Raw genomic sequence first — 56,116 nt, 5'->3', positions numbered from 1 at the left:
CGCCGGGTCCCCGGAGCGGCTGGCCCACCTCGGGGCGGCCGTCGAGGGGGTCGACCCGTACGGACGGGACCTGCAGCTGGCGTTGTATGTCTGCTACGAGCTGCACTACCGCGGGTTCGCCGGGGTCGACCCGCACTGGGAATGGGAGCCGGGACTGCTGGAGCTGCGGCGCCGCCTCGAGCAGGCGTTTCTGGGTCGGGTGACCGACGACGTCGGCGGCATCGCTCCGGCGGCGTCGGCGACCGCGGAGATGGACGCGTTGACCGTCGAGCCGGTGCGCGGCACCGGCCTGACCTGGTATCTGCGGGACAGCGGAACCTGGGAGCAGATGCGTGAATACTTCGTGCAACGCTCGGTGTATCACCTCAAGGAGGGGGACCCGCACGCGTGGGTGATCCCGCGGCTGGCGGGCGGGGCGAAGGCCGCGTTCGTGGCGATCGAGTTCGACGAGTACGGGGCGGGCCACGGACCCCGGGTGCATCAGGAGCTGTTCGCCGATCTGATGGCCGCCGCCGATTTAGACCCCGGCTATCTGGGCTATCTCGACGTGGTGTCGGCGGAAGCGTTGGCGACGGTGAACCTGATGTCGCTGTTCGGGCTGCACCGGCGGTGGCGCGGTGCGGTTGTCGGCCATTTCGCGGCCACCGAGATCACTTCCCCGCCCGGGTCGCAGCGACTGGTGGCCGCGTTGCGGCGTCTGGGGGCCCCCGAGGCGTGCGTCGGGTTCTACCGCGAGCACGTCGAAGCCGACGCCGTGCACGAACAGGTGGTGCGCAGCGAGGTCGTGGGTGCGCTGATCGCCGCTGAACCCGAGGTGGAGCGCGACATCGTCTTCGGTGTCCGCGCCGCCGCCGTGGTGGAGGACCGCCTCGCCGACCAGATGCTCACCGCGTGGCGGGCCGACCAGACGGCGTTGCGCTCGCCACTTCCGTTGGCGCCGCCCGCCGAACGGTAGGCGCCGGCGCGTCAGGGGCCCCCAGGGAGCCTCTCAGGGGGCCTAGCGGCGGCAGCGCCGGTGGCTGGTGTCGCACAGCGGGTAGGACTTGCTGCGTCCGCACGCACAGACCGCCACCTGGAAACGATCCGATTCCACCACCCCGTCGGCGGTTTCGATGCGCACCGGGCCGGTGATCAACACCGGGCCGTTGCGCACCACCCGCACCCGGCGGACAGCGTCGGCGCTCACGGCTTGTCCGCCCGGATCACCACGAGCCGCTCACTGCGGCAGCCCGGTTCCATCCGCCCGGTCTGTTCCAACCAGTCACGCCTGCTGGAGAGGACCGGTCCGAAGGGAATCCGCTGCTCGGCAACGACTTTCGCATGCAGACCCGCCCCCCACAGGTCCAGCAGGGAGCGGTCCACGTCCGCGAACTCCGACTGCACCAGCAATAGCACACCGCCCTCACCCAGCAGTTCGTCGGCGGATTCGCACAACGGTCCGAGCACCGCCCGACCGTCTACCCCGCCGTCCCACGACCAGGGCGGCAAGCCGGCAACAGCCGGCGGCGCCGCACCGGGCGGGGTGGGCACGTACGGCGGGTTGGCGACCACGACCTCGAACGGAGCGGCGGTCAAGGCGTACATCCACGGCCCCTGGCGCACGTCGACGTCGACCCCGGCACTGCGCGCGTTGGCGACCGCGCACGCCACCGCCCGCGGACAGATGTCGAGGGCGGTGACACCGGCAGCCCCCAGTTCGGCCGCGGCGATCGCCACCAGTCCGCTGCCGGTACACAGGTCCAAAACGCGCTTGCGGTAGGCCACGCCCGTCGACGCCATCACGCCGACCAGCAACTGCGAATCCTCCTGTGGCACATACACCCTGTCGGTGACCAGGGCGGCGCGACGCGGCGGGCTCACCGAGGGCAGCGAGCGGGTCGTCAATTCCGGCAACATCACCCCGGGTTACCCCGGCGGCAGTGGCGGCAAACGCGGCGATTGCCCGGTCGCCGAATCTACGGACACTGTCGACACGCCCCGCGACGTCATTCGTCGCGGATCCGTTCGCGCACGTCACGCACTGTTTGTTTCGCCGACTCGGTGAACTCGTGCATCTTCTGCTTCGCACCCTTGGTGGTCATGCTCACCCGGTCCGGGTCACGCAGCACGGCTTTGGCGGTGTTCTTCGCCATCTCGCTGCGGATCTGCGGGGGCACCGGCGGCACATCGGCGTCGACGACCACTTCCAGCACCACCGGGCCGGACGCCGACAGCGCTTCGTCCCACGCCCGGCCGATGGTGGACGGATCGTCGCAGCGTATCCCCGTCAAGCCCAGCAGGGTGGCGAACTCGGCGTAGGGAGCATCGGGGATGTATTGGCTGCCTTCGAATTTGGGTTGACCACCCATAGCACGCTGTTCCCAGGTGACCTGGTTGAGATCCTGGTTGTTGAAGACGCAGAAGATGAGCGGCCCGTTCGACAGGCGCTCCCGGTAGCGCTTGACCGTGATCATCTCGGCCATCCCGTTCATCTGGAACACCCCGTCGCCGACGACGGCGATGACCGGACGGTCCGGGTGGGCCAGTTTCGCGGCGATCGCATACGGGGTTCCCGGCCCCATGCTGGCCAGGTTGCCCCCCAGCGACGCCGCCATCCCGGGGCGCAACCGCAGATGCCGGGCCCACCAGTTGGCAACCGATCCGGCGTCGGTGGTCAGCACGGCGTTGTCGGGCAACCGTTTGGACAATTCGTGCACGACCAGTTCGGGGTTCAGCGGGTCGGCCTTGTCGTGCGCCCGGTCATCGAGGACCCGCCACCAGGTGGCCACCTCGCTGTCGACGGTGGAGCGCCAGGACCGGTCCTCTTTGTGTTTCAGCAGCGGGATCAGTTCGGCCAGGGTGTCTTTGGAGTCACCGATCAGGTTCGCGTCCATCGGGTAGCGCAGCCCGATCATTCGTCCGTCGTGGTTGATCTCCACGCCGCGGCACTGTCCCTCCTTCGGCAGCCATTCGGCGTAGGGGAAGCTTGAGCCGATCATGAACAGCGTGTCGGCGTCCGACATCATCGCCTCGCTGGCGGTCGATCCGAGCAGACCGATCGGACCGGTCACGTACGGCAGGTCGTCGGGAAGTACGGCGCGCCCCAGCGAGGTCTTCGCCACCCCGGCGCCCAGCAGGTCGGCGACGCGCTCCACCTCGTCGACGGCGTCGGCGGCACCGGCGCCGACGAGGATCGCCACCTTCTGGCCCGCGTTGAGGATGTCGGCGGCCTTCTGCAGCTCCGACTGCGGCGGGATCATCCGCGGTTTGGTCCAGCCGACCCCGCTGAAGACCGCGCCGTGCACCCGCGGCGGCGACGGCACCGCCTCCTCCTCGGCGACGTCCTCGGGCAACACGACGGTGGCCACGGTGCGGTTGGTCAGCGCCACCTTGCACGCCCGGTCCACCAGATGGCGCGCCTGGACCGGGGCCATGCAGGTCTGGATGAAATCCGACGACACGTCCTTGTACAGCGAGGTGGGGTCGATCTCCTGCTGGAATGCCGCGCCCAGCGACATCCGTTTCTGCTGCCCGATGATCGCCACCACCGGTTGATGGTCGAGTTTCGCGTCGTAGAGGCCGGTGAGCAGGTGGATCGCGCCGCCGCCGGAGGTGGCCAGACAGCAGCCCAGCTCGCCGGTGAATTTGGCGTGCCCGCTCGCCATGAACGCGCCCATCTCCTCGTGGCGCGGCTGGATCAGTTCGGGATCCCCGTCGGCGCGATCCAGTGCCCCCACCATCGACAAGATGCCGTCCCCGGGATAGCCGAAGATGCGGTGTACTCCCCATTGGCGTAGCCGGTCGACGATGAAATCCGCGGTGTTCGTCATGGTGTACTCCTTCGACTGTCACGCGTCGGTTCTGCGCATACCCGAGGGCGCCACGCTCAAACCGTCACCGGACCACGCCGGTTGGCGGAGGTGGTCGCCGATTAACCGCGTCACGGTTGGGGTAATCGGTTGGGGTAGTCGAGGCGTAATCGCGAAGTGTCCGGAACCGGGGGCGACCGATGTCGCATCCGCGTCGTGTCGTCAGCACCCCCGGTGGCCGCTCATGGACAGCCGCCGACACCAGTGAAGGAGGGGGCATGGCCGACAACGACACCGCATCTGCGTATCAGCCGGACCCGGGCGACGCGGTGAACACCGATCTCACCAGCAGCGTCGGCGCCGAGGATCTCGACGAAGACCGGATCGGACTGGACCCGCTGGAGGAGGGCATGGATCCACCCGAGCGGTGGGTTGCGGTCGATCGTCACGGGGTCACCGCCGCCGAGCAGCGCGACGGGGAATCGCTCGACCAGCGACTGGCGCAGGAAACCGACGACGTCGAACCCGAAGAGGTCGAACCCGACGACTGAGCACACCGCGTGCCAGCGGACGTTTGGCCGGTTCCAACGACGGGAACGCGATGACGGACAACGAAGGGAGGACGTATGTCCGACGATGCCAACAACGGCCCGCAAGAGGGGCTTCGGGGCGCCGTGGAGGGCGCCAAGGGCAAGGTCAAGGAAGCGGTGGGCAACGTGGCCGGCCGCGACGACCTGGCCCAGGAGGGCCGTGCCCAGCAGGACAAGGCCCAGGCCGAACGCGACGCCGCCAAGAAGGAAGCGGAGGCCGCAGCGGCGCGGGGTGGCGCCGAGGCCGCCGAGAAGCGTCAACAGTCCAACCAGTAACCGCTGCTCACTGCGGGGGCGCCACCCACGGGGGTGGTGCCCCGGCGCGGTTGCCGACAGCGGTGCGTCGGCGTTGTAAAATACAACCCTGACGTTCAGCAGCAGCGTCGCTCAGCTTTCACCGGTTTTAACGATGCGAGAAGCAGGTGTCCGTTGGTCGGCGATGTCGATGCGCCCCTCCCCCAGTCCCCGTCGACCGCGACCGACGCAGCGGCATCCCGCGAGGCCGCCCACCCGCTGGAGATACTTCTCGACCCCGATGAGCAGCAGCGAGTCGGGCGATTCCAGTTCTTCCTCGCCGATCAGCGGTGGGTGTGGTCGGAGACGGTGGCCCGCATGCACGGCTACGAACCCGGCACCGTGGTGCCCACAACCGAGTTGCTGTTGGAGCACAAGCACCCCGACGACCGCCCCGAAGTCGCCGCGGTGCTCGGCCGGGTGCAGGCCGGTGAGCCGTTCAGCAGCCGCCACCGCATCATCGACACCGCCGGGCGCACCCGATGGGTGATCGTGGTGGGCGACTACATGCTCACCGAGGACGACACCGTCCTGGGCACGTCGGGGTTCTACGTCGACATCACCGAAGTGCTGCAGTCCGATGTCACCACCGCCGTGTCGGAGGTCAGCGAGTCGCGGGCAGTCATCGAGCAGGCCAAAGGGGTGTTGATGGCCGCGCACGGCATCTCCGCCGAACGGGCCTTCGACATCCTCGTCTGGCGCTCCCAGGAGACCAACATCAAGGTCCGCGACCTGGCCGCGCGATTCATCGACGCCGTGGTCGGCCAGATGTCGCCGGGGACCGTCAGCAAGATCGATCACGCGCTGCTGACCATCACCTGACCACCGCCGATCGGGCACGTTGCCGACGACGATGCGGCGGAGAAACCGGCATCGGGGGTGGCGTCAGCGCCGGTAACGATTCCTTGAGAGGACGCTGGCAGCGTTACCAAACCGTTGTGAAAGCCCGACCGCAGGAGTAACGTCGCCAACAGGTTGAGTTCACAGCCACCCCGGAAATGCGTCAGGGACGTGCGGGGAGGCGGGCCTCTCCGAGTCTTCGATTCCGGTTGCACGTCCTCGACGCGAGTCCAGTAGCACGAGTATGCAACTGATGGAGCGATGGACATGACTGTGACGCGCACTACCGGCCTCCCCTGGCCAACTCCCACGGCGGACATCGACTTCCCGGCGCAATCCTGGGAGAGTCACACCGCGCAGATCGACGCACGATGGGGCCGCAGCGGCCTGGTTCTCACCGTGCGCGGTGAGGTCGATGCCGCCAACGCCGACCACCTCGCCGACTATGTACGTCGCTGCGCAGCGCACTGCGAATGGCTGGTGCTCGACGTCAGCGGCCTGGATTTCATGGGCTCGTCGGGATTCAACGCCCTGCGGCGGATCCAGACGGCGGTGGCCGGCGTCCTGCGCTGGGCGCTGGTGACCGGGCCCGCGGTCTCCCGGCTGCTGCGGATCTGCGACCCCGATGCGGACCTGCCCGTCCGACGGACCATGACCGAGGCGCTCGGGTATGTCCAGGACATCACCCTGTTGCGCGCCTCGGGCTAGTTCCGGCTAGTTCCCGAGCGGACCGCCACGCGCCTCGTCCCGTCGGTCCGGCTTCGCGCCCGGACCTGGCGGGTCACGTCATCTGGTCGCGAAGCCGGGCCAACGACTTGGCCAGCAGCCGCGAAACGTGCATCTGCGAGACGCCGACCCGTTCGGCGATCTGAGTCTGGGTCATCGATTCGAAGAACCGCAGAATGAGCACGGCACGTTCCCGCTCGGGCAGGGCCGCCAGCAACGGCCGCAGGGTCTCACGGTTGTCGATGCGCTCCATCCCGGCGTCCACCGACCCGAGCGTGTCGGCGATCGCTCGGACGTCGTCGTCGCCGCCGCTGCCACTACCGCTGTCGATCGACAACGTGTTGTACGAACTGCCCGCCACCAAACCTTCGACGACCTCGCTGCGGCTGACCTCCATTTCGGCGGCCAACTCCGACGGCGTCGGGGCGCGACCGAGCCGCTGCGACAACTCGGCGGTGGTCGCCCCCAACCGCAGATGCATCTCCTTGAGGCGCCGCGGCACCTTCACCGACCAACTGTTGTCACGGAAGTGTCGGCGGACCTCGCCCATGATCGTGGGCACCGCGAACGACACGAAATCCGAGCCGGCGTCGACATCGAAACGCAGCACCGCGTTGACCAATCCCACCCGCGCCACCTGCACCAAATCCTCACGGGTCTCGCCACGACCGTCGAAGCGGCGGGCGATATGGTCGGCCAGCGGCAGACAGCGTTCCACGATCTTGTCGCGCTGGGCGGAGAACTCCGACGACTCCGCGGGCAGCGCGACCAATTGTCGGAACATCTCGGGAACGTCGGCATACTCCGAACTCCCCCGCGATGCCGAGCCGGCATCGGATGCCATCACTCAATCCCCGCCCGGTGTTTGGTCAACACCACCCCGACCGTCTGGCCGCCGACGCCGGGCTGTTCACCGTCACGGTAGGTGTTGACCCCATCCACCAGGGAGGTCAACACATACCAGCCGAAACTGCCCGGGACCATCACTTCCCGGTCGCCACGGCAGGGCACACAGAGATCGATCCGCACCACATCGGCGCCCGGGTCGACGACCATCACCAACGTCGCTCCGTCGCTGGCCGCATGAACCAACTGGGTACAGGCCTCATCGACCGCCAGCCGCAGATCCGCGACGCTGTCGACGTCGAAGTCCTCCAAGGCGCCGACCGCACCGACCAGGGTACGCACGACCGCGATGTTGTCCACGCGTGCCGCCACCCGCAACTCGACGGACCGGTCAGTGCGCTCGTCTCGGGGGGCTTGCATCCTGGTGTCCGTCACGTGTCGTCCTCCCAGCGGTCGCCTGCTCCCTGAGGTTACCGCTGCGCATTGTTTGTTCCGAGTCTGTTCCGAGTCTGTTCGGGGCATTCCTGCATCACATCGGCACCCCGGTGAACCGTATGTTCAGTGACGGTTACGCGGTGCCCCGACACAGGTACCCGTTTTTCGCCGGGGGTAACCCCGATCGGTCGCCTCGGGCGGCGCGAACCGGCCACGCGCCGGCCACGCGCCCAGGAGACCCGCGAGGTTTAACGTCGCCGCAGCCGGGGCATCCCGGTAGGCGGGTCGGGAAAACCGGCGCGGAAAGGAGAAGACGATGCCGAACTCGTCGATCAAGGACGAGCGTCTCTACCAGGATCTGCGCGACAAAGGCGACTCGAAGCAGAAGGCGGCTCGGATCGCCAACGCCGCGGCATCCAGTAGTCGACACAAGGTCGGCCAGCGCGGCGGCCGCTCCGGGTCGTATCCGGATTGGACCGTCCCTGAGCTCAAAAAGCGGGCAAAAGAGCTTGGCATGTCAGGCTATTCGAAGCTGACCAAAAGCGAGCTCATCGCGAAACTGCGGAACCATTAGAAACCGCGGAACCATTGGTAGTCACCAGGAAGGTGGATTGATGAGCGACAAGAACACCGCCGAAGAGGCCGTGAAGGGCGTTGTCGAAGGCGCCAAGGGCAAGGTCAAAGAAGCGGTCGGCACCGTCACCGGCCGTGACGACATGGTCCGCGAGGGCCGCGCGCAACAGGACAAGGCAGAGTCCGAACGCGAGGCGGCCAAGAAGGAAGCACAAGCCGAACAGGCCCGCGGCGAAGCCAAGATCGATGAGCAGCGCCAGAAAGCCAACCAGGACCCGGGTAGCTGACCGGTACGTCCATCCCGAGGAAGAAGGGCCCAGCCGAGCCGGCTGGGCCCTTCTCATGCGCGCACCGCTGACTTCTGTGCGGTCGGGGCGTGTTTGCCCGCGGCCGTGGCCTGGTTCGCCCGAGCCTTGTGCAACCAGGGCGGTGATCAGCCCAGTTTTACCACCGTGGTTGCACAAACCTACGCCGTGGTTGCACAACCCTTGGCGTGGCGGCGCACTCAACGTTCTGCGTGAGACGTTCTGCGTGAGACGTTCTGCGTGACGCGGCTCAGCCCAACACGCCGGGCCCGGCGATCGGGACACCTGCCATGAACAGGATCGCGAAACACAGCATCAACAAGAACCAGCCGGCGCCCTGCCAGCCCCACCATGGCTGGCGGTCACGGTAACGCTGATAGGTGTGGGCGAACGCCCGGATCGCCCCGGCGAAGAACACCGCCGGCGCTGCCAACGCCAGCGTGATGCGTTGCGGTGTCCCGCACGCCGCGCCGGAGGCCGTGGAGCTGTCGCAGCCGCTCGCCCACAACGACGCAACGACGAGCACCACCACGCCGAGGGCGGCGACCACCAACGCGAAACGGACCGCTGCGCGCACGGTGGGATCGTTGCGCAGCGGGGAACGCCGCTCCCCGGAGCCTCCCGTTGATCGGCGACTGTCCTGTGTCACGGCTTCCCTTTCAACCCGTTCCGACCTGTGTGGCCCCGATCTTAGAGGCCGGCACCGGTCGAGCGGGTTCGTTGCTCACGCCGAGACGGCATCGGTCTGGCGATCCCAGACACGGTGTTTGGCGAGCACCGTGGCGAATGCGTCGAAGAACGACTCAACGAGATCACCTGCCGCCGCAGCGGTGGTGACCACTCCGTCGGTCTCCAGCACGTCGGTGCCGGTAGCGAGATGCTCACCGACTCCGGCGGTGCGCAACAGTGTGAGCCCCGCACCGAACGCCCCCACCGCCTTGAGGTGCTTGTAGGCCTCGGCGATGAAGTGCAATGCGTAGCCGTCCCCGGCCAGTGTCGCCACCGAATCGGGCCCGCAGGGCACCACGACTGCGTCGTAGAGCACCGATGCCATGGTGTTGATGGCGCGATCCACCGGCAGCTGCCCACCGGAGCCACCGGCGAGCGCGCCGCCCGCGGCGGGGGCGAGCACCTCGGCGATTGCGCCGCGGCGGCGCATCGCCTCGATGAAACGCTGGGTGCCTTCCACATCGACACCGTCGGCGGCGAGCAGCGCGATCTTGCGGCTCTCGATGCCGCCGTCACCGGTGCCGATCTGCGACAGCGCCGAGGAGGCCGCCATGGTGTCGTCGACGGGTTGTTCCTCCGGCGCGGTCAGGCCGAGCAGAGCAGCCACCTGGGTGGCGAGATTGTGGTCGATGCGATTGAGGTGGTCGACGACGCGGGCACGGATCTCACCGGAAGTCACCTTCCCCAACTCGAAACCGTAGGCGGCCACGATGTGTTTCGCCTCCACCGGCGTCATGCTCTTCCAGAACATGCGCGCCTGGCTGTAGTGATCCTGGAAGGCTTCGGCCCGCTGGCGCACCGCGTGGCCCTCCACCTTCTGGGTGTAGTGGCGGAACACGTCAGGATCGCTGCCGGCGCCGAGTGCGGGGCATCCACCACCGATGGAGTTCTTGTAGTAGCTCGACCGGCCCACCGGGATCGCGATCTGGCCGTAGCCGTCGTGCTGGTTGGTGCGCACCTCGGCGACCGGACGGTTGATCGGCAGTTGCGCGAAATTCGGTCCGCCGAGCCGGATCAACTGGGTGTCAAGGTAGGAGAAGTTGCGGAACTGCAGCAGCGGGTCGTTGGTGAAGTCGATCCCGGGCACCACGTTGGCCGGACAAAACGCCACCTGCTCGGTTTCAGCGAAGAAGTTGTCCGGGTTGCGGTTGAGCACCATCGTGCCGACCGGTTGTACCGGAACCTGTTCCTCGGGAATGATTTTCGTGGCGTCCAGCAAGTCGAAATCGAAGTTGAGCTCCTCGCTCTCGGGGACCAATTGGACTCCGAGTTCCCACTCCGGGTACTGGCCGGACTCGATGGCGTCCCACAGGTCGCGGCGGTTGAAGTCGGGGTCTTTTCCTGCCACCTTCTGACATTCGTCCCAGATCAGGGAGTGCACTCCCAGCTTCGGGGTCCAGTGGAATTTCACGAAGGTGCCCTGCCCGTCGGCGTTGACGAACCGGAATGTGTTCACCCCGAAGCCCTGCATCATCCGGTAGCTGCGCGGGAGTGCACGGTCGGACATCAGCCACATGATCGTGTGCAGCGTTTCCGGTTGCAGCGCCACGAAGTCCCACAGTGTGTCGTGCGCGGATTGCGCCTGCGGGATCTCATTGTCGGGTTCGGGTTTGACCGCGTGGACGAAGTCGGGGAACTTAATGGCGTCCTGGATGAAGAACACCGGGAAGTTGTTGCCCACCAAGTCGTAGTTGCCCTGCTCGGTGTAGAACTTGGTGGCGAAGCCTCGGACGTCGCGGACGGTGTCGGCCGATCCGCGGAAGCCGGCCACCGTGGAGAACCGGACGAACACCGGCGTCCGTTTACCGGCGGTGGTGAGGAATTTCGCTGCGGTGTAGGGCGCCAGCCAGTCGTCATAAGTTTCGAAGTAGCCGTAGGCGCCGGACCCGCGGGCGTGCACCACTCGCTCCGGGATGCGCTCATGGTCGAAGTGGGTGATCTTCTCGCGGGCGTGAAAATCGTCGAGCAGGGTCGGCCCCCGCTCTCCTACGCTCAGCGCATCGTCGGTGTGATCGACGCGCACCCCCTGCTGGGTGGTGAGGTAACCGGACTGCCGGTCCACCCGATAGTCGTCGAGTTGCTGCTGTTTGTCGTCCACGCGCGTCTCCTTACCGGTAGAAGCCTCAGGCATCGGGTACCCAGCCGTCACGGCCACAAACGATGGAGGGACGGCAGCGTCAGGGCACGAAGGAGGGCAGAGCACGAAGGAGGGCAGAGCACGACGACCTCGGTGGCACCGCTACCGAGGTCGTGGCCCCGTGCGCCGGGCGCGACCGCGTCGCGTGTGCGGGCTCAGTTGCCGAAGTTGGGGGCTGCGATCGCCGGCTGGTTGGGTGCCGGCGGCACCGGTACCCCGTTGAGCCGAGCGATGGCGAAATCAGCCCCCTGGTTGATCACCGCAGCGTTGTTGGCGTAGCTGTTGTGCGCGGCCATGTCCAGGCCCAGGGAACACACCGCGTCCTCGGGCACGCACAACTTCAGAGTCTTGTCCTGATACAGCGGCCCGATCGCCACCGGTGGCTCGTTGAGGAAGTTCATCGCGCGCACATTCGGCATCGCGTAGAGCACCACCGCGTCGACATTCTCCGCGACCGCCGGATCCAGCGGCTTGGGTACGGTGGCCGGATCGACCCCGGCGGGAACTTCCGCGGAGGTGACGAATCCCATCACCGCCGCCCCCTGCGAGTAACCCCCCAGCACCATCCGGGTGTTCGGGCAGTTGTTCGCCGTATCGACGACGTGCGCCCCGGCGTCACGGATGCCGTCGACACCGGTGGCCCACTGGTCGGTCGCCGGGTAGTTGACCGCATAGACGTCCATCGACCGGTCCCCCACCCGCGAACGCATCGCGTCGACGAACGCCTGGCCGGTCGGTCCGACGCCGGGCTGCTCACCGGTGCCACGGGCGAACACGACCTCGACATCAGGACAGGGTTCAGCGCTCGCGGGCGGCGCGACGGCCACCCCGGTGGCCAAGGTTCCGAGGCACCCGGCGGCGGCGACGGCCGGGGCCAGGAAGCGGGCAAGCGAACGGGCGCGGTGACGTGCATTCATGCCGAAAACAATGCCCCCCTCAGGCCGTTGCTAAACGACCCGTTGTGAAACGAAGTGGATTCCTCGAGGCTATCGGCCCCAGAACGCTCCCGCTATGTTTTTTGACGACTCGACGTGACCGACTCGAGCAGTTCCGGTGCCGACGGTGGCGTCAATTCCGTCCGCGCAGGCACCGGTCGCGGTCAAGCAGCAGCAGCGCGCGCCGCCGGTACACTTCCCGCGGCGCGCGATCACCGGTGAAACCCGGGTCAAAACCAATACCGGCGGCCGCCGACGGGCCGGCCGAGCGCTCCGAGCAGCCACAGGACCGCACCGATGACCACCAGGATGATCCCGATCGTCCACAGCGCCGGGATGGTGAGTACGTAGCCGAGAACCAACAGGATGATGCCGAGGACAATCATGACCACTCCATTTCTTGGGGGGACAGGTGTCGGACCGTCGCCATCGCGCTCGGTTCCGGCAGCCGACAATCGGTGACCTTCGGGTTGACCCCGAAGTAGTTCAACGGTCCGGAGACGATCGTCACGGCGATCGTTCCCGCTGTGGCGCAATTGGTCTGAGCATTCTGCAGATACCCGCGCTGCCAACTGGCAAGCACACCGACCAACAGCCACACCACGACGACCACGCCGAGAATCCCACGCATGAGGCTCCCTTCCGCCGGCTGTGCAGCCGACCCCGCCCGACCGACCTGAGCGGGCCGGACATCGGCTACATACCCATCGCTGCGCGATGGCAAACCCGTTACGCGACGACGCGGTGTGATTTGTTGCCGACGATCGGCGGGTGCCGAGGCGGACTGCCGACGATCGGCGGGTGCCAACGCGGAGGCGGTGCTCAGGTGTTGAACGCGACGGTCAACGCCACGACGTCGGCCAGCAGCAGCGCCCACCCGATCAGCGGCACCACGATCCCCCAGCGTTTCGCCGCGGTGAAGAACGTGGCCAGGATCGTCACCACCGCCACCGCCGGCGCCCCGTAAAACATCACGTTGAACAGCAGGCCGCTCAGGCCCAGATCCGGGCACTGCACGGTACTGCACGCGGCGACGCTCATCACCGCGCCGGTGGCCACAATGACCACCAGTCCCGCAGCCGGGACGGTCAGCAACGCCAACACCCAGTTGAGCCAGCGCGGGAAGCGGCTGCGCGGCTCGGTCTGCCGGTCCGGGTCGGTTTCGCTGGTCGACACGGTCATGAGCCTGCCTCCCATCGACGGCACGATATGCAGCGGTTTGCTTCGGCTACCCCCGCCGACCGGGCCCGAAACCCACCTCGCCACCGTCGCCGGCGGGCCCTCGGTGGCTGCGCGTGTCGGCCCGGATTGGCACGATGGCGAGGTGGCCGGTGACCGTCGTGACGCGCTGGGGCGGTTCGGTGAACTGACCCGCGAGTGGTTCGCGGGCACGTTCGCCGGCCCCACCGAAGCGCAGCAGCAGGCGTGGGCGGCGATCGGCGAGGGCCATCACGCGTTGGTGATCGCCCCGACCGGATCCGGCAAGACCCTCGCGGCTTTCCTGTGGGCATTGGACCGCCTGGCCCACGCACCCGCCGGTTCCGGCACCCGGGTGCTCTACATCTCGCCGCTGAAAGCGCTGGCGGTCGACGTCGAACGCAACCTGCGCACCCCCCTGGCCGGGATGGCCCGCATCGCCGAACGCCGCGGCCGGCCCGCCCCGACGATCAGTGTCGGGGTGCGCTCCGGGGACACCCCGCCGGCGCGGCGGCGCCAGATGCTGACCAGCCCGCCCGACATTCTGATCACCACTCCGGAGTCGCTGTTTTTGATGCTGACCTCCGCGGCGCGCACCACCTTGACCGGGGTGCAGACCGTGATCGTCGACGAGGTGCATGCCGTGGCCGGCACCAAGCGCGGCAGCCACCTGGCCTTGTCGCTGGAGCGTCTCGACGCGCTGCTGGAGCGCCCGGCTCAGCGCATCGGGCTGTCGGCGACCGTGCGGCCCGCCGAGGAGGTGGCACGGTTTCTCTGCGGGGCGGCGCCGGCGCGGATCGTCGCGCCACCGACGTCCAAGACCTTCGCTCTCAGCGTCCAGGTGCCGGTGCCGGATATGGCGAGCCCGGCCGCCAACACCGTCTGGCCGGAGGTGGAGGCCCGTGTCGTCGATCTGATCGAGGCGCACCGGTCGACGATCGTGTTCGCCAACTCACGCCGCCTGGCCGAGCGGCTCACCGCCCGCATCAACGAGATCCACGCCGAACGCGCCGGCTTCGACCTGGACCCGCCGGATCGGGCGGCCAATCCGCGGGTGGCCGGCGGCGCGCCGGCCCAGTTGATGGGCAGCGGCCAAAGTCACGGCGCGCCACCGATCCTGGCGCGCGCCCATCACGGGTCGGTGAGCAAAGAGGCCCGCGCCGCCGTCGAGGACGACCTCAAGGCCGGCCGTCTGGCCGCGGTGGTCGCCACCTCCAGCCTCGAACTCGGCATCGACATGGGTGCGGTGGACCTGGTCATCCAGATCGAGGCACCGCCGTCGGTGGCCAGCGGCCTCCAGCGCATCGGCCGGGCCGGCCACCAGGTCGGTGAGGTGTCGGCGGGGGTGCTCATCCCGAAGCACCGCACCGATCTGATCGGATGCGCGGTGGTCGCCGAACGCATGCGCACCGGTGAGATCGAGACCCTGCAGGTTCCCCGCAACCCGCTGGACATCCTGGCGCAGCACACGGTGGCCGCCGCAGCGCTGGACCCCCTCGACGCCGACACCTGGTTCGACACGGTTCGGCGCGCCGCGCCGTTCGCCACCTTGCCGCGCAGCGCCTTCGAGGCAACCCTGGATCTGCTGTCGGGAAAGTATCCGTCCACCAATTTCGCCGAGTTGCGACCACGCGTGATCTATGACCGTGACACCGGGACGGTGACGGGACGCAAAGGCGCCCAACGGTTGGCGGTAACCTCCGGTGGTTCCATCCCCGATCGCGGGCAGTTCGCGGTGTTTTTGGCCAGTGACGCCGACAAACCGTCCCGGGTCGGGGAACTCGATGAAGAGATGGTCTACGAGTCACGCCCGGGCGATGTGATTGCGCTGGGCGCGACGAGCTGGCGGATCACCGAGATCACCCACGACCGGGTGCTGGTTGTCCCCGCTCCGGGTCAGCCCGGCCGGCTGCCGTTTTGGCGTGGCGACAATGCCGGCCGGCCCGCCGAACTCGGCATGGCATTGGGCCGGTTCACCGCCGAGCTGTCGACACTTGCACGTTCTGATTTCGAAAGCCGTTGTTCGCAACTGGGTTTGGACGAATACGCGCGGGAGAACCTCTGGCGTCTCCTCGAGGATCAGCGCAGCGCCACGGGGGTGGTCCCCACCGACACCACGTTGGTGGTGGAGCGGTTCCGTGACGAACTCGGCGACTGGCGGGTGGTGTTGCACTCACCGTATGGGCTGCGGGTGCACGGCCCGCTCGCCTTGGCGGTGGGGCGCCGACTGCGCGAACGGTACGGCCTCGACGAGAAACCCACCGCCTCCGACGACGGCGTCGTGGTGCATGTGCCCGACACCCTCGACGAGCACGGGGGTGCGGACGCGGTGCCCGGCGCGGAACTGTTCGTCTTCGACGCTGACGAGGTCGAACCGCTGGTCACCGCCGAGGTCGGCGGATCGGCGCTGTTCGCCTCCCGGTTCCGCGAATGCGCCGCGCGAGCCCTGCTGCTGCCACGGCGTCAGCCCGGTCGGCGATCGCCGCTGTGGCAGCAGCGTCAACGCGCCGCGCAACTGCTCGACGTGGCCCGCAACTACCCGGATTTCCCCATCGTCCTCGAAGCGGTCCGCGAGTCGCTGCAGGACGTCTACGACGTTCCCGCGTTGACGGCGTTGATGGCGGCGATCGGTCAACGGCGGGTGCGGATCACCGAGGTGCTCACCGCCACGCCGTCACCGTTCGCCGCGTCCTTGCTCTTCGGTTACGTGGGCGCATTCATCTACGAGGGTGACACTCCACTGGCAGAGCGGCGCGCTGCCGCGCTGACGCTGGATCCGACACTACTGGCCGAGCTGTTGGGGCGGGTGGAGTTGCGCGAGTTGCTCGATGCCGACGTCGTGGCCACCGTCGACCGGCAACTACAGCACCTGACCGAACAGCGCGCCGCCCGTGACGCCGAAGCCGTCGTCGACCTGCTGCGCCTGCTCGGCCCGTTGACCACCGCCGAGATCGTCGAGCGCTCGGCCGGTGGCGACGTGACCGCTTGGCTCGACAGGCTGGCCGCGACCAAACGGGTGCTGGCGGTGTCCTACGCCGGCCGGCAGTGGTGGACGGTGATCGAGGACATCGGCCGGCTGCGTGACGGCGTCGGGGTGGCCGTGCCGGTCGGGGTGCCGTCCGGCTTCGCCGAACCGGTGGCCGACCCGCTCGGCGAGTTGCTGGGACGGTTCGCCCGGACCCGCGGGCCGTTCACCACCGCGCAGGCGGCCGATCGGTTCGGGTTGGGGCTGCGGGTGGCCGCCGACGTGTTGGGCCGGCTGGCCGGTGACGGCCGTTTGGTGCGTGGCGAGTTCATCGAATCGCCCACCACGGTCGCCGGTGGTGACCAGTGGTGTGACGCCGAGGTGCTGCGGATCCTGCGGCGACGCTCCCTGGCGGCGCTGCGCGCCCAGGTCGAACCGGTCACCACCAGCGCCTACGCCCGGTTCCTGCCGGCCTGGCAGCAGCTCCGGGCCAACGACGGCGGCGGGGCGGAGGCGCTGATCGGGGTGCTCACCCAACTGGCGGGGGTGCCGATCCCGGCCTCGGCGATCGAGCCGTTGGTGCTGGGCCAGCGCGTCACCGACTACTCCCCCGCCCTGCTCGACGAGGTGCTGGCCACCGGGGAGGTGCTGTGGTCGGGGGCCGGCCCGATCGCCGGGGGGACACCGCCCACCGACGGCTGGATCGTGTTCCACACCGCCGATACCGCGCCGTTGACGGTGGCGGAGCCGACCGCCCTGGATTTCACCGACGCGCACCGCGCGGTGCTGGACGCCCTGGCCGGCGGCGGGGCGTACTTCTTCCGTCAGCTCGCCGGCGGGCCGATCCCCGAACGCGCCCTCAAAGACGCACTGTGGGAGCTGATCTGGTCCGGTTGGGTGACCGGCGATACGTTCGCCCCGATCCGGGCCGTGCTCGCAGGCGCGGGCACTCAACGTGCCTCGACAGCGCATCGTCAGCCGCGCCGACCGCCCCGCCTGTCCCGCTACAGCGTGACGACCCCGGCACCCCGCGCCGTGGACGCCACGGTGGCCGGCCGGTGGTCGGCTCTGCCGGCACCGGATCCAGACCCGACCCGGCGGGCCCATCACCGCGCCGAGGTGTTGTTGCACCGCTACGGCGTGCTCACCAAGGGGTCGGTGGCGGCCGAGGCGGTGCCGGGCGGTTTCGCGATGCTCTACCGCGTCCTGTCCGGCTTTGAGGATGCGGGCCGCTGCCAGCGCGGTTACTTCGTCGAGTCGCTCGGGGCGGCACAGTTCGCGGCCGCCGCCACCGTGGACCGGCTGCGCGCCTATCTCGACGACCCCGACCCGCAGCGACGTCCCTACGCTGCGGTGCTGCTCGCCGCCGCCGATCCGGCCAATCCGTATGGGGCGGCACTGCCCTGGCCGAGCCGGGCCGGATCCGACGGCGGGCCCGGTGCCGGGGCGCGGCCCGGCCGCAAGGCCGGGGCCCTGGTGGTGCTGGTCGACGGCGACCTGGTGCTGTTCGTCGAACGCGGCGGCCGGTCGATGCTCACGTTCAGCGACGACGACCAGGCGCTGCACAGCGCCGCCACGGCATTGGCCGAGGCGGTCGCGGCCGGCCGCGTCGACGGGCTGCTGGTGGAGCGGGTGGATTCCGCGCCGGTGCTCGGTCCGCGGGATACGGCGCTGGCGGCTGCGCTGCGCGACGCCGGGTTCTCACGCACGCCGCGTGGCCTGCGGTGTCGGCGCTGAGCGTACGGCCTGTCTCCGGCGATCTGCGGGCGTGGTTAACCGGCGGGCGGCCACCGGTGGGCATCCGGATGACCGGCGTACCACCGCTCCGCGATGCGGCGGACCCGCCGGTGTTCGATGATCACCCAGGTCAGTCCCACCGCCAAGAACGCGAACCCGACGATGCCCGCCGTCAGGCCCTGGCCGGGGTGCGCGGTGGCGAACGCCGTCAACGATCCGGCGAATGCCACCAACCCGATCGCCACCAGTGCGTAGCCGGGCCAGTTGAGAACGTCGGTGAGGGATTCACCGGCGAATTCCCGCGTCGTTCGTGCGTGGTCGATGGGATCGTGAAACGTGCTGCCCATGACGACTCCCTTTGTCCAACCGAGTGTGGTTCGCCACGACCATCCTGTTGACGGGATGGGGGGTAGGGGCTGTCGAGGCGCGAGCCTCGCCGCACCGTACGACCGAGGTGGTCGCCGAGAAAACGCTGACGCTGGCATCGCATGCTGACCCCGTCCTTCCAGACTCGACCTCCGCCGGCGCCGCGTCAAGGGCGCCGGCGGGTCGATCCGCGGGTGGGCAACGCCGATCGGCGGCCGGTTGCGCGTTGTCGACGGTGAGCCGCCAGGTGAGTGCGGGAAGCCTAGACTGGGCGGTCATGCCCGAAGGCGACACCGTTTGGCACACCGCGGCTGTGCTGCGTGAGGGGTTGGCCGGCCGGATGCTGACCGGCTGCGACATCCGGGTGCCGCGTTTCGCCACCGTCGATTTGACCGGACGGGTCGTCGACGAGGTGCTCAGCCGCGGCAAGCACCTGTTCGTGCGGGCCGGGCAGGCCAGTGTGCACGCACACCTGAAGATGGAGGGCAGCTGGCGGGTGACCACGCGCGCGCCGCGCACCGATCATCGAGTGCGGATCATCTTGTCTGCGGGCGATGTTCACGCCGTCGGCGTGGATCTGGGGCTGCTGGAGATCCTCGACCGCAGCACCGATCTCGCTGCGGTGTCACATTTGGGTCCGGATCTGCTCGGCGACGATTGGGATCCGCAGGTGGCCGCGGCGAACCTTGTCGCCGACCCGATGCGGCCGCTGTCGCAGGCCCTGCTCGATCAGACGGTGATGGCCGGCATCGGCAACGTCTACAGCAACGAACTGTGCTTTCTGCGCGGTATTAGTCCCTCGGCGCCGGTCTCACACGAAACCGATCCGCTGCGGCTGGTGTCGCAGGCCCGCCGCCTGTTGTGGGCCAACCGGACCCGATGGTCGCGCTGCACCACCGGCGACACCCGCCGCGGTGAACGGCTGTGGGTGTACGGCCGGGCCGGCCTGCCCTGCCGCCGCTGCGGAACCCTCATCGAGTCCGCCGACGGCGGGGATCGGGTCCTCTTCTGGTGCTCGCACTGTCAGCGGTGATCTGCGCGGCGGAGACGCTCGGCGGAGCCGCGTTCGGCAGGCGACACTCATGGTGTGGGCCCGGCGAGGGTCCGTTCGCTGACGAACCGGCGGCGCTGTCCGGAGAGCGGGTCGTCGAACTCCACGGTGCGGGCGAGAAGCTGCAGCGGGGTGGTGAAGTCGTCGGCGGCCACCTCGAGGATCTCCGGATACAGCGGGTCCCCGGTGATCGGCACCCCGATGGAACTCAGATGGACCCGCAGCTGGTGGGTGCGGCCGGTGATCGGCTGCAGCCGGTAGCGGCCTTCTCCCAGCGCCTGCACCCGGGTTTCGGCGTTGGGTTCGCCGTGCTCCTCGACGGCCTGCAGGTGGCCGCGGCGCTTGACGATCCGACTGCGCAGCACCGTGGGCAGCGCTCGGGTCGGGGTGCCCGCGGAGTGCGCCAGGTAGGTTTTGCGCACCCGACCACGGGCGAACAGCATCTGGTAGGCGCCGCGGACCTCTCGTCGGGTGGTGAACACCAAGACCCCGGCGGTGAGCCGGTCGAGCCGGTGCGCCGGCGCCAACTCCGGCAACTCGAGGCTGCGGCGCAACCGAACCAGCGCGGTCTGGGTGACGTGGCGACCGCGCGGCATGGTCGCCAAAAAATGGGGTTTGTCGACGACTACCAGGTCCCGGTCGCGGTGCAGCACCGGTAGCGCAAACGGCACCGGGGTCTCCTCGGGCAGGTCCCGGTAGAGGAACACCACGGCGCCGGCGGCCAACTCGGTTGTCTCGTCGACGATGGCCCCGTCGGCGCAAACCACTTCCCCGGCAGCGACTTTCGCCGCCGCCCGGTCCCCGAAACGAGCGTGCAGTTCCGCGGCGACCCGGCCGCCGCGCACCCGCAACCGCGCCGGACCCACACCGTCGCGCACCGGCAGCGGAGCGTCACGACGCCGTCGGCTCACTCCAGCGGCACCGGTTCGAGGATCTCGGCCCGCACTTCCGGGGCTGACACCCGCAACGCGTCAGCTGACGCATCGTCGGGTTGGGTCTGGGAGAGCACCTCGGCCTCCACCCGGGCGATGTAGCTGGCGACCTCGGCCGCAGCGTCACTATCGGACCAGCCCAGCACCGGGGCCACCAACTCGGCCACTTCACGGGCACAATCCACACCACGGTGCGGGTACTCGATCGAGATCCGCATCCGGCGGGTCAAGATGTCCTCGAGGTGCAATGCCCCCTCGGCGGCTGCGGCGTACACCGCCTCGACCTTCAGGTAGATCGGGGCTGCGCTGATGGGTTCCAGCAGGCTCGGGTCGTCGGCGGCCAGGTCGAGCACCTCACGGATGAGCGCGCCGTAGCGGTCGAGCAGATGGCGCACCCGGTAGGGATGCAAACCCTGTGCGGCACCGACATGTTCGGCCTGGTTGACCAGAGCGAAGTAGCCGTCCGCGCCGACCAGCGGAACCTTCTCGGTGATCGAGGGCGCCACCCGCGCCGGAATGTACTCGGCGGCCGCGTCGATAGCGTCGGCACCCATCACCCGATAGGTGGTGTACTTGCCGCCGGCGATCGCGACCAGACCGGGGGCGGGCACCGCCACCGCGTGCTCACGGGAGAGTTTGGAGGTGTCGTCGCTCTCCCCGGCCAGCAGCGGCCGCAGACCGGCATACACCCCGTCGATGTCGTCGTGGGTCAACGGGGTGACCAGCACAGTGTTGACCTGCGCCAGGATGTAGTCGATGTCGGCCTTGGTCGCCGCCGGGTGAGCCAGATCCAGGTTCCAGTCGGTGTCGGTGGTGCCGATGATCCAGTGGGTGCCCCAGGGGATCACGAACAGCACCGACTTCTCGGTGCGCAGGATGATCGCCGCCTCCGACACGATCCGGTCCCGCGGCACCACGATGTGCACCCCCTTGGAGGCCCGCACGTGGAACCGGCCGCGCTGGCGCGACAACGCCTGAATCTCGTCGGTCCACACCCCGGTCGCGTTGACCACGACGTGGCCGTGAACCTCGGTGGTGGCGCCGTTTTCGGAGTCACGCACCCCCACCCCGGTCACTCGGTCGCCCTCGCGCAGCAGCGACACCACTTGGGTCGACGTGCGCACCACCGCACCGTAGTGAGCGGCCGTGCGGGCCACGGTCATCGTGTGCCGGGCGTCGTCGACCACGGTGTCGTAGTAGCGGATCCCGCCGATCAACGAACTGCGTTTGAGCCCCGGGCTCAGTCGCAGCGCCCCGGCTCGGGTCAGGTGATGTTGCGGCGGAACCGATTTGGCCCCACCCAACTGGTCGTAGAGGAAGATGCCCGCGGCGATGTAGGGCCGTTCCCACCACCGTTTGGTCAGCGGGAACAGGAACGGCAACGGCTTGACCAGATGCGGGGCGAGCGTGGTCAACGACAGTTCACGCTCGTGCAGCGCTTCGCGCACCAACCCGAATTCGAGCTGCTCGAGGTAGCGCAGCCCCCCGTGGAACATCTTCGACGACCGGCTCGATGTGCCGGCCGCGAAGTCACGGGCCTCCACCAAGGCGACCTTGAGCCCGCGGGTGGCGGCATCCAGCGCGCAGCCGGCGCCGACCACGCCGCCGCCGATCACGACGACATCGAACTGTTCGCTGCCCAGGCGCTGGAAGGCCGCCTCGCGGTAGTCGGGGCTCAACATCGAGTTCGGCAGGGTTTGGTCGTTGGCGGGGTCGCTCACCGTGCGGCTCCTCCTGGCTACTCACCGGTAGACATTTCCACCTGCAGATTACGTGCCGCGGCGGCGTTCGTGAGGCAGGCCGCGCTCCCGGCGCGCATCCGGGGTGGGTTTCGCCGCCGTTTCGTCACCGCGACGACACCTTCGGCGCCCGCACCGGCGCAAGGATCAGTCCAGGTCGTCGTGGGTCATCAACCGCCGGGCGGCCTCGGTGATCGACCCCGACAGCGACGGGTACACCGACAAGGTCTGGGCCAGGTCGGCGACGGTGATGCGGTTCTGCACCGCCAACGCGATCGGCAAGATCAGCTCCGAGGCGATCGGGGCGACGACGACCCCGCCGATCACCACACCGGTGGCGGGACGGCAGAACACCTTGACGAAACCCCGCCTGAGCTGGGACATCTTGGCGCGCGGGTTGGTTTGCAGCGGCAGCATGATGGTGCGTGCCGGCACGGTTCCGTCGTCGATCGCGGCCTGCGGCACCCCGACGGCGGCGATCTCGGGGCGGGTGAACACCGCCGCGGCGACCGTGCGCAGCCGGATCGGGGTGACCCCCTCCCCCAGCGCGTGGTACATCGCGATGCGGCCCTGCATCGCGGCCACCGACGCCAACGGCAGCAGCCCGGTGCAGTCCCCGGCGGCGTAGATGCCGGCCACCGAGGTGCGCGAGACCCGATCGACCTTCAGATAACCGCCGTGGGTCAACTCGACCCCGACCCGGTCCAGGCCCAGGCCCGCGGTGTTGGGCACCGACCCGACCGTCATCAGCGCGTGGCTGCCCGCCACGGTGCGTCCGTCGGTCATCGTCACCAGAACCCCGGTGTCGGTGCGGGTCACCGACTCGGCGCGGGCGTGTTTGATCAGCGTGACTCCGCGCTCGGCGAAGGATTCCTCCAGTACCAGGGCGGCGTCGTGGTCCTCGTGGGGCAGCACCCGGTCGCGGCTGGCGACCACCGTGACCTTGACCCCCAGTTCGGTGTAGGCGTGCACGAATTCCGCGCCGGTCACCCCGGAGCCGACCACGACCAGATGCTCCGGCAGCGCGTCCAGGTCATAGAGCTGACGCCAGGTGAGGATGCGCCGTCCGTCGGGTTCGGCGCCGGGCAGAATCCGCGGGGTGCCGCCGGTGGCGATGAGAACGACGTCGGCCTCCAACACCCGTTCGGTGCCGTCGGTCGCGGTGGCCTTGATCAGGTGGTGCGCCAGCCCGGGGGCGCGGTCGATCAGCTCGCCGCGCCCGGCGATCACCTCGACGCCGTCTTTGACCAGCTGATCGGTGATGTCGGCCGACTGCGCAGCGGCCAAGGTCTTCACCCGGTTGTGGATCTGGGCCAACGAGATCTTGGCGTTGTCGATGTCGATGCCGATGCCCAGATTGGGGGCGCGCCGCAGTTCGGTGCGCACCCCGGTGGAGGCGATGAACGTTTTCGACGGTACGCAGTCCCACAGCACGCAGGACCCACCGATCCCGTCGGCGTCGATGACGGTGACCCCGACCGCGTCGGAACCGTGCGCCGCAGCCACCAGGGCCGCTTCGTAGCCGGCCGGGCCGCCACCGATGATGACAATGCGGGTCGTCACGGTCTCCAACCTATCCGGCCGGGTGGACCGGCCGCTGCGCCGCCCGAGGGGTCGGGGGCACCGCGGTGGAGTTGCGGGCCGTTTAAGATCTGGCTGTGCCGCTCTATGCCGCCTACGGGTCGAACATGCATCCAGATCAGATGCTGGAGCGCGCACCGCACTCGCCGATGGCCGGCACCGGCTGGCTGCACGGCTGGCGGCTGACCTTCGGCGGGGAGGACATCGGCTGGGAAGGAGCCCTGGCCACCATCGTCCAGGACCCCGGGTCGCGGGTCTTCGTCGTGCTCTACGACATGACCACCTCCGACGAGGCCAACCTGGATCGGTGGGAGGGCTCGGAGCTGGGCATCCACAAAAAGATCCGGTGCCGGGTGGACCGCGCCACCGGGTTCTCCGCCGACGTCGCCCCCGAGCCGGTGCTGGCCTGGCTGTATGTGGTCGACGCCTGGGAGGGCGGGCTGCCGTCGGCGCGCTACCTGGGGGTGATGGCCGACGCCGCCGAGATCGCGGGGGCACCCGAGGACTACGTCCACCACCTGCGGACCCGCCCCGCCCGCAACATCGGCCCCGGCACCGGGTAGCCGGGCGATCCCGGTCAGCCGTGCCGCTGGGCGGCGGCGATCATGCGCAGCGCGCTGTCCCGCGCATACTGCTCGACCGCCGTGGCTGCCGCGTCGGGATCGTGTGACGTCACCGCGGCGACGATCCTGGTGAGCCCGGCGACCACGGCGTCGCCGTCCCGATAGGCGGCGGTGAGTTGGTGTTCTCGGCCGCCGAAGGCCTGCTGGACCCAGCGATACAACAGGGCCAGGGCGCGGTTGCCGGTGGCTTGGATGAGGACGTCGAAGAAACCAAGTTCGGCTTCCTGCCGCAACGCCGCACTGCCCGCGACACTGACCTCGGCCAATGCGGCGGGCAACTGCTCGAGCATCGGCTGTTGTCCCCGTTCGGCGGCGAGCCGGCCGATCAAAGCGCCGAAGGCGGTCCGCAGCTCGAGCATTTCCACCAGGAAGTCCGGGCCGAGCCGGCGCATCAATCCCTCCACGATCACCGGGTGGGTGAGGGTGGCGGGATCTGCGACCACGTTGCCGCTGCCGTGCCGGGTCTCGATGAGCCCCATCTGCTGTAGCCGGGCCAGCGCCTGCCGCAGCGAAGTGCGGTTGACGCCGAGATGCGCGGCGAGGTCGCGTTCGGGCGGCAGGACGGACCCGGCCGGGAAGGTTCCGTCCAGGACGGCGTCGACGATCGACGCGGCGATCTGCTCATCGACGCGGTGCCGCTCGGGAGGCACAAGAGGACTTGACTGGTTCATTGGTTCAACCAATATAGTAGTTCAACCGATATAGACGGACGGCGATCGGCGGGAGGCTGTCGGTGGACAACGAACTGGCGTCCGCGACAAGGCCCCGTTGGCAGGGCACCCCGAACCGTTTGGAGGTCTGGTACGCGACACTGTCGGACCCGGCGACCGGCGCCGGGCTGTGGGTGCACTCCGAGACCGTGGCGCCCACCGTCGGCGCCGCCTACGGCCACGGCTGGGCTACCTGGTTCCCACCCGACGGCCCCCCACGCACCGAACGCTTCGGCCCGCACCCCGCCGAACCGGCCACCGGAGCGACGTGGTTCGCCATCCCCGGCGCCCACGTCGGACCGGCCGACATCACCGGCCACGCCGGGACCCTGCGCTGGGCACTGACCTGGGCCGACAACGATCGTCCGCTGTGGACGTTTCCGCGCGTCGCCTGGGAGCACGAACTTTTGCCCGGCGCCCAGGTGGTGTTCGCCCCGACCGCGCGGTTCAGCGGCACCCTCACCGTCGGCGGTGCCACCCACCCCGTCGACGGTTGGCGGGGCGCGGTTTCGCACATCTACGGGCACGGCAACGCCCGACGGTGGGGATGGCTGCACGCCGACCTCGGCGACGGCGACGTCCTGGAGGTCGTCACCGCGGTATCGCACCTGCCCGGCCTCCGCCGCTTGTCCCCCACGGCCTTCGTGCGATTCCGTATCGACGGTGCGGACTGGCCGCGCTTCGGGCTCCCCGCGTTGCGGATTCGCACCACCCTCGGGGTGCGGCACTGGCAGCTGGCCGGCCGGATCGGACGGAGCGCGGTGTTGATCCGCGTCGACCAACCCGAGAATCGCTGCGTGAGCCTGGGTTACACCGATCCCGACGGGGGCGCGCCGATGCACGCCGCGGCGGGCCTGATCTTCGCGACCTACCCGCTCTTCGTCAAACTCGGCCGCCGTCTGGGTCGGCCACGTCGGGCCGCGTTACGGGTGGTGTCGTGAGCGGGCTGGCCACCCGGACCACCGCAGCGGTGGGTAGCGCGCTGCTACCGACCGAACACGGCGGGCCGCCACCGGCGCTGCTGGCCGAGCGGGTCGAGCGCTACGTCGCCCAACTCCCGAGAACCTCGCGGTGGGCGGTACGCGGTGGGCTGGCGGCACTGGCCACCGCCAGTTATCTTCGCACCGGCCGTTCGCTGTCCCGGCTGAAGCCGGATGACCGTGCCGCGCTATTCAACCGGATCGCGGGACTCACCGCCGACAGCGGTGGCGCTGTTGACGGGATCAAGGCCGTCGTCTTGCTGGCCAACGGTGCCGACAGCTATGCCGATGAACTGTTGAGCCGTGCACAAGACGATCACCCGGCGCGCCCTGACGCGGCATTGAACCTTCTCTGCGCCGCGGAGAGCCGATCGATCGTGTCCGCCGACGCCGTGGTCGTGGGATCAGGAGCCGGCGGGGCGATGGCGGCTCGCAGCCTGGCGCGCGCCGGCATGGACACCGTCGTTTTGGAGGAAGGACGCCGCTGGACCGTGGCGGAGTTCCGCACCCGCCACCCGATCGACCGGTACGCCGGCCTGTACCGCGGTGGCGGGGCGACCGTCGCGTTGGGCCGCCCACCGGTGGTGCTGCCGATCGGTCGGGCCGTCGGCGGAACCACCGTGGTCAACTCGGGAACCTGCTACCGACCGCCGTCGACGGTCCAGCGCCGCTGGCGCGACACGTACGGGCTGCGGCTGGCCGACCCGGACTCGCTGGCCGTTCACCTCCGCGATGTCGAGGAGCTGCTGGCGGTGGCTCCGGTTCCGCTGGAGATCATGGGCCGCAATGGGCAACTGATGCTCGACGCTGCCGAGGAACTGGGCTGGCGCGCGGCACCGATTCCGCGCAACGCGCCGGGCTGCCAAGGCTGTTGCCAGTGCGCGATCGGCTGCCCTCGTAACGCTAAATTCGGGGTGCACCTCAATGCGCTGCCGCAGGCTTGCGCCGCCGGGGCGCGCATCATCGCCGACGCCCGGGTGCATCGCCTGCTGCTCGACGGCGCGCGGGTGCGGGGAGTGCGCGCCGCGCGCCCCGACGGCACCGTCATCGACGTGCTGGCCGACACGGTGGTGGTTGCCGCCGGGGCCACCGAGACTCCGAAGTTGCTGTGGCGCAGCGGGCTCGGCGGCCATCACCGGTTGGGCCGGAATCTGGCGCTACATCCGGCCACGGTTCTGGCCGGCTATTTTCCCGAGGATGTCTACGCCTGGCGCGGGGTCCTGCAAAGCGCTGCGGTGCACGAACTGCACGATTCGGACGGGGTGTTGATCGAGGCCACCTCCACGCCACCGGGGATGGGGGCGATGGCCTATCCGGGTTACGGCCGCGATCTATTGGAATGGCTCGACCGGGCGCCGCGAGTCGCTACGTTCGGCGCCATGGTGGCCGACCGGGGGGTCGGCCGGGTGCTGCGCACGCCGGGTGCGGCCGTGTTGCGCTACAGCATCGACCGTGGCGACGCCGCCAAACTGCTGACCGCCGTGGACGCCATGGGCCAACTGTTGTTCGCTGCCGGCGCCGAGCAGGTGATCACCGGTCTGCCCGCCGGCCCCACCGTCCGCTCGATGCCGGAATTGCGTGACGTTCTGCGCCGGACCGATCCGAAAAGTTTGCGGCTGGCTGCTTTTCATCCGACCGGTACCGCCGCGGCGGGCAGCGACCCACAGCGGTGCCCGGTGGACGCCACCGGCCGGTTACGCGGGGTCGACGGCGTGTGGGTGGCCGATGCTTCGATCCTGCCGAGTTGCCCGGAGGTCAATCCGCAGATGTCGATCATGGCGGTGGCCGCAGCGGTCGCCGACGAGGTGATCGCCGCCCGTCAGTAGACGCTGGACTGGTCCACGATGTTGACCATCGTGCGCATCCCGACGGCCAGCGCCCGTTCGTCGAGGTCGAAGTTCGGCTGGTGCAGATCCAACTGGGGTCCGTGCCCCGACCACACCCCGAGGCGCGCCATCGCGCCGGGCACCTGCTCGAGATACCAGGAGAAGTCCTCGCCGCCGCCGGACTGGCGAGTGTCGGCGAGCACGTCCGGACCGACCGCCTCGATGGCGTGGCTGAGGATGCGGGTGGAGATCTCCTCGTTGACCACCGGGGGCACCCCGCGCCGGTAGTGCAGGGTGTGCTCGACGTTCAGCGGTGCCAGCAGCGAGTCCACGGCCTGCTCGACCAGACCCTGCATGCGCAGCCAGCTGTCCCGGTCGGCGGTGCGCACGGTGCCGGCCAGCGACCCGGTCTGTGGGATCGCGTTCGGGGCGGAACCGGCGTTGACCGCGCCCCAGACCATCACCGTGCTGTCGCGCGGGTCGACCCGGCGCGACAGCACCCCGGGCAGTCCGGTGATCAAGGTGCCCAGCGCGTAGACCAGATCCCCGGTCAGGTGCGGCCGCGAGGTGTGCCCGCCCGGCGAGGACACGATGAGCTCCAAGGTGTCGGCCGCGGAGGTGATCGGCCCCGGTGTGGTGGCGACCAGCCCGGCCTGCAGCCGCGGATCGCAGTGCAGCGCGAAGATCCTCGACACCCCGACCAGCGCACCGGCGGCGATCGCGTCGAGCGCGCCGCCGGGCATCAGTTCCTCGGCGGCCTGGAAGATCAACCGCACCGACGCCGGCAGGTCGGGCACCGCCGCCAACGCCTGGGCGACGCCGATCAGGATCGCGGTGTGCGCGTCGTGCCCGCAGGAGTGGGCCACCCCGGGCACCGTCGAGGCGTACGGCGCGCCGGTCTGTTCGGTCATCGGTAACGCGTCGATGTCGGCGCGCAACGCGATGCGGGTCCGGTGTTCGGGGCCGAAGTCGCAGGTCAACCCGGTTCCGGTGGGCAGGATCTTGGGGTTGAGTCCGACATCGGCCAAGCGTTGGGCGATGAACGCGGTGGTGGCGTGTTCCTGGCGGCTCAACTCCGGGTGGCGGTGCAGATGGCGCCGCCACGCCACCAGTTCGTCGACGTTGGCGGCCAGCCAGGACTCCGCGACGTGGCCGAGCTTCATGGCGTCGGGCCGCGTCGGGGCGCGGTGTCGCCGTGCGCCGACGCGGGGCTGCTGAGCTTTGCCGACATGGTCGCAGTATCTCACCGCCCGCGCCGGCGCTTCCCAGCGGCTAGAGTCCGCTGATGTGATCGACCCGGCGAACGACCCCACCACGATGGCCCAACTGGCGGCGCAGGCGCTGGCCGAACGCACCGGGGTGGGTGCCCATGACGTGGCGATTCAGTTGGGCTCCGGGTGGGCGCCGGCGGTCGATGCGCTGGGCACCCCGACCGCGGTGATCCCGATGGCCGAGTTGCCGGGTTTTCTGACCCCGCGGGCGGCCGGACATGAGGGCCAGCTGTTGTCGATCCCGGTCGGGCCGCACCGGGTGCTGGCCCTGATCGGCCGGGTGCACGCCTACGAGGGCCACGATCTGCGTGATGTGGTGCACCCGGTGCGCACCGCCATCGCCGCGGGGGCCCGCACCGTCGTGCTCACCAACGCCGCGGGCGGACTGCGCGCCGACATGGCCGTCGGTCAGCCGGTGTTGATCAACGACCACCTCAACCTCACCGGGCGTTCCCCGCTGGTGGGCCCGCACTTCGTCGACCTGGTCGACGCGTATGCGCCGCGGTTGCGGGCGCTGGCCCGGCAGGTGGATCCGAGTCTGGCCGAAGGGGTCTACGCCGGGATGGCGGGCCCGCAGTACGAAACGCCCGCCGAGATCGCGATGCTGCGGGTCCTCGGCGCGGATCTGGTGGGCATGTCGACGGTGCACGAGACGATCGCGGCGCGGGCGGCCGGGGCGCAGGTGCTGGCGGTGTCGCTGGTGACGAACCTGGCCGCCGGGATCACCGGGGCACCGCTGAGCCACGACGAGGTGTTGGAGACCGGCCGGGTGTCGGCGACGCGGATGGGAGCACTGCTGGCCGAGGTGATCGCGCGCCTGTAACGCCGCTTGCGGGGACCACCCGGCCCGTCTGGGCGCCCGAATGCGCCGTCGCCCGAGGACGGCGCGCCCTCACCGCAGCGTCCACCGGGTCACAATGGGGCGGTGACCCCCCAGGAGTGGATCGCCCACGATCCCGACCCGGTGACCGCCGCGGAGCTCGCGGCCTGCGACGCCGCAGAGCTCGCCGCACGGTTCGCCCGGCCGTTGACGTTCGGCACGGCGGGGCTGCGCGGGCCGGTGCGCGGTGGCCCCGACGCGATGAACGTCGCCGTGGTCTGTCGCGTCACCTGGGCGCTGGCGCAGGTACTGCAGTCCCACGGGGAGACAGCAGCGACCGTGGCGGTGGGTCGTGACGCTCGGCACGGCTCGGCGCAGTTCGCCACCGCAGCCGCTGAAGTGCTGGCCGCCCAGGGTTTTTCGGTGCTGTTGCTGCCCGGGCCGATACCCACCCCGGTGGTGGCGTTCGCGGTGCGCCATACCGGAGCCGCCGCCGGTGTTCAGATCACCGCGTCGCACAACCCGGCCGGTGACAACGGCTACAAGGTGTATGTCCGCGGGGGTCTGCAGATCATCGCGCCGATCGACTCCGAGATCGAAACGGCGATGGCCGCCGCTCCCCCGGCAGACCAGATCCCCCGCACACCGGTGAGCTCCACCGGAACCGACCTGGTCGAGGCCTACCTGGCCCGCGCGGCAAGCCTGCGACGCACCGACGGCCCTGTCCGGGTGGCGTTCACCGCGCTGCACGGGGTCGGCGGACAACCCGCGCTCACGGCGCTGGCCACGGCCGGCGTCGACGACGTACACGTGGTGGATTCCCAGTTCGACCCCGATCCGGATTTTCCGACGGTGGCGTTTCCCAACCCGGAGGAGCCCGGCGCCGCCGACGAGGTGTTGTCGCTGGCCGCGGCGGTCGACGCCGACGTGGCGATCGCGCTGGACCCCGACGCCGACCGCTGCGCGGTCGGGGTGCGCACCGACGGCCGGTGGCGGATGCTCACCGGCAATGAGACCGGTTGGCTGCTTGGGGATTACCTGCTGTCCACGCTGCCGGGCGAACACACCGCCGATGCGGTGGTGGCCACCACGGTGGTGTCCTCGCGGATGCTGGCCGCGATCGCCGCTCACTACGGAGCGCACCACGTCGAGACGCTGACCGGGTTCAAGTGGTTGGCCCGCGCCGACGACGATGTGCCCGGCGGGCACCTGCTCTACGCCTATGAGGAGGCCATCGGTCACTGTGTGGACCCCGAGGCGGTCCGCGACAAGGACGGCATCGGCACGGCGGTGCTGGTCTGCGATCTGGTGGCGGCACTGCGCGACACCGGCACCTCGGTCCCGCGCCGCCTCGACGAGTTGGCGCAGCGGCACGGCGTTCACGTCGGCGCCGCGGTGACCCGCCGGGTCTGCGACATCGCCGAGGCGGCGACGGTGATGCGCCGGTTGCGCGCCGCCCCGCCGGATCGGATCGCCGGGTTGGCGGTGGAGACGATCGATCTGGCCGGGCACCGCGGTCGGTGGCGTACCGATGCGCTGATCTTCACCGGCAGCGCCGACGACGCCGGCGGCACCGATGTCCGGGTGGTGGTACGTCCGTCGGGCACCGAACCGAAACTGAAGTGCTACATCGAGGTTCGTGTACACGTCGCCGACCGACTGGGCGCGGCCCGCGACCGCGCCGAGCGTCTTCGCGACGCGGTGGTCGACGAGGTGGAGAGCTGGTAGGTCAGCGCGGACCGTATTGACGGTCACCGGCGTCGCCGAGTCCGGGAACGATGAATGCTGCCGGGTCGAGCCCGTCGTCGATCGCCGCGGTCACCAGTCGAACCGGGGCCGCGGCGGCGCTCAGCGCCGCCACTCCCTGCGGGGCGGCCACGGCGCAGACCGCGGTGATGTCGGTGGCGCCGCGCTCGGCGAGCAGGCCCACCGTGTGCACCATCGAACCGCCGGTGGCCAGCATCGGGTCGAGAACCAGCGCCGGCTGGTCGGCCAAGTCCTCGGGCAGCGACGCCAGGTACGGCACGGGGGTGTGGGTGTCTTCGTCGCGGACCATCCCGACGAACCCGACCCGGGCTTCGGGGATCAGGGCATGGGCCACGTCGACCATGCCGAGCCCGGCGCGCAGCACCGGCACCAGAAGCGGCGGGGTCCTCAACCGGACGCCGCCGGTTTCGGCGACCGGGGTCGTCACCCGCACCGGTTCGCACGCCAGGCCGCGGGTGGCTTCGTAGACGAGCATCAGGGTCAGGTCGCGCAGTGCGGCGCGGAACTCGGCGTTGCCGGTGCGCCGGTCGCGCAGCGTGGTCAGCCGGGCCGCGGCCAGCGGATGATCGACGACGTGGGTCTGCACGTCATCGACCCTACGGTCCCGGCTCGGTGGCGTCGGTCACGCGCCGAAGAAGTTGAACACGTCGAAGATCAGCCCGACGGCATCGATCACCGGCGCCCCGGAGATCAACGGCAGCCCGTTGAAGATGGCGTCCGGTCCGATCAGGTTTATCAAGTCCAGGCCGTTGATTCCGATGTCGGCCAACGTGTTCTGCAACCAGCCCACCAGATCGGACCATCCCGACAGCAGGAACCCGTCGAGTGCGTTGGTGAGGTCGTAGGGGATGTGCATCGCGTCGCTGAGCCAGTCGGGCACCTGGCCGAGTCCGGCGAAGCCAAGGATGTCGTTGAGCGGGTCGAGGAAGGTGTGGATGCCGGCGTCCTGGGCGCCGGCGAACATCTGCAGCGGGTCCATCATCGGGATGAACCCGGCCAGGCCGGAGCCTTTCGCGAGTTCACCGGAGGCGTTCACCGCCCACGGGCCGACCAGTCCATTCGCCGAGGCGGCCAGGTCCCCCGGGTTGCCGTAGCCCCAGTTGATGCCCAGCTCCAGTCCGGGCTGCAGGGCGTGGCCGATCACCTTGCCGAAGTCGCCGAGTTGGTAGATCGGCCACAGCAGGGGGAGCTCGTCGGTTTGGAACATGTAAAAGGTGGTCTGGTCGATTGAGCCCAGATTCAGGGCGGTGTCCGCGGCGAGCTCCGGGTACTTGGGGTGTTCGGTGAGGATCCCGATGATCGCGTTGAGCACCGCGGGCAGATTGGTCGGGTCTTCGGGGAAGTTTGCCCAACCGTCGTAGGCGGCGGTGTAGATGTCGGTGTCGGCGAAATCGGTCGGCGTCGGCCCGATGCTCAGCGGCACGTTGAGGAACGGCAGGTGCTGAGGAGCGCTGGCGAACGGGTTGAACGCCTCGACTCCGGCCGGGAACTGAAGACGGGTCAACAGCCCACCGATCGGATTGTTCGGGCTGCCGACCAGCACGAAGTTCAGGTCGTCGCCGGGGATCCCCAAGTCCTGCAGATGTTGCATGACCACGGTGGAAATCACGGCGCTTTGCGAGTAGCCGAAGATATTGACCGTGTCGCCAGCATTCAGGTCGCCAGCATTCAGAGAGTATTCGATCGCGTGGTTGAGGATGCCGGCGCCGGTGGCCACCGAACTGCCGAAGGTCAGGTTCTGCGGGAAGGGCAGCAGGCTGCTGGGATCGTCGATCCCCGGGAAGGTCGGCGTCAGGCCATCCGACAACGGCGGCGAACAGACGATCGGACAGAACTGCTCCGGAGTGGACAGACCCAAAAACCCGGCACCGCCGAAATAGTTCTGGTTGATCAGGTCGACATAATCCTGGCCCGGCAGCGCGAAGCCGGTGCCACCCATGATCCAACCCACCTCGTCGTCGGAAAGCAGGGCTACCTCGGTGAAAAGCCGCGTCAGCCAGCCCGTCGTCACCGGCGGCAGCACGCCGAGGACCGCGACAATCAGCGCCGCGGCCGCCAACGCACCGAGCGAGCGGGGCCGCGCTGCCAGCGGTGAAGCGGTCACCGCAACCTCCTGGAACCGGGCACCGTAAAAAGTTGCGCCCATAATGCGCCAGATCGCCGGCAAAAGTGGCGCAATCCGAAAATTCGAAAATGCGCGTTGTCAGCCCGGGCATCGGCGTCGCACAAGCCCCGCTGGAGCTCGCCCGGATCAGGCGCCGAAGAAGTTGAGCAGGTCGAAGACCAGCCCGATCCCGGCGAGCACGGGTTCACCGGAGATCAACGGCAGCCCGTCGAAGATGGCGTCCGGGCCGATCATGCTCGCCAGATCCAGCCCGTTGATTCCGATGTCGGCCAACGTGTTCTGCAACCAGCCCACCACATCGGTCCACCCCGACAGCAGGAATCCGTCGAGTGCGTTGGTGAGGTCGTAGGTCCATTGCAGGCCGTCGTCGAGCCAGCCCGGCAGCCCTAGGGCGGGGTCGAGGGATTTCAGGATCGTGTCCACCGGTTCGATCGTGTCCAAAGCCGCGTTTTGCAGACCGGCGAGCATCTGCAGCGGATCCATCATCGGCAAGAACCCGGCCAGCCCACCACCGGTGGCCAGTTCACCGGAGGCGTTCACCGCCCACGGGCCGACCAGCGCGTCGCCGGCCTGGTTGATGACCTGGCTGATCGCCAGATCCCCCGGGTTGCCATACCCCCAGTCGATGCCCAGCTGCAGGCCCGGTTGCAGGGCCTCGCCGAACACGGTGGCAAGACCGCCGGCCTCATAAAACGGTGCCAGCAGCGGCAGGTTGTCGAAGGTGAGAAGGTGCAGCGTCGTGACCCCGTCGCCCAGCGGAACGTCGACGGCCTTGTCCAGATCGAGGATGGCGTAGGCGTTGTGCACGAACAGCACGCCCATGAGGGCGTTGAGCACCGCGGGCAGGTTGGTCGGATCCGCCGGGAAGTTCGCCCACCCGTCGTAGGCGGCGGTGTAGATGTCGGCGGGGATCACGTCGGTGGGGGTGGACCCGATCCCCAACGGCACGTTGAGGAACGGCAGATGCTGCATGGCGCTGGCGAACGGGTTGAACGCCTCGATCCCGGCCGGGAACTGAAAGCGGGTCAACAATCCGGTCAGGGGAGCGTTCGGATCGCCGATCAGCACGAAATGCAGGTTCGCCAGCTCCCCCAACGTGGGATAACCGTCCTCGCCGGCGTTGGCGATCAGATCCTGCATCACCACCGTGGAGATCACCGAACTCTGCGAATACCCGAACACCGCCAGCGGATCGCCGCTGTTCAAAACATCGATGTTCTCCCGGATCGCGTTGCTCAAGATCCCCGCGCCGGTATAGACCGAACTGCCGAAGCTCATCTGCGGCGGATAGTCGGCCGGGTCCAGCGGCGCCGGCAGCGACCAGTCCGGAATACCGCCGGGCGCACCGCCGGCCGGTGTGCAGACGATCGGGCAGAATTGCTCGGGGGTAGCCAAATGGGTGTAGTTCTCCAACGGGATGGCGAAGCGGGGCTCCATGAAGGTCCGCCACACCAAGTCGAAGTACTCGTCGTCCGGGGTGGGATTTCCGGTGCCGCCCATGATCCACCCCAGGCCGGCACCCACATCCTCCTGGCCGAGCAACGCCACGTCGGTGATGAGGGTCCGCAGGGCGGCGACCTGGCCTGTCCCGCGGTCCGGGAGAACCGCGACGGTGGCGGTACAGGCGATCGCGGCTGACAATGCGCTCAGCGACCGCCACCGCGCACCGCCCATCGCACCCTCCCGACCCGGAAATCGACACCCGGCGCAGGTACGCGCCGCGGCACTCCACGATGTCACACAATTCGTCGCGCCGATGCACGCGGGATCCCGGTTTCCCTTCTACGGCACGGGAATAACCGCGTTGAGCAGGTCGAAGAGCAGGCCGACCCCGGCGATCACCGGCGCCCCGGAAATCAGTGGCAATCCGTCGAAGATGCTCGCCCAGGAAAGGTCCACACCGAGCAGATCGGTGAGGTTCAGCGCGGCGATCATCTCGTTCCACCCGCTCATCACCAGCTGATCGATCGAGGCGGTCAACTCCACCGGGGCGTGCAGCGCCGCATCGATCCCGGGCGACACCGCGTCGGCTCCCGCCAGAGCCAGGATCTGGTTGACCGGGTCGAGCAGGCTGTGCACCCCGGCCTCTTCGGCGCCGATGAGCATCTGCAGCGGATCCATCATCGGCAGGAACCCGGCCAACCCGGAGCCGCTGACGAACTGGCCCCCGGAGTCGATCATCGAGATCTGGTTGAGCGCGTTGACCGCCCACGGCCCCGCGGGCAGCGCCTCGGCCGCCGGGTGCACCGCCATCCCCGGGTTGCCGTAGCCCCAGTCGATACCCAGCCGCAGGCCCGGTTCCAGCGCCGCCCCCAACAGTTCACCGGGGGCCCCGAGCTGATACACCGGCCACAGGATCGGTAACTGGTCGGTGGGAATCATGAAGAAATCGGTCTGCCCGGCCGCACCGAGATGGATGAGGTCGACCGCCGGATCGAGGTCTTTGTAGACCGAGTGCACCGTGGCGATGCCCATGAGCGCGTTGACGTCGGCCAACAGATTGGTCGGATCCTGCGGGAAGTTCGCCCAGCCGTCGTATTCGGCGGTGTAGATGTCGGTCGCGAACAGATCGGTCGGTGTCGCACCGATCCCCAGCGGGATATTGAGCAGCGGCACATGGGCGTCGGCGCCGGGGAACGCGAACCGCGCCAGGATGCCGCCCATCGGGTTGTTGGGGTTGCCGGCGAGCACGAAGTGCAGGTTGCCCGCGCTCGTGCCGAGCCCGTCGTACAGATCGGGCATCGCTGCGGTGGCGACGGTCGCGCTCTGCGAATAGCCGAACACGACCCCGGTGTCGCCTGATCCGGCCAGGGGTGCCGGCAGCGGGTACCCGTCGATGGGCGTCAGGTCGGCGTTCGGCCCGAGCACCGCGGCTTTGAGCACTTCGGCTCCGCGGTCCACCGAGGCACCGAACGTCAGCGTGCCCAACGGCCAGAACTCCTCGGGGGTCCACAGCGGGGCGATGGCTGCGGAGTCTCCGATCCAACCGCTGCGCTGCAGGATCCCGTCGACCACCGTGTCGAAGTACCCGGCGGCCACCGGGTCGGGGTCGAAGGTCCCACCCATCACCCAGCCCACCTCGTCGCCGGTGAGCATCACCTCGACAAGCCGCGCCACCCGCGTCTGCACCCCGAGCATCGGCGCGACACCGAGCGCGCTCAGGCACACCACCGCAAGCAGTCCCAGCGCCGTGGCCGGCGTCGCGCGTCGCCCAGCTGTGATCACCAACGTCCCCCCGCCTCTCCTGGCCCGACAAATTATCGTGCGTGCAAATTACTGCGGGTGTCACCCCCGCCGAGCGGGCCCGAACCGCCGCGAGCGAGGACCGTTCTCCGCGCCCGGGGCGCCCGTCGTTATCCTGTGCCGCATGGCTGCTGACCTCGTCCCGATCCGCCTGAGCCTGACCGCCGGCGACTACTACACCCTGTGGGCGCCACGCTGGCGCGACGCGGGCGACGAGTGGGAGGCGTTTTTGGGCAAAGACGACGACCTGTACGGCTTCGCCACGGTGGCCGACCTGGTGGCGTTCGTCCGGACCGACACCGACAACGACCTTGTCGACCACCCGGGCTGGCCGAGGCTGACCGAGGCCAACGCCCACACGCTGGATCCGGCCCGTCGCCGGTCGTTCGACCTGGTCGCCGTCGAGGAGTGGCTCGCGGAGGACCCCACCAAGAAGTCGGTGCGCTCCCTGGCCGGGGCGCTGGCGGTGGTGGCGTCGATCGGGTCGGTCTGCGAGCTCACGGCGATCACCAAGTTTTTCAACGGCAACCCGACTCTGGGCACGGTGACCAGCGGGGTCGACTACTTCACCGGCCGGGCCGGACAGGCGCGCTGGGAGGCGCTCGGCGAGGTCGTCGCCCGCAACTGGGACGCGGTGCTCGACGCGGTCGACGCCGTGGTGACCACCCCCGACGTGGACAGCGCCGCGGCGTCGAAGGCCGCCGACGAGCTCGCCGAACCGGCCCCGGAAGCCCCCGAGGACGACGGCGACACCGCGGACGACGGGATCGCCGAGCGGTCCGCCGAGAACGCCGCCCCGGCCGCCGAGCGGTCCGCCGCCGACCGGGTGGTGCTCGGCAGCGACGCCGATTTCTGGGCGAAGGTCGGCATCGACCCCATCCAGATCATGACCGCGGCGGGCACGGTGTACACGCTGCGCTGCTACTTCGACGACCGGCCGTTGTTCCTCGGCCGCAACGGCCGGGTCAGCGTGTTCGGCTCCGAACGGTCCCTGGCGCGGTACCTCGCCGATGAGCACGACCACGACCTGTCCAACCTGAGCACCTACGACGACATCCGCACCGCCGCCACCGACGGCTCGCTGGATGTCAAGGTCACCGACGACAACGTCTACGTGCTCAGTGGCCTCGCCGACGACCTCGCCGACGGCCCCGACGCGGTCGACCACGACCAGCTCGAGTTGGTGGTGGAGTTGGCCCGCGACGTCAATGACTACGCCGAGGACACCACCGCCGACCGGGTGCTGGCCGCCGATCAGCCGCTGGGAAAGCTCGTCGACCACGTCCTCGACGGCGGCGGCACCGTGCGGGGCCCGTTTGCGCCCGCGGTCAAACAGTGGGAGGAACTGGAGCGATTCATCGAATCGCGACTCCGGCGTGAATGACCCGGCGTGAATGACTCCCACTCGAACAGTGTGAACAGTGTGACCAGCGCGAACGATGCGAACAGCGCGACCGGGTCGCGAAAGACAGCCGTGTCGCCGTCCGCGTCACCGCCCCGGGGCCAGTTTCGTTAAATCTGTGCCCTGGGCCTGCCATCGATATAGTCTCGCGATACGCTCGCGCAGGGTTGCCTCGATCACGGGGCGCCTACCAACTCGAAGGGAGCACGATGCGCAAGGCAACGAAACGGGCCGCCGCCCTCACGGTGGCGGTCACCGGATTCGCACTCCTCGGTTCGGGGTGCAGCACCGATGAGGCCAAGGACAAGGCCAAGGACATCACCAGCTCTGTCAGCTCGGTGACGTCGTCGCTGAAGGAGAGCCCCGCCGAGACCACGACGAGCGCCGCGCCCACCTCCACCCAGATCGCGGGTGCGGACGGCACCGAGTACACCGTCGAGGGCGCCATCCTGGAGAAGTACAACGCGCTGGACGACGAGGCACGCACCGCGCTGGGTGCGCCGACCGACGCTGCGGTCACCAACCCCGACGGCGGCATCTTCCAGCAGTTCGACGACGGCGTGATCGTCGCGACCGAGACCGGCACCTACGTGGTGTGGGGCCTCATCCGCGACAAGTGGAACGAGCTGGGTGGCTCGCAGGGCGAGCTGGGTTACCCGACCAGCGACGAGACCACCAACGCGCAGGGCCAGAAGCAGACCACCTTCGAGCACGGCACCGTGACGTGGGCCGAGGGTGACGAAGAGGCCACGGTCGTCGAGAACTAACCCGTTCTGACACCGGCGACCCGGGCGGCTATCGCGTGATAGCGGCCCGGGTCGCGGCCTTTTGTGGGCCCGGTGTGCGTGCGGCCACCCCCGCGGGACACCCGTGCCGCCGCCGCTATTCGGGTCCGACGGATCAGCCCACCAGCACCGCATACCGCGGTTTGATCACGTCGTCGATGATCGCCAGCCGCTCATCGAACGGGATGAACGCCGATTTCATCGCGTTGATCGTGAACCGCTCCAAATCGCTCCAGCCGTAGCCGAACGCCTCGGCCAGCACCAGCATCTCGTTGCTCATCGTCGTGTCGCTCATCAGCCGGTTGTCGGTGTTGACGGTGACCCGGAAACGGGCCCGCGCCAGCAGGTCGAACGGATGCTCGGCGATGCTGGCGACCGCCCCGGTCTGCACATTGGAACTCGGGCACATCTCCAGCGGGATCCGTTTGTCCCGCAGGATCGACGCCAGCCGGCCCAGCCGCACCACCGGGTCCCCGACGCCCTTGCCGCCCCCGCCGGGCCGGCTGACCTCGATGTCGTCGGTGATGCGCACCCCGTGCCCGAGCCGATCGGCTCCGCAGAACGCGATCGCCTCGTGGATCGACGGCAACCCGAACGCCTCACCGGCGTGGATGGTGAACCGGGCGTTGTTGTCACGCATGTACTCGAAGGCATCCAGGTGCCGGCTCGGCGGGTAGCCGGCCTCCGCCCCGGCGATGTCGAAACCCACCACCCCCTGGTCGCGGAACCGGATCGCCAATTCGGCGATCTCCCGGGACAGCGCGGCGTGACGCATCGCGGTGACCAGGCAGCGCACCGTGATGGGACGTCCGGCTGCGGCGGCGGCGCGCTCCCCGTCGGCGAACCCGGCCAGCACCGCCTCGATGACCGCGTCGAACGACAGCCCCCGGTCGATGTGCAGTTCGGGGGCGAAGCGCACCTCGGCGTAGACCACCGAATCGTCGGCCAGGTCCCGCACGCATTCGTCGGCGACCCGGTGCAGCGCCTCCGGGGTCTGCATCACCGCCACGGTGTGGGAGAACGGCTCCAGATAACGCTCCAACGAGCCGCTGTGGGACCGGGTGCGAAACCAGTCGGCCAGCGCGGTCTCGTCGGTGGCCGGCAGCCCCCGGTAGCCGATCTGCTCGGCGATCTCCAGCACGGTCGCCGGGCGCAGGCCACCGTCGAGATGATCGTGCAGCAGCGCCTTGGGGGCCTGCCGGATGGTCTCCAGGGTCAACGGGATGGTCATGGTGCTATCCGATCAAGGATCAGCGGACCGGCCGGTTCCGGGGTGTCCCCGATCTGCCAGCCACCGTCGAGTTCGGCCATGGCCGCAGGGTAGCGCTGCGGGGTGTCGGTATACAGGCTGAACACGGGTTCCCCCGCGGCCACCGGGTCTCCGGGGCGACGGTGCACGACGATGCCGGCCCCGTGCTGCACCCGCTGACCCGGCCCGGAGCGCCCCGCGCCAAGCCGCCACACCGCCCGCCCCACCGCCAGAGCATCGATGCGGCGCACGACGCCACCGTGCGCGGCGCACACCGTCTCACACGCGCCGCCCACCGGCAGTGCGACGCCCAGGTCCCCGCCCTGCGCGGCGATCAACGCCCGGAACCTGTCCATGGCGGTGCCGTCGGTCAGCGTCTGGGCCGGATCAATCCGGTCGACGCCGGCCACGGCGAGCATCTCGGCGGCCAGGGCCACCGTCAGCTCGACGACGTCGGGCGGCCCGCCCCCGGCGAGCACCTCCAGGGCTTCGGTGACCTCCAGGGCATTGCCAACCGTCGCGCCCAGCGGGGTGTTCATGTCGGTGAGCAGCGCCGTGGTCGGCACGTGGTGCGCCGCTCCCAACGCGATCATCATCCGGGCCAGCTCATCGGCCTGCCGCCGGGATTTCATGAACGCTCCGGAACCGACCTTGACGTCGAGAACCAACCCGCCGGCGCCCTCGGCGAGTTTTTTGCTCATCACCGAACTGGCGATCAGCGGCAGCGACTCCACCGTGGCGGTCACGTCGCGCAGCGCGTAGAGCTTCGCGTCGGCCGGCGCCAGGTGGCCGGCGGCGAAGATCGCCGCGCCCACCGTCCGCAGTTGCTCGGCGACCTGCGCGCCGGACAGCGTCGCGTCGAATCCGGCGATGGACTCCAGCTTGTCCAGGGTTCCGCCGGTGTGGCCGAGCCCGCGCCCGGAGGCCTGCGGCACGGCCGCCCCGCACGCGGCGACGACCGCCACCAGCGGCAGCGTGATCTTGTCGCCGACCCCGCCGGTGGAGTGCTTGTCCACGGTCACCAGCGGCCGGCCCCCGCGGGTCAGGTCCCGGAAGTCCAGTCGCTCCCCCGACGCGATCATCGCCGCGGTCCACCGGGCGGTCTCCGCAGGCTCCATACCGCGCAGGAATATCGCCATGAGCAGCGCCGACATCTGGGCCTCGGCCACCTCGCCGGCGGTGTAGGCCTCGATGACCCAGTCGATCGCCGCGTCCGGCAGCCGGCCGCCGTCGCGTTTGACGCCGATCACCGTCGGCGCGTCGAAAATCGGCACGGCGGTCACCGCGCGGGCAGGCTCTCCGGACCGAACGCGTCCGGCAGCAGATCGGCAAGCGGTTTCGGCCCGTCGGGATGATCGACGAGCATTTTCGGGCCCCCGCTTTCCAGCAGCAGCTGCCGGCACCGGCCGCACGGCAGCAGCACCGCACCGCCACCGTCGACGCACACCAGTGCCACCAGTCGGCCGCCCCCGCCGGCGTGCAGCGCCGAGACCACGCCGCACTCGGCGCACAGGCTCAATCCGTATGAGACATTCTCCACATTGCACCCGGTCACCACGCGCCCGTCGTCGACCAGCGCGGCCGCGCCCACCCGCAGTTGCGAATACGGCGCATAGGCGCTCTGCGCGACACGTCTTGCTTTGTCCCGCAGCGTATCCCACTGAATCTCAGCGTTCACCACGGCGACGTCACGCTTTGCACCCGGCGCTGGGAACCACACCGACACGCCCCAATAGGGCTGTTGAACACCTCACACAGCCAACCCTAACTTCCGGCGGGGGCAAGCACCGATGGCGCCAACACATTTCATTCGCCGCGCGTGGGGGGACTAGAGTCCAATCGACGGTTCCCCATGGCGATGATGTTGGAGGCGCTGATGACGACAGCGGCATCCGCGGATCCGGTAGCACCGGCCTCGCGGGCGCGTTCGCGACGGGCTCGCCGCACCCTGTACCGGGGCGACCCGGGCATGTGGTCGTGGCTGTTGCACCGCATCACCGGCGCAACCATCTTCTTCTTCCTGTTCGTCCACGTGCTCGACACCGCGGTGGTGCGGGTGAGCCCGCAGGCCTACAACGAAGTCATCGAGACCTACAAGACACCGCTGGTCGGGCTGATGGAACTCGGCCTGATCGCCGCGGTGCTCTACCACGGTCTCAACGGCGTGCGGGTGATCCTCATCGACTTCTGGGAGCAGGGTCCGCGCTACCAACGCCTGATGATCTGGGTGACCGCGATCGTCTGGCTGCTGGTCATGGTCCCGGCGACCGTCGTGGTCGGCATTCACATGATGGGGTACTTCGGATGAGCGGGCCGGATTTGCAACTAGGCCGCGGCGACACCGCCCCGGTGGTCCAGAGCAGCTTCGACAGCCCGGCAAGCTTCGGCAACCCCCGCGCACCGCGCCGGCACACCGGGATGGTCAACTTCGAGAAGTACACCTGGCTGTTCATGCGGTTCTCCGGTGTCGGGCTGATCTTCTTGGTGCTCGGCCACCTGTTCATCATGTTGATGTGGGAGGACGGGGTCTACCGCATCGACTTCAATTTCATCGCGCAGCGCTGGGCCTCGCCGTTCTGGCAGATCTGGGACCTGCTGCTGCTGTGGTTGGCGCAACTGCACGGCGCCAACGGGATGCGCACCATCATCGGCGACTACACCCGCAAGAACTCGACTCGGTTCTGGCTGAACAGCCTGCTGCTGCTGTCGATGGTGTTCACGCTGCTGTTGGGCACCTACGTGCTGGTGACCTTCGACGCCAACATCTCCTAAGGATTCGAGTTGATTAGCGAACACCGATACGACGTCGTGATCGTCGGCGCCGGCGGCGCCGGCATGCGCGCCGCGGTCGAGGCCGCCCCCCGCGCACGCACCGCGGTGCTGACCAAGCTCTACCCCACCCGCAGCCACACCGGCGCCGCGCAGGGCGGGATGTGCGCCGCGCTGGCCAACGTCGAGGACGACAACTGGGAGTGGCACACGTTCGACACCGTCAAAGGTGGGGACTATCTGGCCGACCAGGACGCGGTGGAGATCATGGCCAAGGAGGCCATCGACGCGGTGCTCGACCTGGAGAAGATGGGGATGCCGTTCAACCGCACCCCCGAGGGCCGTATCGACCAGCGCCGGTTCGGCGGGCACACCCGCGAGCACGGCAAGGCCCCCGTCCGGCGGTCCTGTTACGCCGCTGACCGCACCGGCCACATGATCCTGCAGACGCTGTACCAGAACTGCGTCAAGCACGACGTCGAGTTCTTCAACGAGTTCTACGTGCTCGACCTGCTGCTCACCGACTCCCCGTCGGGACCGGTCGCCAGCGGCGTCGTCGCCTACGAGCTGGCCACCGGCTCGATCCACGTCTTCCACGCCAAAGCCGTCGTGATGGCCACCGGCGGCTCGGGGCGCATGTACAAGACCACCTCCAACGCCCACACCCTCACCGGCGACGGCATGGGCGTGGTGTTCCGCAAGGGCCTGCCGCTGGAGGACATGGAGTTCCACCAGTTCCACCCGACCGGGCTGGCCGGGCTGGGAATCCTGATCTCCGAGGCGGTGCGCGGCGAGGGCGGCCGGTTGCTCAACGCCGACGGTGAGCGGTTCATGGAGCGCTACGCCCCCACCATCGTCGACCTGGCGCCGCGCGACATCGTCGCCCGCTCGATGGTGCTGGAGGTCCTCGAAGGCCGCGGCGCCGGGCCGAACAAGGACTACGTCTACATCGACGTGCGCCACCTCGGCGCCGATGTGCTGGAAGCCAAGCTGCCCGACATCACCGAGTTCGCCCGCACCTACCTGGGGGTGGATCCGGTCACCGAGCTGGTGCCGGTCTACCCGACCTGCCACTACGTCATGGGGGGCATCCCGACCACCGTCACCGGCCAGGTGCTGCGCGACAACAGCACCACCGTGCCGGGCCTGTACGCCGCCGGCGAGTGCGCCTGCGTGTCGGTGCACGGCGCCAACCGGTTGGGCACCAACTCACTGCTGGACATCAACGTGTTCGGCCGTCGGGCCGGCATCGCCGCCGCCGAGTACGCGGCCGGGCACGACTTCGTCGACCTGCCCGAGGATCCGGCGCGCATGGTCATCGACTGGGTGGCCCACATCCTGTCCGACCACGGCCACGAACGCGTCGCCGACATCCGCGGCGAGCTGCAGCAGACGATGGACAACAACGCCGCGGTGTTCCGCACCGAGGAGACCTTGAACCAGGCGCTCCGCGACATCCGGGCCCTCAAGGACCGCTACGCCCACATCACCGTCCACGACAAGGGCAAACGGTTCAACTCCGACCTGTTGGAAGCCATCGAGCTGGGGTTCCTGCTGGAGCTGGCCGAAGTCACCGTGGTGGGCGCACTCAACCGCAAGGAGTCCCGCGGCGGCCACGCCCGCGAGGACTACCCCGACCGCGACGACGCCAACTACATGGTGCACACCACGGCCTACAAGCAGGGCGCCGAACTGCGCAGCGATATCCGGCTGGACTTCAAGCCCGTGGTCCAGACCCGTTACGAACCCAAGGAGCGGAAGTACTGATGACTCCTCCCGCACAGTCCTCGGGGGCCATCGTCGACGCCCCCGAGGCCGGTGACCCGCCGCTGCCGCCCGTTCCCGACGGTGCGGTGATGGTGACGTTGAAGATCGCCCGGTTCAACCCGGAGGATCCCGACGCCGCCGGTTTCCAGAGCTTCCGGGTGCCGTGCCTGCCCACCGACCGCGTGCTCAACCTGCTGATCTACGTCAAGAGCTATCTCGACGGCACGTTGACGTTCCGCCGGTCGTGCGCCCACGGGGTCTGCGGCTCCGACGCGATGCGGATCAACGGATACAACCGGTTGGCCTGCAAGGTGCTGATGCGTGACCTGCTGCCGAAGAACCCGAAGAAGCAGCTCACCTTGACCATCGAGCCGATCCGCGGACTGCCGGTGGAAAAGGACCTGGTCGTCGACATGGAGCCGTTCTTCGACGCCTACCGGGCGATCAAGCCGTTCCTGATCACCCACGGCAACCAGCCGACCCGCGAACGCATCCAAAGCCCCGAGGACCGGCACCGCTTCGACGACACCACCAAGTGCATCCTGTGTGCCATCTGCACCACCAGCTGCCCGGTGTTCTGGAGCGAGGGCAGCTACTTCGGGCCGGCCGCGATCGTCAACGCCCACCGGTTCATCTTCGACAGCCGCGACGAGGGCGCTGCGGAGCGTCTTGACATCCTCAACGAGGTCGACGGCGTGTGGCGCTGCCGCACCACGTTCAACTGCACCGAGGCCTGCCCCCGCGGCATCGAGGTGACCAAGGCGATCCAGGAGGTCAAGCGCGCGCTGATGTTCGCGCGCTGACCCTCGCCCGCACTGGGGCACGCCCCGCACTGGGGCGCACGCCGCTGTCACAGTTCGGTGGGCTGTCTCGTCTACCGGGTATGAGCAACCAACCCCGCATCGAGCCCCTGCCCCCGCAACGCACCAACCTGCTGGTGCGCCTGCTGTACCGCTTCGCCAAGCGGCGCTTCGGCGAGGTCCCCGAACCGTTCGCCGTCGCCGCCCACCATCCGCGGCTGCTGCTGGCCTCCGCCGTCCACGAGGGACTGCTGCAGAGCGCCTCCCGCACACTGCCGGCCGGGGTGGCCGATCTGGCGGTGTTCTGGACCGCCCGCACCGTCGGCTGCTCTTGGTGTGTGGACTTCGGATCCATGCTGCAACGCCTCGACGGTGTCGACGTGGATCGGCTGCGCCACATCGATGACTACGCCACCTCCCCGCTGTTCAACGACGACGAACGCGCCGCGATCCGCTACGCCGACGCGATGACCGCCGACCCGCACACCATCACCGACGAGCAGGTCGACGACCTGCGGCGGCGCTTCGGCGACGCCGGGGTGATCGAGCTGACCTATCAGGTGGCGGTGGAGAACATGCGCTCCCGGATGTACTGCGCCCTGGGCATCACCGAGCAGGGCTTCAACTCCGGTGACGCCTGCCGGGTGCCGTGGCTGGACGCCCCCGCCGACCCGCCCACCGCGGTGTAGCCGACCTAGCGGTCCCCACGGCGCAGCGGCGTGCCGGTGAACTTCTCCGGGTTGGCGATGTCCCAGATCGCCGCGACCCGGCCCTCGCGCACCGCCATCACGGTGACGCGCGGCATCAGCTCGGCGAACCCCTCGACGGCGGGCGCCCCGGGCGTGTACGCACCGAGTTCGCCGTTGACGAACGCCAACTGGTTGGCCTCGATCAGGGCGGGACCGTAGCGGCGGGCCAACCCGAACAGGAACCGGGCCACCCGGTCGGGGCCGGCGATCGGCCGCACCGCGGTCGGGGCGTGACGGTTGGCGTCCCCGGTGAACGTCACCTCCGGGTGCAGCAGCGCCACCACCGCGGCCATGTCGCCGGCGGCCATCGCGGCCATCAACTCCCCCACCACCTCGGCATGGTCGGGATCGGGGCCGGGCGCGGGGTCGGCGGCGACCGCCCGCCGGGCCCGCGAGGCGAGTTGACGGGCGGCGGCGGCGGTGGTGTCGAGCACGGCGGCGATCTCCGGGAACGGCAGCGCGAACCCGTCGTGCAGCACGAACGCGACCCGCTGGTCGGGGGTGAGCCGCTCGAGTACCACCATCGCCGCGAACCGGGCGTCCTCGGCGGCGACCACCGCGGCCAGCGGGTCGGCGCCGTCGAACCCGGTCACCACCGGCTCGGGCAGCCAAGACCCGACGTAGGTCTCACGGCGCCGGGCCGCCGAACGCAGCCGATCCAGCGCCAGCCTGCTGACCACCGTGGTCAGCCAGGCCCGCAGGTCCTCGATCGCGTCACGGTCGGCGCCCGCCCAGCGCAGCCAGGCCTCCTGCACGATGTCCTCGGCGTCGGCGACCGTCCCGGTCAACCGGTAAGCGACCGCCATCATCGGGGAGCGCAGCGCTTCGAAGTCGCCTCCGTCGGCCCCCACTGGCATGGTGCGAGCCTACGACGGCGGCGACCGGCGGGCATCCGCCTGCCGCGGCGTGATAGAGACCATCTATGCACTGGTACACCGGAGACTCCGTCTACGACTCGGTACTGACCGCGGCGTTCGTGTTCGCCGCCTTCGTGATCGTCGCCGGATTCTTCGGCCAGAGCTCCTACGGACGGTTCGCCTCCCCGAAGCTGGGGTTCAACCTCAACCCGAAATTCGGGTGGTGGCTGATGGAGATCCCGGCGACCGTGGTGTTCGCGATCGCCTATCTGAGCGGGCCGGCCCGGTTCGAGCCGACGTCGCTGGTGCTCGCCGGGATCTGGGTGCTGCAATACGCCAACCGGGGATGGTTCTTCCCCCTGGCGATCCGTCAGGTGCCGGGCAAGCGCAGCACGTTCAACCTCTCGGTGGTGCTGATGGGAATGCTGGTCACCGCCATGCACGGCTATCTCAACGGCGCGCTGTTCAGCCACGACTACCTGCACCGGTACGCCACGGCGTGGTTGACCGATCCACGGTTTGTGATCGGCCTGGTCATCTACCTGGCCGGGTTCGCGCTGCTGGTGCACTCCGAGGCGATCGTGCGCAACTTGCGCGCCAAGAACGATCCCGGCGCCGCCGAGTACCGGATCCCCTACGGGGGCGGTATCCGGTTCGTCACCAGCCCGGCCTACCTGGGCGAGCTGATCGCCTGGACCGGGTTCGCGGTGTTGACCTGGGCGCTGCCCGGCGTGGCGATCCTGCTGATCACCGCCGGCAACCTGATCCCGCGGGCCCTGCAGACCCAACGGTGGTACGAGCAGAAGTTCGTCGACTATCCGAGCGACCGCAAGGCACTCGTCCCGTTCCTGCTGTGAGCGTTACCGCGTGAACAGGCCCTGACCAGGCCCGGGCGCTGACCGTGTGCGTCTGGGTCCGCCCGCCGCGGCGTGTCGCGGACGACACCGCACAACCGACGGGCGGGACCGCCCACCGGCGAACCCAAGCGAACCCAAGCGAACCCAAGCGCCACATAAACCACATCTGTCACAGCGTGGCTCCCGGGAATCCGCCGCGAATCGGCCTACCCTGCACACACGATGGCTCTTCTACGTTCGGTGTCCTGCCTGGCAGCGGCGTTGGCGGTGCTGATCACCCCGCTGGGGTCGGCGGCGGTGGCGGCCGCCGACCCCGATATCGGCACCCACGCCGACCCCTGCCCCTACCGGGTGACCACCCCTCCGGCGGTGGATTCCTCGGAGGTGCCCACGGCCGGTGACCCGCCGGTGCCGCTGCCGGTTCCGGCCAAACCGGTCGGCGGGGAGGCGCTCAGCGGCTGCGGGGTGATCACCGCCCCCGGCACCCCGCCGGTGCCCGAGGACATCTCCGCGGAGGCATGGCTCGTCGCCGATCTGGACACCGGCGCGGTGATCGCCGCGCGCGACCCGCACGGTCGTCATCGGCCCGCCAGCGTGATCAAGGTGCTGACCGCGATGGCGGCGATCAACGAGTTGAGCTTGAACTCCCCGGTCGCCGGCACCGCCGACGACGCCGCCGCCGAGGGCACCAAGGTCGGGGTCGACGTCGGCGGCACCTACACCGTCAACCAGTTGCTGCACGGGCTGCTGATGCATTCCGGCAACGACGCCGCCCACGCCCTGGCCGTCCAACTCGGCGGGATGCCGGTCGCGATCGACAAGATCAACGTGCTCGCCGAGCGCCTCGGCGGCCGCGACACCCGAGCGGCGACGCCGTCGGGTCTCGACGGCCCGGGCATGAGCACCTCCGCCTACGACATCGGCCTGTTCTACCGGTACGCCTGGGCCAACCCGACGTTCGCCGAGATCGTCGCCACCCGCGTCTTCCCGTTCCCCGGCCACGGTGAGAGCCCCGGCTACGAGCTGGAGAACGACAACCAGCTGCTCTACCGCTACCCCGGCGCTCTCGGCGGCAAGACCGGCTACACCGACGATGCCGGGCAGACGTTCGTCGGCGCCGCCGAACGCGACGGGCGGCGTCTGGTGGCGGTGCTGCTGCGCGGCACCCGTCAACCCATCGCCCCGTGGGAGCAGGCCGCACACCTGCTGGACTACGGATTCGCCGTCCCGCCGGGCACCCAGGTGGGCACCCTGGTCGATCCGGACCCGGCGCTGGTGGCCCCGGCCCCGGAGGCCGCCGTCGACCCCGCGGGGGCGCAGGCGGCGCTGCTGGCCGCCGCCGACACGCTGCCGGTGCGGGTTGGCGTCACGGTCATCGGAACCCTCGTCGTGTTCACGTTGATGTTGGTGGCCCGCTCGATGAACCGGCGCGGCGTACGCGCCTGACGTCGCCTACCGTGGTCGGCGAATCGACGGTCGAGCGCAACGAAGGGGGACGACGGTGGGTGCCCTCGCCGAGCTGCGCCGCTCCTCACCGCTGACCGTGCTGGTGGCCGGTGCGGCGGCCGGTGTCGGCTTCATCTACGGCTACGACCTGTCCAACCTGGCCAGCTCACTGTTGTTCTTGCAGACCGATTTCGCGCTGTCCTCCGCCGACCAGGAACTGATCGCGCTCGCCGCCGTGGTCGGCCAGCTCGCCGGCGCCGGAGCCGGCGGCTGGCTGGCCAACACGGTCGGCCGGCAACGCTGCATGGTCGCGCTCACCGCCGGATACGCGGTGTTCGCGGTGCTCAGCGCCGCCGCCGTGAGCATCCCGATGCTGCTCGGCACCCGGTTTCTGCTCGGGGTGGCCCTCGGGGTGGCGATCGTGGTGGTTCCGGTGTTCGTCGCCGAGTCGGTGCCGGCGGCGGTGCGCGGTTCCCTGCTGGTGCTCTACGGGCTGGCCACCGTCGGCGGCATCATCGCCGGCTACCTGGGCGCCTACCTGCTCTCCGGGCTCGACAGCTGGCGGTGGCTGCTCGGGGTGGCCGCGGTGCCCGCGGTGGGGGTGGCGCTGCTGCTGCGGCGGGTGCCCGACACCGCGCGCTGGTATCTGTTGCGCGGGCGCACCGAGCAGGCCCGCCGCGTGCTGCACCGGGTGGAGCCCGGCGTCGACGCCGACGCCGAACTCGCCGAGATCGCCCGGGCGGTGGCCGCCGAACAGGCGCAGCACGTCGGCGTGCTCGCCGAGATGCTGCGGCTGCCGTATCTGCGGGCGACGGTGTTCGTGGTGGGGCTGGGTTTTTTCATTCAGATCACCGGTATCAACGCGATCGTCTACTACAGCCCCCGGCTCTTCGAGACGATGGGCTTCAGCGGGTACGCCGCGCTGTTGGTGCTGCCCGCGCTGGTGCAGTGCTGCGCGCTCGCGGCGGTGTTCGTCTCGCTGCTACTGGTCGACCGGGTGGGGCGCCGCCCGATTCTTCTGACCGGCATCGCGGTGATGATCGCCGCCAACGTGCTGCTGGTCGGGGTCTTCTGCGGCGCCGACGTCCTGGGCGCGGCGGTGCCCTACCTCCAGTTCGGCGGGGTGGTGGCCTTCACGGTCGGCTACACGTTCGGGTTCGGTTCGCTGGTGTGGGTCTATGCCGGCGAAAGCCTGCCGGCACGGCTGCGCTCGATGGGCTCCTCGGCGATGCTGTCGGCAAACCTGCTGGCCAACGCCGTGGTGGTCGGGGTGTTTTTGACGCTGCTGGAGCGGCTCGGCGGTGCGGGCACGTTCACCGTGTTCGCGGTGATGGCGGTGGCCAGTTTCGCGTTCGTCTACCGCTACGCCCCGGAGACCAAGGGCCGCCAACTCGAAGACATCCGCCACTACTGGGAGAACCACGGCCGATGGCCCGAACCGACGCCGACGGAGAAGCGATGACCCTGATCGCGGCCGGCGCCGTCGTCCTCGACGGCCGGGTGGTGCGCCCCGGCTGGGTGCAGACCGCCGGCGGCGACATCCTCGCCGCCGGGGCGGGACGCCCCGACGGTGTCGACGTCGACCTGCCGGAGTCGGTGGTCCTACCCGGTTTCGTCGACATGCACTGTCACGGCGGCGGCGGCGCCGCCTATCCGCATCATCCCGAGCAGGTCGCGGGGTTTCATCGCCGTCACGGCACCACCAGCACCCTGGCGAGCCTGGTCACCGCGGCCCCGGCGGATCTGCTGGCCGGGGTGCGCCGCCTCGCCGCTGCCACCGCCGCCGGCACCGTCGCGGGCATCCACCTGGAGGGGCCCTGGCTGAGTGCGGCGCACTGCGGTGCACACGACCCGGCCCTGCTGCGCGCACCCGACCCCGCCGAGATCGCCGCGCTGCTCGACGCCGCCGACGGCACGATCCGGATGGTGACGCTGGCCCCGGAGCTGCCCGGCGCCGACGACGCGATCCGCCAGTTCATCGACGCGGGCGCGGCGGTGGCGCTCGGCCACACCGACGCCACCTATGAGCAGACCCGCCGGGCCCTCGACGCGGGCGCCACCGTGGGCACCCACCTGTTCAACGCGATGCGCCCGATCCATCAGCGCGAGCCCGGGCCGGTGCTGGCGCTGCTGGAGGATCCGCGGGTCACCGTGGAGCTCATCGCCGACGGGGTGCACGTGCATCCGGGGCTGATCCGGCGGGTGATCGACACCGCCGGACCCGATCGGGTGGCGCTGGTGACCGACGCGATGGCGGCGGCCGGTTGCGCGGACGGACGCTACGACCTCGGCGGGCAGGACGTCGACGTCGCCGGCGGGGTGGCCCGTTTGGCCGGGACCGCCACCATCGCCGGCAGCACCGCCACCGGTGCGCAGTTGCTGCGCGCCGCGGTGCAGCACAGCGCGCTGGGTTTCGACGCGGCGTTGGCGGCCGCGACCCAGATGACCGCGACCACCCCGGCGCGCACGCTGCGCCTGTCGCGGGTCGGCAGTCTGCGGCGCGGGCTGCGCGCCGACCTGGTGGTGCTCGACCGGCACCTGCAGGTGCAGCGGGTGATGGTCGACGGGCACTGGGTGCCTGAGGCGGCCTGCTAGCGTCGGGGCCGTCAACCCCTGACACCGGACGAGGGGCGCCGTACCCGGCCAGCGACAAGACGGCGTCGACGGAGGTGGGTGATGGCCTGGGTGATTCTCGTGCTCTCCGGGGCGTTGGAGGCGGTGTGGGCGACGGCGTTGGGTCGCTCCGACGGGTTCTCCCGTCTGGTGCCGACGCTGGTTTTCGCGGTCACCTCGGTGCTGTCGGTGGTGGGGCTGGCGTTCGCGATGCGGGAGCTGCCCACCGGCACCAGCTATGCGATCTGGGTGGGCATCGGGGCGTCGTTGACGGTGGCCTACGCCATGATCAGCGGCGCCGAGGCGGCGTCGGTGGCGAAGGTGCTGCTCATCGGCGGGGTCATCGGGTGTGTGATCGGGTTGCGGCTGGTCGCCTGAAGGCGCCTAAAGGCGCCGGGGCCGGCCAGCGGCGGCTAGTGTCGGCTAGCGTCGGCTAGCGTCGTCGCAGCAACCGGGACAGGCCGAGCGCGCCGAGCGCGCCCGCGGCGGCCGAGACCAGCACCTGGGAGGTCCGCAGGTCGATCTCGGCGTGCTCGCGCGGAGTGATCACCGCCGGTCCCGGCGGGGCGACCGGCGCGGCGGCCATGTTCTCCGCCGACGTCGCCGCCCAGGCGGTGGCGAACAGCACCAGCCGCGCGGTGACATAGGCGAAGACCATCACCCCGAGCACCGGGCCGAAGGTGGCGCCGGCGGGGCTGTTGAGCACCGACCGCAGATAGATCGAGGCGAACTGTTTGAACACCTCGAACCCGACCGCGGCCAACACCCCGGCCCGCATGGAACTGACGAAACTCACCGACTCGCGGGGCAGGCGCGCGATCATCCAGGTGAACAGCAGCCACGACACCGCCAGCGACACCAGCAGCGAGGCCAGCCACAGCAGCGGCCCCAGTGCCGAGACGTGCGGCACCCCCAGCCAGCGCAGCACGGCCGCCATCACCGACGGGCTGCCCAGAGCGGTCAGGCCGATGGTGATCATGGTCAACAGGAACGCCGACACCATGGTCGCCAGGTCGGCGAACTTCCGTTTGACGAACGGCGGCAGCTCGACGCGCTGCAGCCACATCTGGCTCAACGCCGAGCGCAGCTTGTCCATCCAGCTCAGCCCGGCCCACAGGGCCACCACCAGACCGATCAGCCCGATGGAGGTGCGGGACTCGATGGCGCTGTCGATGAGGTCGATCAACTGCTGGCCGACCGACCCCGAGACCGAGGCCCGGATCTGGCTCTCGATCTGCCCGAGCAGGTCGGGCCGGCTGGCCAACACGAAACCGCCGACCGCGAAACCCACCATCAGCAGCGGGAACAGCGCGAAGATCGTGTAGTAGGTCAGCCCGGCGGCATAGAAATTGCCCTGACATTCGGTGTAGCGCTCCTGGGTGCGCATCACCCGGTCGACCCAGCCGTACCGGGCCCGTAGACGATCGACGAGGCCGGGGGTGCTGCTGGACGAACTCACGGTGCCAAAAAACCCAATCGGTCGTAGACGCGGGCCACGGTGCCGGTGGCCACCTCGGCGGCGCGGGCCGCACCGGCGGCCAGCACCGACTCCAATTCGGCGCTGTCGGCGAGCAGCTCGTCGACCCGCGCCTTGATCGGGGTGAGGAACTCCACCACCGCCTCGGCGGTGTCCTTTTTCAGATCGCCGTAGCCGCGGCCGGCGTAGCCGTCGACGAGGGTGTCGATCGCCTCCCCGGTGACCGCCGACTGGATGGTCAACAGGTTCGACACGCCGGCCTTGGCCTCGGGGTCGAACCGGATGTCGCGGTCGGAGTCGGTGACCGCCGAACGGATCTTCTTGGCGGTCTTGGCCGGGTCGTCGAGCAGCGCGATGAGCCCCGCGTCGGTCGCCGCCGATTTGCTCATCTTCGCCGTCGGGTCGGCCAGGTCGTAGATCTTGGCGGTGGCCTTGGGGATGAGCAGCTCGGGCACCACCAAGGTGTCGGGGAACCGGGAATTGAACCGTTGTGCCACATCGCGGGCCAGCTCCAGGTGCTGGCGTTGATCCTCGCCCACCGGAACCAGTTCGGCGTCGTAGGCGAGCACGTCGGCGGCCTGCAGCACCGGGTAGGTGAACAACCCCACCGTCGCCGCATCGGTGCCCTGGCGCGCGGACTTGTCTTTGAACTGGGTCATCCGCGATGCCTGACCGAACCCGGTGAAACAGCCCAGCACCCAGGCCAGTTCGGCGTGGGAGTGCACGTGGCTCTGCACGAAGACGGTGCTGCGCGCCGGGTCGATCCCCAGCGCCAGGTACTGCGCCGCGGTGACCAGGGTCCGTCGACGCAGCGTGGCCGGGTCCTGCGGCACCGTGATGGCGTGCAGATCGACGACACAGAAGAACGCGTCGTGATCGTCCTGCAGATCCGCCCATTGCGTGATCGCGCCCAAGGCATTGCCCAGGTGCAGCGAATCGGAGGTGGGCTGCACACCGGAGAAGACGCGGGGCCGAGTCGCGGCGGATGCTGTGGTCGCGCTGGTCATGGTGTCCCGATCTTCGCACGCTGTGGCACCGTGGGCCGATCGGGGTCGCACCGCGACGCGCCCCGCCGGGCGCATCCGGGCGTGGCGGCGGCGCTGACCGGTTATCGTGACCTCACCGGCACTCGGCCCCGCCACGGTGAACGAGCCGAGCGGCCCGCCGACCATGAGGAAGGATTCCCGTCATGACCCAGAGCAGTGTCGCCGAACCCGAGATCGTGGTCGGCGAAGACGGTGGTCGCGAACAACTTTGGCCGCTGCCGACCGATCAGGACAGCCTGTTGAAGCTGCTGCATCTGTGCTTCGACGAGTACTGGGACGAGATCTGGTTCGGCATCATCATGCAGGGCGCGGCGTGGGAGGTGGCCGCCCCCAATGCCCCGACGAAGATCTCGGTGCTCGACGGCTACGCCACCGTCGACTTCGGCCGCTGGCATTTCCACCTGTGCATCGGCAAACACCTCGGCGCACCCCGCGAGCTGCGAACGGTGCGTCAGTGCGCACGCGCGGAGCTGTACCGCCGCTACGGCCGAGACGGTGACCCCAGCTCGTGGGGGGTGCGGCTCTACAACGGACGCGACGAGCAGATGATGACGATCATGTTGCCCAACCCGTTCCTCACCAACGACCAGCAGTTGCGCGCCGAACCGGTGTGGGAACAACTCGAGCTGTGGGACCGGCTGCGCGCGGAGTTCCTCGGGCTCGACCCCGACCCGCTGGACCGCACCGGCGCCCGCATCACCTGCGGCTGAACCGGCCACGCTGGAGGACCCCTACCGCGGCGGGGTCTCCCAGGTGCTCGGCATCATCGGCACCGCGGTGGCACCGGTGTCCTGACCGGCCCCGTCGTCGGCGACGGCGGTGAGCCCGCCCGCGCGGGCGGCGCCGTCGTGCGCGGCGGTGCCGGCGAACCCCAGCGGACCCGCCCCGGCCGCGGAGGCACTCACCGGCGGTGGGCCGTCGAGTTCCTGGTCCAACGTCATGTACTCGTGGCCGCGGCCGATCATGTCGAGCTTGTCGCGGTGTCGACGCCGATACCGCTGGCGCGTCTTCTCCTCGGCCTCGGTGGCCGCCTGCGCCGCGGTCTCGTCGGGTTTGGGTTTGCGTCGGCGGGACCGCGCGGCCGCGCTGGCCTGGGCCTCCATCCCCATGTTGGCCACCATGTAGGAGTACAGCGGCGGCCCGGCCGGGGTCGGGGGCGGCCCCGGGG

General features: G+C 69.4%; 55 protein-coding genes and 1 riboswitch (1 of these 56 cut by a window edge). Of the genes, 27 read left to right on the top strand and 28 right to left on the bottom strand.

The window, feature by feature from the left end:
- On the top strand, window positions 1–955 hold the 3' portion of the coding sequence (locus B8W67_RS11785; RefSeq protein WP_085304122.1) for an iron-containing redox enzyme family protein. Its footprint begins 89 nt before the window's first position; 955 of the gene's 1,044 nt are visible here — the last part of the coding sequence; the start codon falls outside the window, past its left edge; its stop codon occupies window positions 953–955.
- 42 nt (window positions 956–997) lie between these two features.
- Here the strand turns inward: B8W67_RS11785 and B8W67_RS11780 are convergent, their stop codons facing one another.
- The 3 genes from B8W67_RS11780 to B8W67_RS11770 all read right to left on the bottom strand — a co-directional run bounded on the left by B8W67_RS11780 (window position 998) and on the right by B8W67_RS11770 (window position 3,809).
- Window positions 998–1,186, bottom strand: a complete 189-nt coding sequence (locus tag B8W67_RS11780) for a CDGSH iron-sulfur domain-containing protein (protein ID WP_085304120.1) — start codon at window positions 1,184–1,186, stop codon at window positions 998–1,000.
- Window positions 1,183–1,896, bottom strand: coding sequence for a HemK2/MTQ2 family protein methyltransferase (locus B8W67_RS11775; RefSeq protein ID WP_085304134.1), 714 nt, complete (start codon window positions 1,894–1,896; stop codon window positions 1,183–1,185). The genes B8W67_RS11780 and B8W67_RS11775 overlap by 4 nt, the downstream gene beginning before the upstream one ends.
- A gap of 89 nt (window positions 1,897–1,985) precedes the next feature.
- A complete protein-coding gene (locus B8W67_RS11770) occupies window positions 1,986–3,809 on the bottom strand; it encodes a thiamine pyrophosphate-requiring protein (protein WP_085304119.1) in 1,824 nt (607 codons plus the stop codon).
- Between the two features lie 257 nt (window positions 3,810–4,066).
- On the opposite strand from B8W67_RS11770, the gene B8W67_RS11765 reads away from it, so the two are divergent.
- From B8W67_RS11765 to B8W67_RS11750, 4 genes are all read left to right on the top strand, one after another.
- Entirely contained in the window at window positions 4,067–4,339 is a 273-nt protein-coding gene (locus tag B8W67_RS11765) for a hypothetical protein (protein WP_085304117.1), read from the top strand.
- A gap of 75 nt (window positions 4,340–4,414) precedes the next feature.
- Window positions 4,415–4,654 carry a microaggregate-binding protein 1 gene (gene mbp1, locus B8W67_RS11760; protein ID WP_069391168.1) on the top strand — a complete coding sequence of 80 codons (240 nt, stop codon included), beginning with the start codon at window positions 4,415–4,417 and terminating at the stop codon, window positions 4,652–4,654.
- Between the two features lie 237 nt (window positions 4,655–4,891).
- Complete coding sequence (locus tag B8W67_RS11755) at window positions 4,892–5,494, top strand: PAS and ANTAR domain-containing protein (protein WP_234793829.1); 603 nt, start codon at window positions 4,892–4,894, stop codon at window positions 5,492–5,494.
- A 285-nt stretch (window positions 5,495–5,779) separates the two neighbouring features.
- A complete protein-coding gene (locus B8W67_RS11750; protein WP_163797158.1) occupies window positions 5,780–6,220 on the top strand; it encodes an STAS domain-containing protein in 441 nt (146 codons plus the stop codon).
- A gap of 73 nt (window positions 6,221–6,293) precedes the next feature.
- Here the strand turns inward: B8W67_RS11750 and B8W67_RS11745 are convergent, their stop codons facing one another.
- Window positions 6,294–7,082: a SigB/SigF/SigG family RNA polymerase sigma factor gene (locus tag B8W67_RS11745; RefSeq protein WP_069391167.1), complete on the bottom strand. Its 789-nt coding sequence runs from the start codon at window positions 7,080–7,082 to the stop codon at window positions 6,294–6,296.
- Entirely contained in the window at window positions 7,082–7,504 is a 423-nt protein-coding gene (locus B8W67_RS11740; RefSeq protein WP_174254736.1) for an ATP-binding protein, read from the bottom strand. The genes B8W67_RS11745 and B8W67_RS11740 overlap by 1 nt, the downstream gene beginning before the upstream one ends.
- Before the next feature lie 331 nt (window positions 7,505–7,835).
- Between B8W67_RS11740 and B8W67_RS11735 the strand changes: the two genes are divergently transcribed.
- Both B8W67_RS11735 and mbp1 (B8W67_RS11730) read left to right on the top strand, forming a co-directional pair.
- The gene (locus B8W67_RS11735) at window positions 7,836–8,093 is read left to right on the top strand and encodes a DUF7218 family protein (RefSeq protein WP_069391165.1); all 258 of its coding nucleotides are present in this window, start codon (window positions 7,836–7,838) and stop codon (window positions 8,091–8,093) included.
- 40 nt (window positions 8,094–8,133) lie between these two features.
- Complete coding sequence (gene mbp1 / locus B8W67_RS11730) at window positions 8,134–8,379, top strand: microaggregate-binding protein 1 (RefSeq protein ID WP_069391164.1); 246 nt, start codon at window positions 8,134–8,136, stop codon at window positions 8,377–8,379.
- A gap of 268 nt (window positions 8,380–8,647) precedes the next feature.
- On the opposite strand, the gene B8W67_RS11725 is transcribed toward mbp1 (B8W67_RS11730), so the two are convergent.
- The 6 genes from B8W67_RS11725 to B8W67_RS11705 form a co-directional block, all read right to left on the bottom strand.
- Entirely contained in the window at window positions 8,648–9,046 is a 399-nt protein-coding gene (locus tag B8W67_RS11725) for a hypothetical protein (protein ID WP_085304113.1), read from the bottom strand.
- Between the two features lie 75 nt (window positions 9,047–9,121).
- The gene (locus B8W67_RS11720) at window positions 9,122–11,257 is read right to left on the bottom strand and encodes a catalase (RefSeq protein WP_085304111.1); all 2,136 of its coding nucleotides are present in this window, start codon (window positions 11,255–11,257) and stop codon (window positions 9,122–9,124) included.
- Between the two features lie 161 nt (window positions 11,258–11,418).
- Window positions 11,419–12,180, bottom strand: a complete 762-nt coding sequence (locus B8W67_RS11715; protein WP_069391162.1) for a cutinase family protein — start codon at window positions 12,178–12,180, stop codon at window positions 11,419–11,421.
- Between the two features lie 248 nt (window positions 12,181–12,428).
- Window positions 12,429–12,584 carry a DUF6131 family protein gene (locus B8W67_RS20865; RefSeq protein ID WP_165607769.1) on the bottom strand — a complete coding sequence of 52 codons (156 nt, stop codon included), beginning with the start codon at window positions 12,582–12,584 and terminating at the stop codon, window positions 12,429–12,431.
- Entirely contained in the window at window positions 12,581–12,829 is a 249-nt protein-coding gene (locus tag B8W67_RS11710) for a hypothetical protein (protein ID WP_069391161.1), read from the bottom strand. The genes B8W67_RS20865 and B8W67_RS11710 overlap by 4 nt, the downstream gene beginning before the upstream one ends.
- A 191-nt stretch (window positions 12,830–13,020) precedes the next feature.
- A complete protein-coding gene (locus B8W67_RS11705; RefSeq protein WP_085304132.1) occupies window positions 13,021–13,395 on the bottom strand; it encodes a hypothetical protein in 375 nt (124 codons plus the stop codon).
- Window positions 13,396–13,522: 127 nt separating this feature from the next.
- On the opposite strand from B8W67_RS11705, the gene B8W67_RS11700 reads away from it, so the two are divergent.
- Entirely contained in the window at window positions 13,523–18,097 is a 4,575-nt protein-coding gene (locus tag B8W67_RS11700; RefSeq protein WP_234806731.1) for an ATP-dependent helicase, read from the top strand.
- Between the two features lie 35 nt (window positions 18,098–18,132).
- On the opposite strand, the gene usfY is transcribed toward B8W67_RS11700, so the two are convergent.
- Entirely contained in the window at window positions 18,133–18,444 is a 312-nt protein-coding gene (gene usfY, locus B8W67_RS11695) for a protein UsfY (RefSeq protein ID WP_085304109.1), read from the bottom strand.
- 296 nt (window positions 18,445–18,740) lie between these two features.
- Between usfY and nei2 the strand changes: the two genes are divergently transcribed.
- Complete coding sequence (gene nei2, locus B8W67_RS11690) at window positions 18,741–19,496, top strand: endonuclease VIII Nei2 (RefSeq protein ID WP_085304107.1); 756 nt, start codon at window positions 18,741–18,743, stop codon at window positions 19,494–19,496.
- A gap of 47 nt (window positions 19,497–19,543) precedes the next feature.
- Here nei2 and B8W67_RS11685 read toward each other — a convergent pair whose 3' ends face one another.
- The 3 genes from B8W67_RS11685 to B8W67_RS11675 all read right to left on the bottom strand — a co-directional run bounded on the left by B8W67_RS11685 (window position 19,544) and on the right by B8W67_RS11675 (window position 23,748).
- Window positions 19,544–20,425, bottom strand: a complete 882-nt coding sequence (locus B8W67_RS11685) for a pseudouridine synthase (protein WP_085304105.1) — start codon at window positions 20,423–20,425, stop codon at window positions 19,544–19,546.
- Window positions 20,422–22,128 (bottom strand): glycerol-3-phosphate dehydrogenase/oxidase, encoded by a 1,707-nt coding sequence (locus tag B8W67_RS11680; RefSeq protein WP_084228538.1) that lies wholly within the window; start codon window positions 22,126–22,128, stop codon window positions 20,422–20,424. The genes B8W67_RS11685 and B8W67_RS11680 overlap by 4 nt, the downstream gene beginning before the upstream one ends.
- A 204-nt stretch (window positions 22,129–22,332) precedes the next feature.
- On the bottom strand, window positions 22,333–23,748 hold the full coding sequence (locus tag B8W67_RS11675) for an NAD(P)H-quinone dehydrogenase (RefSeq protein ID WP_085304128.1): 1,416 nt from the start codon (window positions 23,746–23,748) through the stop codon (window positions 22,333–22,335).
- Between the two features lie 95 nt (window positions 23,749–23,843).
- Here B8W67_RS11675 and B8W67_RS11670 point away from each other — a divergent pair, with 95 nt between their 5' ends.
- Window positions 23,844–24,329, top strand: coding sequence for a gamma-glutamylcyclotransferase family protein (locus tag B8W67_RS11670; RefSeq protein WP_069391155.1), 486 nt, complete (start codon window positions 23,844–23,846; stop codon window positions 24,327–24,329).
- 14 nt (window positions 24,330–24,343) lie between these two features.
- On the opposite strand, the gene B8W67_RS11665 is transcribed toward B8W67_RS11670, so the two are convergent.
- On the bottom strand, window positions 24,344–25,060 hold the full coding sequence (locus tag B8W67_RS11665; protein WP_085304103.1) for a FadR/GntR family transcriptional regulator: 717 nt from the start codon (window positions 25,058–25,060) through the stop codon (window positions 24,344–24,346).
- A 62-nt stretch (window positions 25,061–25,122) separates the two neighbouring features.
- Between B8W67_RS11665 and B8W67_RS11660 the strand changes: the two genes are divergently transcribed.
- The gene (locus tag B8W67_RS11660) at window positions 25,123–26,040 is read left to right on the top strand and encodes a tocopherol cyclase family protein (RefSeq protein WP_234806729.1); all 918 of its coding nucleotides are present in this window, start codon (window positions 25,123–25,125) and stop codon (window positions 26,038–26,040) included.
- Window positions 26,037–27,905, top strand: coding sequence for a GMC family oxidoreductase N-terminal domain-containing protein (locus B8W67_RS11655; protein ID WP_069391153.1), 1,869 nt, complete (start codon window positions 26,037–26,039; stop codon window positions 27,903–27,905). The genes B8W67_RS11660 and B8W67_RS11655 overlap by 4 nt, the downstream gene beginning before the upstream one ends.
- On the opposite strand, the gene B8W67_RS11650 is transcribed toward B8W67_RS11655, so the two are convergent.
- On the bottom strand, window positions 27,899–29,068 hold the full coding sequence (locus B8W67_RS11650) for a M20 family metallopeptidase (protein ID WP_085304101.1): 1,170 nt from the start codon (window positions 29,066–29,068) through the stop codon (window positions 27,899–27,901). The two genes, B8W67_RS11655 and B8W67_RS11650, sit on opposite strands and share 7 nt — an antisense overlap.
- 124 nt (window positions 29,069–29,192) lie before the next feature.
- On the opposite strand from B8W67_RS11650, the gene B8W67_RS11645 reads away from it, so the two are divergent.
- Together B8W67_RS11645 and B8W67_RS11640 are read left to right on the top strand one after the other, a co-directional pair.
- Window positions 29,193–29,999 carry a purine-nucleoside phosphorylase gene (locus B8W67_RS11645; protein ID WP_109470030.1) on the top strand — a complete coding sequence of 269 codons (807 nt, stop codon included), beginning with the start codon at window positions 29,193–29,195 and terminating at the stop codon, window positions 29,997–29,999.
- Window positions 30,000–30,101: 102 nt separating this feature from the next.
- Window positions 30,102–31,724 carry a phospho-sugar mutase gene (locus B8W67_RS11640; RefSeq protein WP_085304099.1) on the top strand — a complete coding sequence of 541 codons (1,623 nt, stop codon included), beginning with the start codon at window positions 30,102–30,104 and terminating at the stop codon, window positions 31,722–31,724.
- Between the two features lies 1 nt (window position 31,725).
- Here B8W67_RS11640 and upp read toward each other — a convergent pair whose 3' ends face one another.
- The 4 genes from upp to B8W67_RS11620 all read right to left on the bottom strand — a co-directional run bounded on the left by upp (window position 31,726) and on the right by B8W67_RS11620 (window position 37,113).
- Complete coding sequence (gene upp, locus B8W67_RS11635) at window positions 31,726–32,349, bottom strand: uracil phosphoribosyltransferase (RefSeq protein ID WP_069391150.1); 624 nt, start codon at window positions 32,347–32,349, stop codon at window positions 31,726–31,728.
- A gap of 36 nt (window positions 32,350–32,385) precedes the next feature.
- Window positions 32,386–33,867: a PE-PPE domain-containing protein gene (locus tag B8W67_RS11630; RefSeq protein ID WP_163797160.1), complete on the bottom strand. Its 1,482-nt coding sequence runs from the start codon at window positions 33,865–33,867 to the stop codon at window positions 32,386–32,388.
- A 147-nt stretch (window positions 33,868–34,014) separates the two neighbouring features.
- Entirely contained in the window at window positions 34,015–35,562 is a 1,548-nt protein-coding gene (locus B8W67_RS11625) for a PE-PPE domain-containing protein (RefSeq protein WP_085304095.1), read from the bottom strand.
- A 108-nt stretch (window positions 35,563–35,670) separates the two neighbouring features.
- Complete coding sequence (locus B8W67_RS11620; protein ID WP_131814640.1) at window positions 35,671–37,113, bottom strand: PE-PPE domain-containing protein; 1,443 nt, start codon at window positions 37,111–37,113, stop codon at window positions 35,671–35,673.
- A gap of 142 nt (window positions 37,114–37,255) precedes the next feature.
- Here B8W67_RS11620 and satS point away from each other — a divergent pair, with 142 nt between their 5' ends.
- Both satS and B8W67_RS20300 read left to right on the top strand, forming a co-directional pair.
- Window positions 37,256–38,515, top strand: a complete 1,260-nt coding sequence (gene satS, locus B8W67_RS11615; protein ID WP_069391147.1) for a protein export chaperone SatS — start codon at window positions 37,256–37,258, stop codon at window positions 38,513–38,515.
- 227 nt (window positions 38,516–38,742) lie between these two features.
- Window positions 38,743–39,300, top strand: a complete 558-nt coding sequence (locus tag B8W67_RS20300) for an LGFP repeat-containing protein (RefSeq protein ID WP_109470029.1) — start codon at window positions 38,743–38,745, stop codon at window positions 39,298–39,300.
- Window positions 39,301–39,433: 133 nt separating this feature from the next.
- Here B8W67_RS20300 and B8W67_RS11605 read toward each other — a convergent pair whose 3' ends face one another.
- The 3 genes from B8W67_RS11605 to B8W67_RS11595 are packed head-to-tail and all read right to left on the bottom strand — an operon-like array spanning window position 39,434 to window position 42,245.
- Window positions 39,434–40,549 carry an adenosine deaminase gene (locus B8W67_RS11605; RefSeq protein WP_069391146.1) on the bottom strand — a complete coding sequence of 372 codons (1,116 nt, stop codon included), beginning with the start codon at window positions 40,547–40,549 and terminating at the stop codon, window positions 39,434–39,436.
- Complete coding sequence (locus B8W67_RS11600; RefSeq protein WP_069391254.1) at window positions 40,546–41,841, bottom strand: thymidine phosphorylase; 1,296 nt, start codon at window positions 41,839–41,841, stop codon at window positions 40,546–40,548. The genes B8W67_RS11605 and B8W67_RS11600 overlap by 4 nt, the downstream gene beginning before the upstream one ends.
- A gap of 5 nt (window positions 41,842–41,846) precedes the next feature.
- Complete coding sequence (locus tag B8W67_RS11595; protein WP_069391253.1) at window positions 41,847–42,245, bottom strand: cytidine deaminase; 399 nt, start codon at window positions 42,243–42,245, stop codon at window positions 41,847–41,849.
- Window positions 42,246–42,443: 198 nt separating this feature from the next.
- Here B8W67_RS11595 and sdhC point away from each other — a divergent pair, with 198 nt between their 5' ends.
- The 5 genes from sdhC to B8W67_RS11570 all read left to right on the top strand — a co-directional run bounded on the left by sdhC (window position 42,444) and on the right by B8W67_RS11570 (window position 46,592).
- A complete protein-coding gene (gene sdhC, locus B8W67_RS11590) occupies window positions 42,444–42,875 on the top strand; it encodes a succinate dehydrogenase, cytochrome b556 subunit (RefSeq protein ID WP_084228537.1) in 432 nt (143 codons plus the stop codon).
- The gene (locus tag B8W67_RS11585; protein WP_069391145.1) at window positions 42,872–43,339 is read left to right on the top strand and encodes a succinate dehydrogenase hydrophobic membrane anchor subunit; all 468 of its coding nucleotides are present in this window, start codon (window positions 42,872–42,874) and stop codon (window positions 43,337–43,339) included. The genes sdhC and B8W67_RS11585 overlap by 4 nt, the downstream gene beginning before the upstream one ends.
- 9 nt (window positions 43,340–43,348) lie before the next feature.
- A complete protein-coding gene (gene sdhA / locus B8W67_RS11580) occupies window positions 43,349–45,103 on the top strand; it encodes a succinate dehydrogenase flavoprotein subunit (protein ID WP_085304093.1) in 1,755 nt (584 codons plus the stop codon).
- Entirely contained in the window at window positions 45,103–45,906 is an 804-nt protein-coding gene (locus B8W67_RS11575) for a succinate dehydrogenase iron-sulfur subunit (protein ID WP_069391143.1), read from the top strand. The genes sdhA and B8W67_RS11575 overlap by 1 nt, the downstream gene beginning before the upstream one ends.
- Before the next feature lie 80 nt (window positions 45,907–45,986).
- The gene (locus tag B8W67_RS11570) at window positions 45,987–46,592 is read left to right on the top strand and encodes a carboxymuconolactone decarboxylase family protein (RefSeq protein WP_069391142.1); all 606 of its coding nucleotides are present in this window, start codon (window positions 45,987–45,989) and stop codon (window positions 46,590–46,592) included.
- A 5-nt stretch (window positions 46,593–46,597) separates the two neighbouring features.
- On the opposite strand, the gene B8W67_RS11565 is transcribed toward B8W67_RS11570, so the two are convergent.
- Window positions 46,598–47,509: a sigma-70 family RNA polymerase sigma factor gene (locus tag B8W67_RS11565; protein WP_085304091.1), complete on the bottom strand. Its 912-nt coding sequence runs from the start codon at window positions 47,507–47,509 to the stop codon at window positions 46,598–46,600.
- A 65-nt stretch (window positions 47,510–47,574) separates the two neighbouring features.
- On the opposite strand from B8W67_RS11565, the gene B8W67_RS11560 reads away from it, so the two are divergent.
- The 5 genes from B8W67_RS11560 (at window position 47,575) to B8W67_RS11540 (ending at window position 52,803) form a co-directional block, all read left to right on the top strand.
- A complete protein-coding gene (locus tag B8W67_RS11560) occupies window positions 47,575–48,366 on the top strand; it encodes a phosphatidylethanolamine N-methyltransferase family domain-containing protein (protein WP_085304089.1) in 792 nt (263 codons plus the stop codon).
- 222 nt (window positions 48,367–48,588) lie between these two features.
- Window positions 48,589–49,812, top strand: coding sequence for a D-alanyl-D-alanine carboxypeptidase DacB1 (dacB1, locus tag B8W67_RS11555; RefSeq protein WP_069391139.1), 1,224 nt, complete (start codon window positions 48,589–48,591; stop codon window positions 49,810–49,812).
- Window positions 49,813–49,885: 73 nt separating this feature from the next.
- Window positions 49,886–51,274 (top strand): sugar porter family MFS transporter, encoded by a 1,389-nt coding sequence (locus B8W67_RS11550; protein WP_275329795.1) that lies wholly within the window; start codon window positions 49,886–49,888, stop codon window positions 51,272–51,274.
- Entirely contained in the window at window positions 51,271–52,407 is a 1,137-nt protein-coding gene (nagA, locus tag B8W67_RS11545; RefSeq protein WP_085304126.1) for an N-acetylglucosamine-6-phosphate deacetylase, read from the top strand. Before B8W67_RS11550 ends, nagA begins: the two co-directional genes overlap by 4 nt.
- Before the next feature lie 5 nt (window positions 52,408–52,412).
- Window positions 52,413–52,476: riboswitch (guanidine-III (ykkC-III) riboswitch) on the top strand.
- Window positions 52,477–52,488: 12 nt separating this feature from the next.
- Window positions 52,489–52,803: a DMT family transporter gene (locus B8W67_RS11540; RefSeq protein WP_069391138.1), complete on the top strand. Its 315-nt coding sequence runs from the start codon at window positions 52,489–52,491 to the stop codon at window positions 52,801–52,803.
- A gap of 55 nt (window positions 52,804–52,858) precedes the next feature.
- Here B8W67_RS11540 and yhjD read toward each other — a convergent pair whose 3' ends face one another.
- Together yhjD and trpS are read right to left on the bottom strand one after the other, a co-directional pair.
- Window positions 52,859–53,884 carry an inner membrane protein YhjD gene (gene yhjD / locus B8W67_RS11535; RefSeq protein ID WP_069391137.1) on the bottom strand — a complete coding sequence of 342 codons (1,026 nt, stop codon included), beginning with the start codon at window positions 53,882–53,884 and terminating at the stop codon, window positions 52,859–52,861.
- Complete coding sequence (trpS, locus tag B8W67_RS11530) at window positions 53,881–54,909, bottom strand: tryptophan--tRNA ligase (RefSeq protein WP_069391249.1); 1,029 nt, start codon at window positions 54,907–54,909, stop codon at window positions 53,881–53,883. Before trpS ends, yhjD begins: the two co-directional genes overlap by 4 nt.
- 182 nt (window positions 54,910–55,091) lie before the next feature.
- Between trpS and B8W67_RS11525 the strand changes: the two genes are divergently transcribed.
- Complete coding sequence (locus B8W67_RS11525) at window positions 55,092–55,658, top strand: DUF7676 family protein (protein WP_069391136.1); 567 nt, start codon at window positions 55,092–55,094, stop codon at window positions 55,656–55,658.
- Between the two features lie 21 nt (window positions 55,659–55,679).
- On the opposite strand, the gene B8W67_RS21525 is transcribed toward B8W67_RS11525, so the two are convergent.
- The coding region (locus B8W67_RS21525) for a PPW family C-terminal domain-containing PPE protein (RefSeq protein WP_476738876.1) at window positions 55,680–56,116 on the bottom strand (437 nt) is incomplete at its 5' end.

Origin of the sequence: Mycolicibacillus koreensis (assembly GCF_002104795.1) — a bacterium.
In the GTDB taxonomy this organism is placed as follows: Bacteria; Actinomycetota; Actinomycetes; order Mycobacteriales; family Mycobacteriaceae; genus Mycobacterium; species Mycobacterium koreense.
The sequence above is the reverse complement of the archived record's forward strand: the minus strand, read 5'-3'. Positions and strand labels throughout refer to the sequence as shown.

What these genes read in the sequence shown, in the direction of transcription:
- B8W67_RS11625 (WP_085304095.1), bottom strand. Translation starts at nt 35,562, where the DNA reads ATGGGCGGTGCGCGGTGGCGGTCGCTGAGCGCATTGTCAGCCGCGATC.
- nei2 (WP_085304107.1), top strand. Translation starts at nt 18,741, where the DNA reads ATGCCCGAAGGCGACACCGTTTGGCACACCGCGGCTGTGCTGCGTGAG.
- B8W67_RS11650 (WP_085304101.1), bottom strand. Translation starts at nt 29,068, where the DNA reads ATGAAGCTCGGCCACGTCGCGGAGTCCTGGCTGGCCGCCAACGTCGAC.
- mbp1 (WP_069391168.1), top strand. Translation starts at nt 4,415, where the DNA reads ATGTCCGACGATGCCAACAACGGCCCGCAAGAGGGGCTTCGGGGCGCC.
- B8W67_RS11605 (WP_069391146.1), bottom strand. Translation starts at nt 40,549, where the DNA reads ATGACCATCCCGTTGACCCTGGAGACCATCCGGCAGGCCCCCAAGGCG.
- B8W67_RS20300 (WP_109470029.1), top strand. Translation starts at nt 38,743, where the DNA reads ATGCGCAAGGCAACGAAACGGGCCGCCGCCCTCACGGTGGCGGTCACC.
- mbp1 (WP_069391164.1), top strand. Translation starts at nt 8,134, where the DNA reads ATGAGCGACAAGAACACCGCCGAAGAGGCCGTGAAGGGCGTTGTCGAA.
- B8W67_RS11565 (WP_085304091.1), bottom strand. Translation starts at nt 47,509, where the DNA reads ATGCCAGTGGGGGCCGACGGAGGCGACTTCGAAGCGCTGCGCTCCCCG.
- B8W67_RS11745 (WP_069391167.1), bottom strand. Translation starts at nt 7,082, where the DNA reads ATGGCATCCGATGCCGGCTCGGCATCGCGGGGGAGTTCGGAGTATGCC.
- satS (WP_069391147.1), top strand. Translation starts at nt 37,256, where the DNA reads ATGGCTGCTGACCTCGTCCCGATCCGCCTGAGCCTGACCGCCGGCGAC.
- nagA (WP_085304126.1), top strand. Translation starts at nt 51,271, where the DNA reads ATGACCCTGATCGCGGCCGGCGCCGTCGTCCTCGACGGCCGGGTGGTG.
- B8W67_RS11720 (WP_085304111.1), bottom strand. Translation starts at nt 11,257, where the DNA reads ATGCCTGAGGCTTCTACCGGTAAGGAGACGCGCGTGGACGACAAACAG.
- B8W67_RS11525 (WP_069391136.1), top strand. Translation starts at nt 55,092, where the DNA reads ATGACCCAGAGCAGTGTCGCCGAACCCGAGATCGTGGTCGGCGAAGAC.
- B8W67_RS11575 (WP_069391143.1), top strand. Translation starts at nt 45,103, where the DNA reads ATGACTCCTCCCGCACAGTCCTCGGGGGCCATCGTCGACGCCCCCGAG.
- B8W67_RS20865 (WP_165607769.1), bottom strand. Translation starts at nt 12,584, where the DNA reads ATGATTGTCCTCGGCATCATCCTGTTGGTTCTCGGCTACGTACTCACC.
- B8W67_RS11540 (WP_069391138.1), top strand. Translation starts at nt 52,489, where the DNA reads ATGGCCTGGGTGATTCTCGTGCTCTCCGGGGCGTTGGAGGCGGTGTGG.
- B8W67_RS11735 (WP_069391165.1), top strand. Translation starts at nt 7,836, where the DNA reads ATGCCGAACTCGTCGATCAAGGACGAGCGTCTCTACCAGGATCTGCGC.
- sdhC (WP_084228537.1), top strand. Translation starts at nt 42,444, where the DNA reads ATGACGACAGCGGCATCCGCGGATCCGGTAGCACCGGCCTCGCGGGCG.
- B8W67_RS11680 (WP_084228538.1), bottom strand. Translation starts at nt 22,128, where the DNA reads ATGTTGAGCCCCGACTACCGCGAGGCGGCCTTCCAGCGCCTGGGCAGC.
- B8W67_RS11585 (WP_069391145.1), top strand. Translation starts at nt 42,872, where the DNA reads ATGAGCGGGCCGGATTTGCAACTAGGCCGCGGCGACACCGCCCCGGTG.
- dacB1 (WP_069391139.1), top strand. Translation starts at nt 48,589, where the DNA reads ATGGCTCTTCTACGTTCGGTGTCCTGCCTGGCAGCGGCGTTGGCGGTG.
- usfY (WP_085304109.1), bottom strand. Translation starts at nt 18,444, where the DNA reads ATGGGCAGCACGTTTCACGATCCCATCGACCACGCACGAACGACGCGG.
- B8W67_RS11740 (WP_174254736.1), bottom strand. Translation starts at nt 7,504, where the DNA reads ATGCAAGCCCCCCGAGACGAGCGCACTGACCGGTCCGTCGAGTTGCGG.
- B8W67_RS11765 (WP_085304117.1), top strand. Translation starts at nt 4,067, where the DNA reads ATGGCCGACAACGACACCGCATCTGCGTATCAGCCGGACCCGGGCGAC.
- B8W67_RS11705 (WP_085304132.1), bottom strand. Translation starts at nt 13,395, where the DNA reads ATGGGAGGCAGGCTCATGACCGTGTCGACCAGCGAAACCGACCCGGAC.
- B8W67_RS11560 (WP_085304089.1), top strand. Translation starts at nt 47,575, where the DNA reads ATGCACTGGTACACCGGAGACTCCGTCTACGACTCGGTACTGACCGCG.
- B8W67_RS11665 (WP_085304103.1), bottom strand. Translation starts at nt 25,060, where the DNA reads ATGAACCAGTCAAGTCCTCTTGTGCCTCCCGAGCGGCACCGCGTCGAT.
- B8W67_RS11775 (WP_085304134.1), bottom strand. Translation starts at nt 1,896, where the DNA reads ATGTTGCCGGAATTGACGACCCGCTCGCTGCCCTCGGTGAGCCCGCCG.
- B8W67_RS11570 (WP_069391142.1), top strand. Translation starts at nt 45,987, where the DNA reads ATGAGCAACCAACCCCGCATCGAGCCCCTGCCCCCGCAACGCACCAAC.
- B8W67_RS11750 (WP_163797158.1), top strand. Translation starts at nt 5,780, where the DNA reads ATGACTGTGACGCGCACTACCGGCCTCCCCTGGCCAACTCCCACGGCG.
- B8W67_RS11770 (WP_085304119.1), bottom strand. Translation starts at nt 3,809, where the DNA reads ATGACGAACACCGCGGATTTCATCGTCGACCGGCTACGCCAATGGGGA.
- B8W67_RS11710 (WP_069391161.1), bottom strand. Translation starts at nt 12,829, where the DNA reads ATGCGTGGGATTCTCGGCGTGGTCGTCGTGGTGTGGCTGTTGGTCGGT.
- B8W67_RS11715 (WP_069391162.1), bottom strand. Translation starts at nt 12,180, where the DNA reads ATGAATGCACGTCACCGCGCCCGTTCGCTTGCCCGCTTCCTGGCCCCG.
- trpS (WP_069391249.1), bottom strand. Translation starts at nt 54,909, where the DNA reads ATGACCAGCGCGACCACAGCATCCGCCGCGACTCGGCCCCGCGTCTTC.